At 68.6% G+C, this 54,761-nt stretch carries 48 protein-coding genes and 2 tRNA genes; 20 read left to right on the top strand and 30 right to left on the bottom strand.

The genetic code is table 11. From position 1 onward, the window contains the following. Nucleotides 1-126: 126 nt before the first annotated feature. The 8 genes from ARC20_RS03750 to ARC20_RS03715 form a co-directional block, all read right to left on the bottom strand. Nucleotides 127-2,505 (bottom strand): glycoside hydrolase family 95 protein, encoded by a 2,379-nt coding sequence (locus tag ARC20_RS03750; protein WP_057644526.1) that lies wholly within the window; start codon nucleotides 2,503-2,505, stop codon nucleotides 127-129. Between the two features lie 13 nt (nucleotides 2,506-2,518). After that, nucleotides 2,519-5,383, bottom strand: coding sequence for a TIM-barrel domain-containing protein (locus tag ARC20_RS03745; protein WP_057644540.1), 2,865 nt, complete (start codon nucleotides 5,381-5,383; stop codon nucleotides 2,519-2,521). A 62-nt stretch (nucleotides 5,384-5,445) separates the two neighbouring features. After that, nucleotides 5,446-7,158 carry a GH35 family beta-galactosidase gene (locus ARC20_RS03740; protein WP_057644524.1) on the bottom strand — a complete coding sequence of 571 codons (1,713 nt, stop codon included), beginning with the start codon at nucleotides 7,156-7,158 and terminating at the stop codon, nucleotides 5,446-5,448. A 15-nt stretch (nucleotides 7,159-7,173) separates the two neighbouring features. Next, nucleotides 7,174-9,096, bottom strand: coding sequence for a sialate O-acetylesterase (locus tag ARC20_RS03735; RefSeq protein ID WP_057644522.1), 1,923 nt, complete (start codon nucleotides 9,094-9,096; stop codon nucleotides 7,174-7,176). Then, complete coding sequence (locus ARC20_RS03730; RefSeq protein ID WP_338062957.1) at nucleotides 9,093-11,324, bottom strand: WD40/YVTN/BNR-like repeat-containing protein; 2,232 nt, start codon at nucleotides 11,322-11,324, stop codon at nucleotides 9,093-9,095. Before ARC20_RS03730 ends, ARC20_RS03735 begins: the two co-directional genes overlap by 4 nt. Nucleotides 11,325-11,443: 119 nt before the next feature. Next, nucleotides 11,444-14,080, bottom strand: a complete 2,637-nt coding sequence (locus ARC20_RS03725) for a TonB-dependent receptor (RefSeq protein ID WP_425480271.1) — start codon at nucleotides 14,078-14,080, stop codon at nucleotides 11,444-11,446. Nucleotides 14,081-15,014: 934 nt separating this feature from the next. Continuing rightward, entirely contained in the window at nucleotides 15,015-17,975 is a 2,961-nt protein-coding gene (locus tag ARC20_RS03720) for a TonB-dependent receptor (RefSeq protein WP_081418014.1), read from the bottom strand. A 253-nt stretch (nucleotides 17,976-18,228) separates the two neighbouring features. Further along, nucleotides 18,229-19,185 (bottom strand): LysR family transcriptional regulator, encoded by a 957-nt coding sequence (locus ARC20_RS03715; RefSeq protein ID WP_057644516.1) that lies wholly within the window; start codon nucleotides 19,183-19,185, stop codon nucleotides 18,229-18,231. Nucleotides 19,186-19,456: 271 nt separating this feature from the next. Here ARC20_RS03715 and ARC20_RS03710 point away from each other — a divergent pair, with 271 nt between their 5' ends. The 6 genes from ARC20_RS03710 (at nucleotide 19,457) to fdxA (ending at nucleotide 24,182) form a co-directional block, all read left to right on the top strand. Continuing rightward, a complete protein-coding gene (locus ARC20_RS03710) occupies nucleotides 19,457-20,209 on the top strand; it encodes an SDR family oxidoreductase (RefSeq protein ID WP_057644513.1) in 753 nt (250 codons plus the stop codon). Nucleotides 20,210-20,213: 4 nt separating this feature from the next. Beyond that, nucleotides 20,214-20,852 (top strand): 2-dehydro-3-deoxy-6-phosphogalactonate aldolase, encoded by a 639-nt coding sequence (locus ARC20_RS03705; protein WP_057644510.1) that lies wholly within the window; start codon nucleotides 20,214-20,216, stop codon nucleotides 20,850-20,852. Further along, on the top strand, nucleotides 20,849-21,997 hold the full coding sequence (gene dgoD / locus ARC20_RS03700) for a galactonate dehydratase (RefSeq protein WP_057644508.1): 1,149 nt from the start codon (nucleotides 20,849-20,851) through the stop codon (nucleotides 21,995-21,997). The genes ARC20_RS03705 and dgoD overlap by 4 nt, the downstream gene beginning before the upstream one ends. Continuing rightward, nucleotides 21,991-22,899 (top strand): SMP-30/gluconolactonase/LRE family protein, encoded by a 909-nt coding sequence (locus ARC20_RS03695; protein ID WP_057644506.1) that lies wholly within the window; start codon nucleotides 21,991-21,993, stop codon nucleotides 22,897-22,899. The genes dgoD and ARC20_RS03695 overlap by 7 nt, the downstream gene beginning before the upstream one ends. Beyond that, nucleotides 22,896-23,783 (top strand): 2-dehydro-3-deoxygalactonokinase, encoded by an 888-nt coding sequence (locus ARC20_RS03690; RefSeq protein WP_057644503.1) that lies wholly within the window; start codon nucleotides 22,896-22,898, stop codon nucleotides 23,781-23,783. The genes ARC20_RS03695 and ARC20_RS03690 overlap by 4 nt, the downstream gene beginning before the upstream one ends. Nucleotides 23,784-23,858: 75 nt before the next feature. Beyond that, on the top strand, nucleotides 23,859-24,182 hold the full coding sequence (gene fdxA, locus ARC20_RS03685; protein WP_057644502.1) for a ferredoxin FdxA: 324 nt from the start codon (nucleotides 23,859-23,861) through the stop codon (nucleotides 24,180-24,182). A 72-nt stretch (nucleotides 24,183-24,254) separates the two neighbouring features. Here the strand turns inward: fdxA and ARC20_RS03680 are convergent, their stop codons facing one another. Together ARC20_RS03680 and dapA are read right to left on the bottom strand one after the other, a co-directional pair. Beyond that, a complete protein-coding gene (locus tag ARC20_RS03680; RefSeq protein ID WP_057644499.1) occupies nucleotides 24,255-24,770 on the bottom strand; it encodes a hypothetical protein in 516 nt (171 codons plus the stop codon). 16 nt (nucleotides 24,771-24,786) lie between these two features. Continuing rightward, complete coding sequence (gene dapA / locus ARC20_RS03675; RefSeq protein WP_057644496.1) at nucleotides 24,787-25,695, bottom strand: 4-hydroxy-tetrahydrodipicolinate synthase; 909 nt, start codon at nucleotides 25,693-25,695, stop codon at nucleotides 24,787-24,789. Nucleotides 25,696-25,810: 115 nt separating this feature from the next. Between dapA and ARC20_RS03670 the strand changes: the two genes are divergently transcribed. From ARC20_RS03670 to ARC20_RS03635, 8 genes are all read left to right on the top strand, one after another. Then, nucleotides 25,811-26,437 carry a glycine cleavage system transcriptional repressor gene (locus ARC20_RS03670; protein ID WP_425478524.1) on the top strand — a complete coding sequence of 209 codons (627 nt, stop codon included), beginning with the start codon at nucleotides 25,811-25,813 and terminating at the stop codon, nucleotides 26,435-26,437. An 82-nt stretch (nucleotides 26,438-26,519) separates the two neighbouring features. Then, a complete protein-coding gene (locus ARC20_RS03665) occupies nucleotides 26,520-26,999 on the top strand; it encodes a peroxiredoxin (protein WP_057644491.1) in 480 nt (159 codons plus the stop codon). A gap of 82 nt (nucleotides 27,000-27,081) precedes the next feature. Continuing rightward, a complete protein-coding gene (locus ARC20_RS03660) occupies nucleotides 27,082-28,482 on the top strand; it encodes a PhoH family protein (protein ID WP_057644488.1) in 1,401 nt (466 codons plus the stop codon). Then, the gene (locus ARC20_RS03655) at nucleotides 28,479-28,970 is read left to right on the top strand and encodes a hypothetical protein (protein WP_057644485.1); all 492 of its coding nucleotides are present in this window, start codon (nucleotides 28,479-28,481) and stop codon (nucleotides 28,968-28,970) included. The genes ARC20_RS03660 and ARC20_RS03655 overlap by 4 nt, the downstream gene beginning before the upstream one ends. Before the next feature lie 45 nt (nucleotides 28,971-29,015). Beyond that, nucleotides 29,016-29,693, top strand: a complete 678-nt coding sequence (locus ARC20_RS03650) for a YoaK family protein (RefSeq protein WP_057644482.1) — start codon at nucleotides 29,016-29,018, stop codon at nucleotides 29,691-29,693. A 34-nt stretch (nucleotides 29,694-29,727) separates the two neighbouring features. Continuing rightward, complete coding sequence (gene thiD / locus ARC20_RS03645) at nucleotides 29,728-30,534, top strand: bifunctional hydroxymethylpyrimidine kinase/phosphomethylpyrimidine kinase (protein WP_057644479.1); 807 nt, start codon at nucleotides 29,728-29,730, stop codon at nucleotides 30,532-30,534. Beyond that, the gene (locus ARC20_RS03640; protein ID WP_057644476.1) at nucleotides 30,531-31,373 is read left to right on the top strand and encodes an alpha/beta hydrolase family protein; all 843 of its coding nucleotides are present in this window, start codon (nucleotides 30,531-30,533) and stop codon (nucleotides 31,371-31,373) included. Before thiD ends, ARC20_RS03640 begins: the two co-directional genes overlap by 4 nt. Nucleotides 31,374-31,437: 64 nt before the next feature. Continuing rightward, a tRNA-Arg gene (locus ARC20_RS03635) sits at nucleotides 31,438-31,514 on the top strand. 71 nt (nucleotides 31,515-31,585) lie between these two features. Here the strand turns inward: ARC20_RS03635 and ARC20_RS03630 are convergent. Next, nucleotides 31,586-32,572 (bottom strand): DedA family protein/thiosulfate sulfurtransferase GlpE, encoded by a 987-nt coding sequence (locus tag ARC20_RS03630; RefSeq protein ID WP_057644474.1) that lies wholly within the window; start codon nucleotides 32,570-32,572, stop codon nucleotides 31,586-31,588. 70 nt (nucleotides 32,573-32,642) lie between these two features. Beyond that, nucleotides 32,643-33,554, bottom strand: a complete 912-nt coding sequence (locus ARC20_RS03625; RefSeq protein ID WP_057644529.1) for a LysR family transcriptional regulator — start codon at nucleotides 33,552-33,554, stop codon at nucleotides 32,643-32,645. A gap of 124 nt (nucleotides 33,555-33,678) precedes the next feature. On the opposite strand from ARC20_RS03625, the gene ARC20_RS03620 reads away from it, so the two are divergent. The 3 genes from ARC20_RS03620 to ARC20_RS03610 all read left to right on the top strand — a co-directional run bounded on the left by ARC20_RS03620 (nucleotide 33,679) and on the right by ARC20_RS03610 (nucleotide 35,245). Beyond that, the gene (locus ARC20_RS03620; RefSeq protein WP_057644471.1) at nucleotides 33,679-34,392 is read left to right on the top strand and encodes a pirin family protein; all 714 of its coding nucleotides are present in this window, start codon (nucleotides 33,679-33,681) and stop codon (nucleotides 34,390-34,392) included. A gap of 118 nt (nucleotides 34,393-34,510) precedes the next feature. After that, nucleotides 34,511-34,834: a hypothetical protein gene (locus ARC20_RS03615; RefSeq protein WP_057644468.1), complete on the top strand. Its 324-nt coding sequence runs from the start codon at nucleotides 34,511-34,513 to the stop codon at nucleotides 34,832-34,834. A gap of 228 nt (nucleotides 34,835-35,062) precedes the next feature. Continuing rightward, on the top strand, nucleotides 35,063-35,245 hold the full coding sequence (locus tag ARC20_RS03610) for a hypothetical protein (RefSeq protein WP_057644466.1): 183 nt from the start codon (nucleotides 35,063-35,065) through the stop codon (nucleotides 35,243-35,245). A 72-nt stretch (nucleotides 35,246-35,317) separates the two neighbouring features. Here ARC20_RS03610 and ARC20_RS03605 read toward each other — a convergent pair. The 14 genes from ARC20_RS03605 to rlmE all read right to left on the bottom strand — a co-directional run bounded on the left by ARC20_RS03605 (nucleotide 35,318) and on the right by rlmE (nucleotide 50,233). Then, a tRNA-Ser gene (locus tag ARC20_RS03605) sits at nucleotides 35,318-35,410 on the bottom strand. A gap of 90 nt (nucleotides 35,411-35,500) precedes the next feature. Beyond that, on the bottom strand, nucleotides 35,501-35,713 hold the full coding sequence (gene csrA, locus ARC20_RS03600; RefSeq protein WP_057644464.1) for a carbon storage regulator CsrA: 213 nt from the start codon (nucleotides 35,711-35,713) through the stop codon (nucleotides 35,501-35,503). A gap of 128 nt (nucleotides 35,714-35,841) precedes the next feature. Next, entirely contained in the window at nucleotides 35,842-38,490 is a 2,649-nt protein-coding gene (gene alaS / locus ARC20_RS03595; RefSeq protein WP_057644461.1) for an alanine--tRNA ligase, read from the bottom strand. 108 nt (nucleotides 38,491-38,598) lie between these two features. After that, nucleotides 38,599-39,090 (bottom strand): recombination regulator RecX, encoded by a 492-nt coding sequence (gene recX, locus ARC20_RS03590; RefSeq protein WP_057644458.1) that lies wholly within the window; start codon nucleotides 39,088-39,090, stop codon nucleotides 38,599-38,601. A gap of 120 nt (nucleotides 39,091-39,210) precedes the next feature. Beyond that, nucleotides 39,211-40,245, bottom strand: a complete 1,035-nt coding sequence (gene recA, locus ARC20_RS03585) for a recombinase RecA (protein ID WP_057644455.1) — start codon at nucleotides 40,243-40,245, stop codon at nucleotides 39,211-39,213. Between the two features lie 172 nt (nucleotides 40,246-40,417). Next, a complete protein-coding gene (lexA, locus tag ARC20_RS03580; protein ID WP_057644452.1) occupies nucleotides 40,418-41,062 on the bottom strand; it encodes a transcriptional repressor LexA in 645 nt (214 codons plus the stop codon). Nucleotides 41,063-41,581: 519 nt separating this feature from the next. Beyond that, nucleotides 41,582-43,255, bottom strand: coding sequence for a 2-polyprenylphenol 6-hydroxylase (ubiB, locus tag ARC20_RS03575; protein WP_057644449.1), 1,674 nt, complete (start codon nucleotides 43,253-43,255; stop codon nucleotides 41,582-41,584). Nucleotides 43,256-43,295: 40 nt separating this feature from the next. Continuing rightward, nucleotides 43,296-43,787 carry a CinA family protein gene (locus tag ARC20_RS03570; RefSeq protein WP_057644446.1) on the bottom strand — a complete coding sequence of 164 codons (492 nt, stop codon included), beginning with the start codon at nucleotides 43,785-43,787 and terminating at the stop codon, nucleotides 43,296-43,298. A 70-nt stretch (nucleotides 43,788-43,857) separates the two neighbouring features. Then, nucleotides 43,858-45,174: a ribosome rescue GTPase HflX gene (gene hflX, locus ARC20_RS03565; protein ID WP_057644443.1), complete on the bottom strand. Its 1,317-nt coding sequence runs from the start codon at nucleotides 45,172-45,174 to the stop codon at nucleotides 43,858-43,860. Between the two features lie 14 nt (nucleotides 45,175-45,188). Continuing rightward, nucleotides 45,189-45,461 (bottom strand): RNA chaperone Hfq, encoded by a 273-nt coding sequence (gene hfq / locus ARC20_RS03560; protein WP_057644440.1) that lies wholly within the window; start codon nucleotides 45,459-45,461, stop codon nucleotides 45,189-45,191. A gap of 72 nt (nucleotides 45,462-45,533) precedes the next feature. After that, entirely contained in the window at nucleotides 45,534-46,517 is a 984-nt protein-coding gene (gene miaA / locus ARC20_RS03555; RefSeq protein WP_057644437.1) for a tRNA (adenosine(37)-N6)-dimethylallyltransferase MiaA, read from the bottom strand. Continuing rightward, a complete protein-coding gene (folP, locus tag ARC20_RS03550) occupies nucleotides 46,517-47,422 on the bottom strand; it encodes a dihydropteroate synthase (RefSeq protein WP_057644434.1) in 906 nt (301 codons plus the stop codon). The genes miaA and folP overlap by 1 nt, the downstream gene beginning before the upstream one ends. 183 nt (nucleotides 47,423-47,605) lie before the next feature. Further along, the gene (gene ftsH / locus ARC20_RS03545; protein WP_057644431.1) at nucleotides 47,606-49,534 is read right to left on the bottom strand and encodes an ATP-dependent zinc metalloprotease FtsH; all 1,929 of its coding nucleotides are present in this window, start codon (nucleotides 49,532-49,534) and stop codon (nucleotides 47,606-47,608) included. 66 nt (nucleotides 49,535-49,600) lie between these two features. Further along, nucleotides 49,601-50,233 (bottom strand): 23S rRNA (uridine(2552)-2'-O)-methyltransferase RlmE, encoded by a 633-nt coding sequence (gene rlmE, locus ARC20_RS03540; protein ID WP_057644428.1) that lies wholly within the window; start codon nucleotides 50,231-50,233, stop codon nucleotides 49,601-49,603. 66 nt (nucleotides 50,234-50,299) lie between these two features. On the opposite strand from rlmE, the gene yhbY reads away from it, so the two are divergent. Together yhbY and ARC20_RS03530 are read left to right on the top strand one after the other, a co-directional pair. Further along, nucleotides 50,300-50,605, top strand: coding sequence for a ribosome assembly RNA-binding protein YhbY (yhbY, locus tag ARC20_RS03535; protein ID WP_057644427.1), 306 nt, complete (start codon nucleotides 50,300-50,302; stop codon nucleotides 50,603-50,605). Between the two features lie 11 nt (nucleotides 50,606-50,616). Then, the gene (locus tag ARC20_RS03530; protein WP_057644423.1) at nucleotides 50,617-50,997 is read left to right on the top strand and encodes an Mth938-like domain-containing protein; all 381 of its coding nucleotides are present in this window, start codon (nucleotides 50,617-50,619) and stop codon (nucleotides 50,995-50,997) included. A gap of 92 nt (nucleotides 50,998-51,089) precedes the next feature. On the opposite strand, the gene ARC20_RS03525 is transcribed toward ARC20_RS03530, so the two are convergent. From ARC20_RS03525 to surE, 4 genes are read right to left on the bottom strand one after another with little or no spacing between them, the layout of a single operon-like run. Continuing rightward, complete coding sequence (locus ARC20_RS03525; RefSeq protein ID WP_057644419.1) at nucleotides 51,090-51,881, bottom strand: peptidoglycan DD-metalloendopeptidase family protein; 792 nt, start codon at nucleotides 51,879-51,881, stop codon at nucleotides 51,090-51,092. Continuing rightward, a complete protein-coding gene (locus ARC20_RS03520; protein ID WP_057644415.1) occupies nucleotides 51,878-52,492 on the bottom strand; it encodes a YqaA family protein in 615 nt (204 codons plus the stop codon). Before ARC20_RS03520 ends, ARC20_RS03525 begins: the two co-directional genes overlap by 4 nt. A gap of 19 nt (nucleotides 52,493-52,511) precedes the next feature. Continuing rightward, the gene (locus tag ARC20_RS03515; RefSeq protein ID WP_057644413.1) at nucleotides 52,512-53,189 is read right to left on the bottom strand and encodes a protein-L-isoaspartate(D-aspartate) O-methyltransferase; all 678 of its coding nucleotides are present in this window, start codon (nucleotides 53,187-53,189) and stop codon (nucleotides 52,512-52,514) included. After that, the gene (gene surE, locus ARC20_RS03510; protein ID WP_057644410.1) at nucleotides 53,186-53,977 is read right to left on the bottom strand and encodes a 5'/3'-nucleotidase SurE; all 792 of its coding nucleotides are present in this window, start codon (nucleotides 53,975-53,977) and stop codon (nucleotides 53,186-53,188) included. Before surE ends, ARC20_RS03515 begins: the two co-directional genes overlap by 4 nt. 101 nt (nucleotides 53,978-54,078) lie before the next feature. Between surE and ARC20_RS03505 the strand changes: the two genes are divergently transcribed. Beyond that, entirely contained in the window at nucleotides 54,079-54,624 is a 546-nt protein-coding gene (locus ARC20_RS03505; protein ID WP_057644407.1) for a Smr/MutS family protein, read from the top strand. Nucleotides 54,625-54,761: the final 137 nt, after the last annotated feature.

Genomic DNA, 54,761 nt, shown 5'->3' with positions numbered 1-54,761 from the left:
GGCCCTTTCCGGGACCGTTGGCGACATGGATGTCGCCGACGAGCCCCCATGGATGGGTTTACGGCGTGTCCCGGAAAGGGCCTGCCCCCGGGCGCCGCGCGACCAGAACAAAAACGCCGAAGGGATTCAAGCGCGAACCAACCGCCCCCCAGCCAAACGCAACGAAGCGCTACGCCCAGCCTTCAGGTCGACAGAAACCACCTGCTCCCCATAGACCAGCTCATACCGGCCACCGGAATCACTACGCAGCACAGCCTCGACCAACACCCCCTCAGCCCAGCGAAGGTCAACAGAGGCCGCCCCCCGCACTCGCAACCCCTTCACCTCGCCCCGCGGCCAGGCCTTCGGCAACGCGGGCAGCAGGAACACGCTCCCGCCCCAGCTCTGCAGCAGCATCTCGGTGATCCCGGCGGTGCCGCCGAAATTGCCGTCGATCTGGAACGGCGGATGCGCATCGAACAGGTTCGGATAGCTGCGCTCCGGCGCCAGCAGCAGCTGCAGGATGTGGTACGCGTGCTCCCCGTCGCGCAACCGCGCCCACAGGTTCAACCGCCAACCGATTCCCCAACCGGTGGCATTGTCCCCGCGGATCTCCAGCGAACGTCGCGCCGCCGCCGCCAGGGCCGGCGTATCGCGCACGTTGATCTGGCTGGAAGGATGCAACGCATACAGATGCGATACGTGCCGATGGTGGATCTCCGGCGCTTCCATGTCCCAGTCCTGCTGCCACTCCTGCAGCTGCCCTGCCTTGCCGATGCGGTTCGGCGGCAGCTGCTCGCGCAGCGCCACCAGCTTCTCCCCGAAGTCCGCATCGACCCCCAACAACTTGCCCATCGCCACGCATTGCGCGAACAGATCGCGCAGGATCTGCGCATCCATCGTCGGCCCCGCGCACAGCGCCGCCCCGAACGGATGCTGGTTCTCCGGCGAGATCGACGGGTTGGTCACCATCGCGCCAGTGCCCGGGTCGCGCACCAGCGTCGCCACGAAGAACGCCGCCGCGCCCTTGAACAGCGGGTAGATCTTTTCCAGGTACGCACGATCGCGCCCGTAATCCCAGCGGTCCCACAGCTGCTGCAGCAGCCATGCGCCACCGGTCGGCCACAGGCTCCACTGCGCCCCGTCGATGGGGCCGGCCGAACGCCACAGGTCGGTGTTGTTGTGCACCACCCAACCCGGCGCGTCGTACATCGCCCTGGCCGTATGCGCACCGGTCTGCGAGAGCTCGAACAACATCCGCTCCAGCGGCTCCACGCACTCGTGCAGCGCGTTGGCTTCCGCCGGCCAGTAGTTCATCTCGGTGTTGATGTTGACCGTGTACTTGCTCTCCCACGGCGGCGACATCAACTCGTTCCAGATGCCCTGCAGGTTCGCCGGCTGGCTGCCGGCGCGCGAACTGCAGATCAGCAGGTAGCGCCCGTACTGGTGGTACAGCGCCGCCAGCTGCGGGTCGCCGCCCGCGGCGAAGTCGCGCACGCGCTCGTGCGTCGGCCGCTGCATCGCCTCGCTGCGGCCCAGGTCGATCGCCACGCGACGGAACAGCGTGCGATGCGCGGCCAGGTGGTCTTCGCGCAGCGTGGCATACGGCACCTTGCGGGCGACGGCCAGCTGCGCGGCGGTGATCGCCAGCGGGTCGCCACTGACGTCGTCGAAACGCTTGTAGCTGGTCGCCGCGGTGAGCAGCAGCACCAGTTCGTCCGCGCCCTCGACGCGGATGCGGTCGCGCCGCAGCGTCACCTTGCCGCCCTTGGCCAGCGGCAGCACGCGCAGCGCAAACGACAGCTTGCCCTCGATGCCCTCGCGGCCGGGGTTGCGGCCGGCGAACAGGAGGCCGTCGCCGTCCACCGTGACCTCGCCGTCCTGCGGGCTGTCGATGCCCACACGCAGCGAGATGCCACCCGGCTTGTCGGTGCTCAGCCGCACCACGATGCATTGCGCATCGGGCGAGACAAACACCTCGCGCAGGTGGTTGCGCCCTTCCGAACGGAAGCGCGTGCTCGCCGTGGCGCTGTCCAGGTCCAGCTCGCGGCGATACCCGGCCGCGCCATCGGCGCGGTCGAAATCCAGCAGCAGGTCAGCCAGCGGCTGGTACGGCATCTGCTTCAGCGGGCGCGAAAGCATGCCCGCGTCGGCCAGCGCCTCGCCCTCGGCGTAGCGCCCGGCGAACACCAGCTCGCGCACCTTCGGCAACGTCTCCAGCGCCTTCGGGTTGGTGGCGTCATACGGACCGCCCGCGTACAGCGTGTCCTCGTTGAGCTGCAGGCGCTCATGCGCCAGCCCGCCCCACACCATCGCGCCGAGCCGGCCATTGCCGACCGGCAGCGCCTCCACCCATTCGGTGGCCGGGCGCGGATACCACAAGACCAGTTCGCCGTCCGGCGCCACCGGCGGCGGCACCGTCGGGAGGGGACGGTGCGCCGCCAGCGCGCCAGGGGCCGCCACCATCGCGGCGGCCCCCAGACCCACGGCCTTGCACAGTTCGCGACGACTCAGTTCCAAGGCCATGGGGTCGCTCCGCTTACTTGCGCTTCACGACGACTGCCTTGCCGGCGTACTGCACCTGCGTGTCGGCCTTCGGCTCGAGCTGGCCGGCGTCCTCGCGCGGGCCGCTGACGAAGCGCACCTTGAACGTGCGCTTGGCCTGCATGCCCGGCCACTGGCCTTCGCGCGCGCCGATGCGCAGCTCGCCCTTGGCCTCGTCCCACGCCAGCGGGATGCGGCTGAACTCGCCCTTCTCGTAGCCGTAGCCCAGGCCGTCATCCTCGTACAGCGAGAACGCACCGTCGGCGCCGGTGTAGACCACGATCGTCACCGGGGCGTCGGCCTGCTGGTCGACGTACTGCTGCACCGGGCCGGTCGGCACGATGGCGCCGGCACGCACGAACAGCGGCATGCGCTCGATCGGCGCATCGGCGGTGATCGACTGGCCACCCTCGTAGCGCTTGCCGGTGTAGAAGTCGAGCCAGGAGGTGCCGGCCGGCAGGTACACCGGACGCGAGGTGGCGCCAAACTCGGTGACCGGGGCGACCAGGAAGGCCGGGCCGAACAGGTACTCGTCGTTGAGGTCGGCGACCTTGGCGTCGTTCGGGAAGTCCATCATGAGGCCACGCATCATCGAGCCGTCGCGGTGATAGGTATCGCCGGCCAGGGTGTAGATGTAGGGCATCAGGGTGTAGCGCAGGCGGTCGTAGTACGCCATCGAGGCGTAGAACGGCGTGCCTTCCGGGGCGATGTTCCAGATCTCGCGGTACGGGAACTGGCCGTGCGAGCGGAACAGCGGCACGAACGCGCCGAACTGGAACCAGCGCGTCTGCAGCTCACGCCACTCCGGCAGGTGCGCCGGGTCCTGGGTCTCGTAGCGCTTCTCCACCGAGAAGCCGCCGATGTCGAAGGTCCAGTTCGGCAGGCCCGACATCGACAGGTTCACGCCGGCGGAGATCTGCTCCTTCATGTTGTCCCAGCGCGAGACGATGTCGCCACTCCACACCGCCACCGCGTTGCGCTGCGTGCCGGCATAGCCCTTGCGCGAGAGGATGAAGACGCGCTTGTTGTCGGCTTCGCGGTCGCCCTCGTAGACGCCGTGGGTGTGCGGCAACGGGAAGGCGTTGAAGTACTCGGTCGAGGAGCCCAGCGCGTTCGGGGTCAGGCGCTCCTTGCGGGTGCCCACGTCGAGGTTGGAATGGATGTCCGGCTCGTCGGCGTCCATCCACCAGGCATCGATGCCCTTGCTGTTGAGCTTCTCGTTGATCTGGCGCCAGTAGATCTTCTGCGCCTCGACCGCGAACGGGTCGTAGAAGGCGTTGAGGTAGCCGTTGCCGATCCAGTCCAGCTCGCCGGCATCCACGTTCTTGGTGAACATGTAGCCCTTCGACGCCAGCTCCTTGTAGTTCTCCGTGTTCGGATAGAACTTCGGCCAGATCGAAATCATCATGTGGGTGTTGTGGTCATGGAAGTACTTGACCATCGCATCCGGGTCGGGCCAGAACTGCTTGTCGAAATCGTGCGAGCCCCAGGCGTCCTGCGGCCAGTACGACCAGTCGAGCACGATGTTGTCCAGCGGCAGGTTGCGGCGGCGGTACTCGGCCACCACGTCCTCCATCTCCTTCTGGTTCTTGTAACGCTCGCGGCTCTGCCAGAAGCCGTAGGCCCACTTGGGCAGCAGCACGGCCTTGCCGGTCAGCTCGCGGTAGCCACCGATGACCTGGTCGGTGTTGGCGCCGGCCACGAAGTAGTAATCGATGATCTGGCCGGCCTCCGACCACAGCGACAGGTCCTTGGCCTCGGCCGCCGGCAGCGGGTCGCGGTGCAGCAGCGCGATGTAGCTCGGGTCGATCAGGTCCCACTCCACCTTGACGTGGTGGCGCTGGCCCGGCTCCAGTTCCAGGGTGAACTCGTGGTGCCACGGGTTCCAGTTCTGGCGCCAGCGGTCCAGCACCAGCTTGCCGTCCACCCACAGCTTGGCGTACTCGCTGGAGTACAGCGAGAAGCTGTGCTCGCCGCCGCTGAGCGCTTCGATGTCGCCTTCCCAGCTGACCGTGGCGCGCCCTTCCTTGGCCGGCTTGGCCTTGGCCGGGAACTTCACCAGGTCCTTGATGTATTCGTAGTTGATCTCGCTTTCGCGACGCTCCACCACCTGCTTGCCGTTGACCGAGTAACGCGCGGTCAGCGCACCAGGCTTGCCCTTGGCGTCATACAGCTTGAGCGACTTGTCCAGCGGCTGCAGGCCGCGCGGGTCGCCCAGGCGGGTGATCGAGTTGTTGTCCCACAGCAGGCCGTAGTTGCGGCTGGAGACGAGGAACGGCACGGCCAGGTCGATATTGCTCTGCAGCAGCTCGACGTTGCGGCCCTTCTGGTCCATCCAGCCCTGCTGGTGCTGGCCGAAGCCGTAGATGCCTTCGCCGTCCGGCGAGGTGAAGCGCTGGCGGGTGCTCAGCAGGCCATCCTTGCCGTCGACCTTGATCGGGGTGAACGTGCGGCCGCCGGCCACTTCGGAGAGCACTTCCTTGCCGTTGGCGTCGGTGAAGCTGACATGGCCATCGGCGGTGGAGACGTGCGCGGTGACCTTCGCGGTCTTCAGCTGCACTTCGCCGCCCTGCTCGGCCACCTGGAACGACGGCACCGGCTTGCCGGTCGGCGCGCGCATCAGGCTCTCGGAGCGCTTGAACTCGCCCTTCGGATCGGCGCTGACGCGGATGATGCCGTCATCGACCACCTGCAGCCGCACCGCGGCCGCACCGGCCTGCGCCGGCTTGACCACCACGCCTTCGGCGTTGCGCTGCACTTCCTGCGCGCCGGCGGTGCCGGCCAGTGCCAATGCCGCCAGCGAAACCGCCAGCCCCTGCGCCAGCGCACGCCGCTGGATACCCTGATTGCCGTGTCGCATGTTCACTCCCTATCGGTAATGCGTGAGCGGCGCGCCGATGCTTGGCCGGCGCGCCATTGGATTTATTTCCAGGTCGCCAGCTTGATCTTGAGCAGCGTGTCGGCGCTGGAGAAGTTGACGCCGTAGTCGGTCTGGTCGCCGTTCCAGTTGCGCTGGAACACCCAGTTGCCGTCCGCGTCGTAATGCCCTTCCTCGACGCGGTCGTAGACCATGTTGGCGGTCGCCTCGCTGGCCGGATGCAGGGTCACGCGCGCGTGGTAGCCAGTGACCAGGAACTCGTCCGGGCCGATCTCGGCGATCAGCGCCGCGCCCACCGGCTCCGGGTTGCCCGGCGGTTCGCCCTGGAACCAGAACTGCGGCACGCCGTACATGATCGTCGCCGACCAGCGGTCGTTGAGCTGGATTTCCTGCACCGCCTGGCCCGGCTGCTCGGCCACGCCGTGCAGCTTGCCCTCGCTGGAGGCCTTGGCGAACGCCGGGAAGCCCAGCTTGACCAGCCGGTAGCCCAGCGCGAACGGCGCCAGCGCGTCCTTGTCGACATGCTTGGCGCCGAGCGGGAAGTTGCTGTAGCGCGTGTAGTCGATGCCGAACGCCGACCAGCCGATGCCGTCGTGGCCCAGGGTCGGGAACAGGTAGCGCGCGTACTCGGCCTTGTTGCCGGTTTCGGCGACGAACAGCGGGTTGTCCGGGCGTGCGTAGCGGTCGAGCACCGTGGTGTACATCAGGTACTCGGGCATGTAGATGTCCGGGGCCAGCAGGTCGATGTGCGGGCCAGCGGCCTTCCACACGTCGAGCACGTTGTCGGTCGGGCCGCCGCTGGCGTACTTGCCGGGCTGGCCGGGGTTGAACGGGCCGCGCAGCGCGCCGTTGACGTACATCGGCAGCGGGTAGACGGCCTTGCCGGCCTCGGCGACCTGGTCGATGAAGCGGCCGATGTGCCAGGCGTGGAAGAACTCGTCGGCGTCCTGTCCGAACACCTGCGACCAGGTGCCCGGCTGCTTGCCGAGCTTCTTCAGCAGTTCTTCCGGCACCGGGCCGTTGAACGCTTCCTGCGCCATCGGCGAGAAATCGCGCACGCTGCCGTAGGTGCCCGGCTCGTTCTCCGGCTGCACCATGATGACGGTGCGCTGCGGGTCGGCCTGCTTGAGGTGCTTCATCAACGCCACGAAAGCCTTGCGGTCGGCTTCCAGCGTTTCCTTGCCCAGCGGCGAGAGCGAGCCGATGCTGCGGCCGTCGGCGGTGACCACGCGCGGGAAGCGCTGGTTGTCGGTCTTCACCCAATGCGGGGTGTAGGCCGGGCCGTTGTTCTTCCAGGTACCGAACCACAGCAGCACCAGGCGCACGTCATGCTCGCGCGCCTGCGCCAGCAGGGTGTCGACGAAGGAGAAATCGAACTTGCCCTCCTCCGCTTCGATCTGCTCCCACGCGATCGGCACCTGCACGGTGTTCGGGCCGATATCGGCCATCGCCGGCCACACCTGTTCCAGCGCGGCGGGATAGTTGGAGGAGTTGTTCACCTGCGCGCCGAGGATCAGGTACGGCTTTCCGTCCACCAGCAGCGTGTGCTTGCCGTCCTGGCTGACGAGCTGCGGGATCGGCGCTTCCTTGCCCTGCGGCGCGGCGCCCTGGGCGGGCGTGGCGGCGGCTGAGGCGTCGGCGTTGGCCGGCGCGGCGGCCTGCTCGGTGCGCTGGCAGGCGGCCAGGGCCAGCAGCAGCATCGCCGGCAGGACCAGCGGGCGCAGGGCGCGGGCGTGGCGGGAAGAAGAATGCGTCATGCGGAAGGTCTCCGTTTACCAGCTGTCGGATCGGAACGGCGAAGCAGGCAGCTGCTCGCGGTTGACGAGATTGGCGGTGGGGCTGCCGTGCCAGCCGTAGCGCACGGCCACCGGCTGCTGCACGGCCTCGCTGCGCACGACGACGCGGTCGCCCTCGATGCGCGCCTGCGCGGGGTGGAACGTGCGGTCGGCGCCGGCCACCGCGAAGCCCTGCAGCTCTCCGCCGCCGCGCACGGCCAGCGCGCTGCCCTGCAGGTCGAAGCGCAGCGTGGCGGCGCCGTCGGCGAACTGCGCGCCGCTGAACACCGGGCCGCTGTAGACCAGCGTCTGGCCATAGGCGACATGGCGCGCGGCCAGGGCCAGGCGGTGGCCGACGTCGCGCTTGTTGGTCGGGTGGATGTCGTTCGGGTTGCCGATGTCGATGATGACCGCCTGGCCGGTGGCCGGCAGCGACAGCGTCTTCGACTGCGATTCGCGCAGCAGCGCCCACGGGCTGGTGTCGCCCTGGTCGGAGTGGTCGTCGAAGTTGGCCAGCTGCACCCACAGGAACGGCAGCTTCGGCGCGTGCCGATCGGCGCGCCAGCCGCGGATCATCGTCGGGAACTGCTCGGCGTAATGCACGGCGGCATGGTTGGCGAGCTTGGCGTTGGTTTCGCCCTGGTACCAGATCACGCCGCGCACCGGGTAACGCTGCAGCGGGTGGATCATCACGTTGTAGAGCAGCGTCGGCTGCAGGTTCTTGTCGTCGATGGCCGAAACGGTGCCGTGCTCCGGACGGAACTTCCACGCCCCGTCGATCGGCCGCCGCGTGCCGCCCTGCGGCTGCACGTACAGCTCGTCGGCCTCGCCATGGATGCCGCCGCCGCCACCGGTATCGAGCACCTTCACCGCGATGACGTTGCGTCCGGCATGCAGCGCGCTCGCCGGCACGGCATAGGCGCGCAGCGTGTCGTAGCTGTTCTCGGTATGGCCGACGGGCTGGCCGTTGACGAAGGTGGTGTCGGTATCGTCGATGCGCGCCACGCCGAGCGTGACGCCGCGCTTGGCCTCGGCTGCGGTCAGCGTGAAGCTGCTGCGGTACCACGCCACGCCATCCATGCCGGCGTAGCCGACGCTTTCCCAGTTGGCCGGCACCGGGATGCTGTCCCAATCCTTGTCGTCATACGCCGGCGCGCGCCAGCCTTCGCTGCTCTGCCCGGCGGGCAGGCTGTAGCGGGCGAGCTTTTCGCGTGCGCCCGCGAGGGCGGCTTCATCGCGGCGGCGCATCTCGTCGCCCTGGCGCGCCAGGCCGGCCGCGTCGATGCCCTGCGAGGCCGCGTCCATCCACGCCTCGATGGCGCTGCCGCCCCAGGTGCTGTCGATGATGCCGATCGGCACGCCAGTGCTCTCGCGCAGGTCCTGCGCGAAGTAGTAGCCCACCGCCGAGAACTGCGGCGCATTGGCCGGCGTGGCGAGCTGCCAGCGGCCGCCGGCCAGTTCGTCCTCCGGCTGCGCCGACCACGACTTGGGCACCTTGAAATGGCGGATCTTCGCGTCATGCGCGGACGCCACGGCCGCCGCGCCGCCGTCGGATTTCTCCAGCGGGAATTCCATGTTCGACTGGCCGCTGGCCAGCCACACGTCGCCGACGAGGATGTCGGCCACCTTCAACGTCGCGCCATCGCCCTGCACCTGCAGCACGTACGGGCCACCGGCGGCATGCGCCGGCAGCGTCGCCTGCCACTGGCCCTTCGCATCGGCCTTGGCCCTGGCCTGCTGGCCGTCCAGGCTCACCGTCAGCGTCGCGCCGGGCGTGGCCCAGCCCCACACGGGAATCGGCTGCTCGCGCTGCAGCACGGCGCCTTCGCCGAACAGCAGCGGCAGGCGCGGCGCGGCGGCGGCCGGCAGGGCCACGCCCGCGGCGAGCACCAGGACGAGGCGGCGAAGCGGGAACGTCATCGGGAATCTCCATAGAAAATGCCACGGCCGCCGGTGGCGAAGTACACCCGCCCGGGAATGCGCGGGTCGCCGGTGATGGCGTAGGGACGGCCGAAACGATGCGCGTCGTCGTCGATGCGCTGCCAGTGTGCGCCCTCGTCGGCCGAGCGGAACACGCCGCTCACCCCGTCGATGCGACCGGCCAGGTACAGGGCCGGCGGTGCGCCCGGCGCGAGCGGCGCGCCCAGGCCCAGGGCGCGCGCCTCTTCCATCGTGGCGAGCGTGCGCAGCTGGCCATCCTGCCAGCGCTGCACGCCCTTGGCCGGGCTGGCGAGGTACACCACGCCGGCGCGCCAGGGGTCGGGCCGCAGCTGCGGCCGCGTGCGCTCCACGCGCGAAGGCAGGCCTACGTCCAGCCCAGTGCCGGTGAACGACAGCCCGCCATCGGTGCTGGTGAAGAATTCGCCAGTAGCCGCATCCACGCCATACCAGCGCCGCGGATCGACGCGGTCAGCCTCGATGAGGATCGTCGCGGGCACGCCGCGCACGGGCTGCCAATGCACGCCGAAGTCGTCGGTGGCCCAGGCGCCCTGCCCGTTCACCGGCGTCCAGACCACGCGCTGGCCGTCGGCGCCGATGGCCAGGTGGCCGGCGCCCTCGCCCTGCGGCGGCTCGCTGGCGAACGCCTGCCAATGCGCGCCGCCATCGCGCGAGACCTGCGCGCGGATTTCGTTGTGGCGGCGGTTGCGCACGGTGCCGCTGCGCACCACCACCTGCGGCTGCTGGCCGGCGGCATCGATGCTTTCGCCGTTGGTCAGGCGCGGGCCTGCGTACTGCATCCGCGCGCGGTCGAGGTCGTCGTGGCGGAAGCCGTCGATGTCGCCCAGTGCGCTGAGCAGGTGCGCGCCGGCCATCGGGCTGTGCAGGTCGAGGGGAACCGTTTCTTCCAGGCCGGTGTCCTGGAACCACCATTGCAGTGGGGTGTGGCCGTCATCGGCGGCGCGCAGGTTACGCGAGGCCCAGATGCCGTAGCCGGTGACGAACAGCGCGTGGTCGCTGTCGCGGGGATCAATCACCACCGAGGCCATCCAGTGGGGGTACGCCTGCACCGTCCACGGTGCGTTGGAATGATCGAATTCGGAAGCATCGAACAATGGCCGCCAGGTACTGCCGCCATCCAGGCTGCGGAACAGGTCGTCGTGCGGCGCATAGCGGCGGAAGCTGCTGGCCAGCAGCACGCGCGGGTCATGCGGATCGACCGCGATCGCGCCCCAGCCGAAACCCGGGCCCTGCGCGGGCTGTGGTTCGGGGCTGATGTCGGTCCAGCGGTGGCCGCGCGGCTGGTACTTCCACAGCGCGCCGTTGGCCATCAGGTCCGGGCCGGGTTCGTCGCCATAGGTGAGATACCAGCTGCCATCACCACCGGGCACCATGTGGCTCGGGCGGAACTGCGTCGGCTGGCCGGCGACCGGCTGCCAGTGCGCGCCACCGTCCTCGGAGACGAACACGCTCTGTCCGGTCGTGGAGACGCCGGCATACAGGCGCGGCGTCGCGCGGCCGGGCTTGCCGCTGGCCGCATCGAAGGCGATGAAGACGATGCCGACCTTCTGCTCGCGTCCGCCGTGGTTGCGCGCACGCGAACCCGGCGCGGTGGCCGCATCGGGGAAGGACGCCACGCGCTGCCAGCTTTCGCCGCGGTCGCTGCTGCGCCACAGGCCGGAATCACGCGAACCCAGGAACAGGATGCGGCCATCATGCGGGTCGACCGCGATGCGCTCGCCGTTGCCGCGGCCCAGTTCGTTGCCGCCGAGCTTGAACGGCAGATCGGTGCGCGCGAACGTGCGGCCGCGATCATGCGAGCGCAGGATCGCCGCATTGCCGGCGCGTTCGTGCATGTAGGTACCGGCGGCCAGGTACAGCGCGTCCGGGTCGTTCGCATCGACGGCCAGGCCATCGATGCCCATGAGATTCTCGTCCTCGGCGCCGATCCAGTCGGTCAGCGCGATCCAGCGCTGCTGCGCCGCATCCCAGCGATAGGCGCCACCGACATCGGTGCGCGCGTACAGCAGGTTCGGTTCGGACGGGTGGAACACCAGGCCGCTGACGAAGCCGCCGCCACCGATGGCGACGCTGCGCCACTGGTACGGCACTGCTTCCACCGCCCACGCGGGGGCGGCGCACAGCCACAACACCCATACCCACGCGAGACGTCGGCACGCGTCGGCAAAAGTCTGGCAGGCACGGGGCATGGACTTGCCCATCGGTCGTCAGGCTCCCCTAGCTGGCCGATGGAGATTCCATCGGAGGTAAAACACCGATCCGGCGGCGCAAGGCACGCCGGATCGGAGACGCACTTCCTACGGCGCGTTTAGTAGCTGGCCCGCACGGTGAAGCCGTAGCGACGGTCGTTGATCACGAAGTCGCGGTAACGGGATTCGAAGCCCGTGTAGCTTTCCAGGCGGGTATCCAGCAGGTTGGTGCCGTCCAGCGAGACCGACCACACATCGTTGATGTTGTAGCGGATCGAGGCGTCCAGCTGGCCGAAGCCCTTGTTGTAGACCGGCAGGTTGCCGGTGCCGTTGCCGGCCGTGGTCACCAGCCAGTCGCTGCGCCAGTTGTACGCGGCACGGGCCTGGAACTTGGACTTCTCGTAGCTGAGGATGACGTTGTAGCTGTTCTTGGACAGGCCTTCCAGCGGCACGATCAGCGGGTTGCCTTCGTTGTCGGTGGCGCTCGGGCTCGGCGCTTCCGAATTGACGTAGGTGTAGTTGGTCTGCAGGCCGAAGCCGTTCAGCCAACCCGGCAGGAAGTCGAAGAACTGGGTGTAACCCACTTCGGCGCCCTTGATGGTGCCTTCGTCGCCGTTGACCGGACGGGTCACGTGGACCACGCGGCCGCCGTAGGTTTCGTCGAACACGGCGTTGGCGATGAAGCCCTTGACCTTCTTGTAGAACACGGTGCCGTACAGCATCGAGCCCTTGCCGAAGTACCACTCCAGCGCGGTGTCGAACTGGTCGGCCGTCATCGGCTTCAGGTTCGGGTTGCCGGACGAGGCGTAGATGTCACCCCCCGTGGCGTTGTCGGCGAAGGACAGGTTCGGGTTGAGCTTGTCGAAGCCCGGGCGCGACAGGCCGCGCGAGGCCGCGAAGCGCCACTGCAGGTTGTCGGCCAGGAACCAACGCAGGTTCAGGCTCGGCAGCACGTCGGTGTAGGTCTGGCTGACGCTCATCGGGATCAGGCCGCCGCCCTCGGCGTCGGTGCCGCTGCGCACGCCGTCGGAGGTGACTTCGGTACGCACGATGCGCACGCCGATGTTGCCGTCGAACGGCACGCTGCCGCCATCCACGCCGAACCGCAGCAAGCCGTACGCGGTGTAGGTCTTCTCGGTCTGGGTGTTGATGTTGGTCGGCCCGAACACGATCGGGTCGGCGCCGAAGGTCGCCAGGGTCTGGTCGTAGTTCTCCACCGCCGAGTCAGCCGCGGTGTAGGTCGGCCCGAACACGTAGCTGCCGTTGCGGAAGAAGTCAGTGATCGGGTTCTGGACCAGCTGCACGCTCGGGTAGTCCGAGAACGGCGCGCCGGCGCAGCCGTTGAGGCACATGAAGCGCCACACGTTGCCCTTGTTGGTCGCGTCGCGGTCGGTGTAGCGCACACCAGCCTTGAAGCTGCGCGCGAAGCCGTCGTCGAACGCCAGGTCCATGTCCGAACGCCAGGCGAACTCGGTGCCCTTGTTGTCGTCCTTGTTGTCCAGGTGCCACTTCCAACCCACGTAGTTGCTCGGGTCGTTGAGGTAGGTGTTGTTACCGGCGGCATCGGTCACGGACAACCGCGGCAGGTCGCCGCTCAGGTCCATGGTGTAGTACGGCACGTTGTTCATGCCGGTGGCCAGGATGTAGCGCGTGCCCTTGGTGGTCGCGTCCACGTACTGGAAGTCGGTGCTCAGGTTCAGGCGATCATTCACTCGCCAGGTGGCACCGGCCGAGTAGTCGGTGGTGACCGAGTGGCGGGTGGTGAGGCTGGTGTTCGAGTCGGCCGGCGTGTCCTTGAAGGTGCCGCTGACGAACTCGTTGTTCTCGTTGGTGACGATGTCGGAGGCGCCGATCATCGGGTTGCCGTTGCCGTAGACGAAGAACGAGTAGTCGTGCCACTGGAAGTCGTAGTCCGAACGCATCACCTGCGCGTAGACCTCGACGTCGTCGTTCGGGCGCCACTGCAGCGCGGCCGAGCCGGTCTTGCGCTTGCGGTCGCCTTCGGTGGTGTTGATGCCGGCGCCGCGCGGAACGTAGACCTCCTGGCCCTCATGGCCCGGCATGTCGGTCTGCACCCACCACGGTTCGATGGAGATGGTGTCCTGGCGGAACGAGCCGTCCTGCTGCGACAGATTCACCAGCAGGCCGATCTCGCCGATGCCGGTCTGCCAGCGGTCGGAGAACAGGCCCGAGAAGGCGGTCTCGCCCTTGTCGGCCAGGTCGTAGTAGTTGTACTGGGCGCTGCCGGCGATCTTCATGCCGTCGTAGTCGAACGGCAGGCGGGTGCGCAGGTCGACGGTGCCGCCCAGGCCGCCTTCGATCATGTCGGCGGATGGGTTCTTGTAGACGTTGATGCCGGCCAGCAGTTCGGCCGAGACGTCTTCGAAGCTCAGGCCGCGGCCGTCGTTGGCGGTGAAGATGTCACGGCCGTTGAGCTCGGTGCGGACCTGGGTCAGGCCGCGGATGGCGATGGTGCTGCCTTCGCCGTAGCTGCGCGCGATCTGGATGCCCGAGATGCGCTGCAGGGCTTCGGCGACGTTATTGTCGGGGAGCTTGCCGATGTCTTCGGCGACGATGGAGTCGACGATCTGCTCGGCGTTCTGCTTGACCAGCTGGGCCTTGGTGACCGAGCTGCGGGTGCCGGTGACCTGGACGGTGTCGAGCTGGGTAGCGGCGGTATCGGCCGGCTTGTCTTCCTGGGTGGCGTCCTGGGCGTAGGCCTGGGCGCTCAGCAGCGCGGCGACGCTCACGGCCATGACCGAACGACGGAAGTTACGGATCGAACGCGAACCCACGACCGAGCCTGCCGGAACGTGGCGGTATTGCACTGACATGGTGCTCCCTCCCAGGACGCATGTACTGAATTTTTTGGCGGTGGTCACACGGGATGTGTGCCTGCCCTCGATTTTTGTTTGCGGCTGTTCCGGCCTAAGTCCTGTGGCGTCGGTCTCGGAAGGTGGCTCGGGACGGATGTACCCCTACCCACGTTCAGCTGCGGCGGCAGGATAGGCTCGGCCTCCCATGCCATACCAATGAAATATTGGGCGGCAAGTATAAACATTTCGTATACGGCGCTTCTGGCATGGCTTGACGGTGACTGGAAGGCTGTCTTGCCGTGGCCGTAGCGGTCATGCGCGGCGAAGGGTCGCGCACGTGACTGACGGTTCGGCGCGCGGCATCCGGTGGCGGCCCCGGGTCGGGACACGCCGTGAACCCATCCATGGGGGCTCGTCGGCGACATCCATGTCGCCAACGGTCCCGACCCGGGGCCGCCACCGAATGCCCGATCGGCCAACGCCACGGATCGAAATTCAAAACCATCACACCCCAACAATCCCCGCGACCTGCCCCGCCGACCGAGGCACGTTCTGCCAGCCGCACACGCAGCGTGGCCGGATGCACGGCTTTCGCTTGTGCCTTTGATGTTCGATCCGCCCACGGTGGACTGTGGGGTGGCCGGTGGCGGCGCCTTGCCGGGACCGTTGGCGACATGGATGTCGCCGACGAGCCCCCATGGATGGGTTCACGGCGTGTCCCGGCAAGGCGCCGCCACTGGCCGCCGAGCGGTGACCCATGCGCGTGGCGCTCTTGGCGAAGATGCAAGCTCGCGAGAGAAGCCAGGACCCCAAAGCCCGCGAACGCGGGCAAAAAAAGAAGGGGCCGCGAAGCGGCCCCAACCAATCCCCCCTCTTACCAGCTAGCCCGCAACACCAGCGAATACCGCCGGTCATTGACGAACCACCCGCGCGTATAGAGCCGCGTATCCACCTCCCCATCCGCATACGACGTCGGCCCCATCAGCACCTTGGTCGTCGAATCGGTCAGGTTGTTGGCCTGGATCCCCAGCTGCCAATGGTCGTCGAAGCGATAGAACGCCGACCCATCGAGCTGCCCGTAATCGTCCGCCCATGTGGGCAGGTGCGTCGCCGCATCGCTGGTCGTCAGCAGGTAGCGCGACCGCCAGTTGTACGCCAACCGGATCGACCACGGCCCCTTCTCGTAGATGCCCGCGATGTTGTAGCTGCGCCGCGACAACCCCTCCAGCGGCAGCTTCACCCCCGTCACCGTCGTGTTGCTGTACGGATCGGTCGCCGTGTTCACGCCACCGGAGCTGTCCACGAACGTGAAGTTGCCGGTCACGCCGAACCCGCTCAGCCAGCCCGGCAGCGAATCGAAGAACTGCGTGTAGCCCAGCTCGAAACCCTGGATCACGCCCTTGTCCATGTTGTACGGCCGCGTTACCAGCCAGTCCTGGTCGCCATAGGTTTCCGTGCGCGTCTGCGTGGAGAAATAATTTTTCACGTCCTTGTAGAACAACGTCGCATACAGCAGGTCGCTGTTGTCGAAGTACCACTCCAGCGCCGTGTCGAACTGGTTGGCCGTCATCGGCTTGAGGTCGGGATTGCCCGCCGTGCCCGTCCAGTCGGACACCGTGCCGTCGGTCTCCGTCGTCGCCGCCAACTGCAGGTAGGCCTGCAACTGCGTGAAGTCCGGCCGCGCCATCGCCCGCGAAGCCGCCACGCGCCACTGCAGGTCGTCGCGCAGCTTGAAGCGCACGTTGAGGCTCGGCAGCACGTCGGTGTACTGGCCGCGCGAATTGGTGCTGAAGTATTGGCCGTGGTACAGCGCCTTCAGCGCATCGGACGCCGCCGTCGCCGACAGGTCCGGATAAATGCCGTAGCCGTCGGCCTGCGTCTTGGTCTGCACGATGCGCACGCCGACATTGCCGTCCACCGGAATGCCCAGCGCCTCGTCATTGCCGAAGTACACCATCGCGTAGGCCGCCTCGGTGCGCTCGAACTGGCGATTGGTGTCCTGCAGGTTGTACTGGTCCGGCGCCCAGCCCCAGCCGCGCAGGTCGTAGAACTGCTGGAACATCTCCGAGGTCGCCGCGTAGTTCTTGGCCAGCGAATCCACCGGGAACTGCAGGTTGCCCGGCAGGTTGACCTTGCCGCGGAAGAAGTTCGGGAACGTGTACAGGTGCGCCGAGCCGCTCAGGTACGCATCCAGCGTCGCCAGGCCGCTGGCCGTGGTCGGGATGGTCGCCCAGTTGTCGGTCAGCACGCCCCAGTTGTAGCCGGAGTTCTTGTTGGTCTGCGTGCGGTCGGTGGCGCGCAGGCCGAAGCGGGCGAAACGCAGCCAGCTGCTGTCCTGGAAGGTGTATTCCAGGTCCACGCGGGTGGACAGCTGGCGGCCGCGGTTCTTGGCCAGGTGGTCCATGGCCGCTGCCCAGAAGTAGTTCGACGGGTCGGCCGCATAGGCCGGATCATCGATGCTCACGCTGGGGTACTTGCCCGACAGGTCGTAGCTCAGGCCCGGCAGGTAGGTGGCGGTGAAGACGGTGAAGTCGAGGTTGTCGCTCTCCGACTGCACCAGCTGCATGTCGCCCTTCAGCACCAGGTTGTCGTTGAGGTAGTGGCTGAAACCGGCCGACAGGTCCGAGGTGGTGGTCTGCTGCTCGGCATAGCGGTTGTCGGTATTGAAGCGCACGCCATCGGTGGTGAGGTTGCCGCGCCACGAGCTGGATACCGGCGAGCCGCTGACGAACACGCCATTGTCGTCGTACTGGAACGTGGTGCCGGCCGCCGGCACGATGGCGTCGTTGCTGTCGTTGAAGAACGCCGCGCGCTCCTGCCAGTTCATGTCGTACTTCGAACGCAGGTACTGCACGTAGACTTCGGTGGCGTCGCTCGGCCGCCACTGGAACGCCGCGCCGATGCCATCGCGCTTGCGGTGGAAGTCCAGCTCGCGCCAGTTGATGCCGCCCGGCACGTAGACCTGGTCGAAATCCGTGCCGGCCAGCACGGCGTCATCGGTGCGGCGCACGAACGGCTCGACCTGGATGCCGTCCGAGCGCGTGGCCAGTTCCGAATGCGCCACGTCGATGAGGAAGCCCATCTCGCCCAGGCCGGTCTGCCAGCGGTTGGAGTACAGGAACGAGGCCGAGGGCTTGTATTCCTTGCTGAAGTCGCCGTAGTTGACGTCGGCGGTGCCGCCGATCAGCTGGCCTTCCTGGTCGAACGGCTTGCGCGTGCGCAGGTTCACCGTGCCGCCGAGGCCGCCTTCGATGATCTCGGCCGAAGGGTTCTTGTAGACGTCCACGCCGGCCATCAGTTCGGCCGGCACGTCCTCGAAGCTGAGCCCGCGGCCGCTGGCGGCGCTGAAGATGTCGCGCCCGTTGAGCTCGCCGCGCACCTGGGTCAGGCCGCGGATCATCACGCCCGAGCCTTCGGCGGAGAAATGGTCCGGGTCGTTGCGCGCCATGAAGTGGTCGATGGTCACGCCGGAGACGCGCTGCAGCGTCTCGGTGACGCTGCGGTCCGGCAGCGCGCCGATGTCCTCGGCGCTGACCGAATCGACGATCTGCTCCGAGTCGCGCTTGATGACTTGCGAGGCGATCAGGCTCGCCCGCACGCCGCGCACTTCCACGGTATCCAGGTCCACGGCCTGGCGCTTGCCGTCCTTGCCGGCGGTGGTCTTGCTGGTCTTGGTGTTGGCCGCGTCGTCCTGCGCGGCGGTGGCGTCCTGCGCCCAGGCCGGCGTCGCCAGCTGCAGGGCAATAGCCGCAGCCAGCAGGCTGCGCGAAGAAAAGGCCAAGCGGTTCCGGCGCACGCGCGGCCCTGCCGGCGTACGGCTCAATACGATCGACATCGCAGTTCCCTCCCAGGACGAACGATGAAAAATTGAGTTGTGGTGTCGGAAGGCAGGGTCGCGACCGCCCCACTCCCGCCTTGCGGCAGGCCCCCTGTGGCGGTGGACCAGTGCCCGACTTGAACGTCGCTTCGGCACGCTTCCGAAGCGACGTATACGGGCGGCGCGAGGACGCGCACCAATGAAAAAATTGGCGCGCGCTATGCCGTCATGGAATGCCTGCGCCTTAGCCGCGCGGGAAAACGGTTCCGGCTCAGAGCTTCTGGTTCGGGTACAGGCGGCGCGCGGTGCTGCGCAGCGCCTGCAGGATGCGCTCGGCGCCGGGCGGCAACACATAGTCGCGGCGCAGGATGATGCCGAACGATTCCATGCGCACGCCCAGCTCGATCGGCAGCACGGTGAGCAGCTTGGCCTGGATCAGCGGGGCGACCGAATCCACCGGCAAGGCGGTGAGCAGGTCACTGCCGCGCAGCAGGTTGGTGGTGACCGGCAGCGAGGAAGTCTCGATGACGTTCATCGGCGCCTGCACGCCGTGTTCGAGGAACATCGAATCCAGGCGCGCGCGCAGCACGCTGTCGGCCGGCGGGAGGATCCAGCCGTAGCGCACCAGGTCGGCATGCTGCAGGGTGCCGCGGCTGGACAGCGGGTGGCCGGCGCGGGCGACGACCGAGTGCGGCTCGTCGGCCAGCGGCTCGAAATCCAGGTCGCCGGCGCCCTCCGGGCCCATGATGCGGCCGATGACGATGTCCAGCTGGCCGTCCAGCAGCTTGGCCACCAGGTGGCGGCTGTAGTCCATCTCCACGCGGATCAGGATGTCCGGGAACTCGCGCTTGACCTCGGCGATGGCCTGCGGGACCAGCGTGGTGCCCGGGTTGACCACCGTGCCGATGGACGCCTGGCCCATGCGCCCGCTGCGCAGCGCGGCAATCTCCTCCTGCGCCCGGCCGATCTCCGACATCGCCGCGCGGGCGCGGCGCACCAGCACCTGGCCGTACCAGGTCGGCTCCACGCCGCGGGCATGGCGCTCGAACAGCTTCACCCCCAGCAGGTCCTCCATTTCGGCCAGCAGCTTGGAGGCCGCCGGCTGGGTCATGCTGGCCGCTTCGGCCGCGCGCAACACCGAGCGCTGTTCGTACAGGTGCAGCAGCAGGAGCAGCTGGCGGGTCTTGAGGCGCGATGCGTTGAACCAGGGGGTGCTGGAAGATGCCATGGAGGACTCTATTAGTAGGACAGTCGTATTCGCCAGGGGAATAGAATATGCCGAAAATTTCATTTGCCGCACATATCTCGGCCGCGCGAGGCTATCGGACGCTGAATCAGGAGACCCCCACCTCCGGTTCGGCGGCCATAACAGGTGCGACCCGCCCCTCCCCCACACCGGGGTGGCAACGCGCCGACGCCAGGAAAGTGAGGAGGAACCAGATGGGGATCTATCCCGTGCCGCTCCGCGGCCGTCATCCGCGCCTGCCGGAGGCTTCGGCATGAGCGCCGGCCGCCTGCAAGGCAAATCCGTCATCGTCACCGGCGCCGCCAGCGGCATCGGCGCGGCCACCGCGCAACTGTTCGCCGGGCACGGCGCGCAGGTCGCCGGTTTCGACCGCAACGCGCCGGCCCAGGCCGATCCGCGCGTGACCTACCACCAGGTCGACATCACCGACGTGGCCGGCATCGAGGCCGCCGTCGCCGCCGTGCGCGAGCGCACCGGCCGCATCGACGCGCTGGTCAACAACGCCGGCGCCGACGTGTTCGCCGACCCGCTCGAGCTGCCCGACAGCGAGTGGCAGCGTTGCCTGGACCTCAACCTCAAGGGCGCCTGGAACCTGTGCCGCGCGGTCCTGCCGGCGATGCTCGCCCAGCAGGCCGGCAGCATCGTGAACATCGCCTCGGTGCACGGCCACAAGATCATCCCGCACGCGTTCCCCTACCCGGTCGCCAAGCACGGCCTGATCGGGCTGACCCGCGCGCTCGGCATCGAGTACGCCGCGCAGGGCGTGCGCGTGAACTCCATTTCCCCGGGCCTGATCCTGGTGCCACGCATCGAAGCGTGGTTCGCCGGCAGCCCGGACCCGGAAGCCAAGCGCCGCGAGCAGGAGAACCTGCTGCCGCCCAAGCGCATCGGCACGCCGGAGGAAGTGGCCTACACCGCCCTGTTCCTGGCCAGCGACGAAGCGCGCTTCATCAACGCCACCGACATCCTCGTCGATGGCGGCCGCTCCCAGCTCTACCACGAGTAAGCCCATGACCCCGCCGAACGCTCCCCACGCCAGCCCGTTCAAGCTGCCGCTGGTCGCCATCCTGCGCGGCATCACGCCGGAGGAAACGCCGGCGCACGTCGGCGCGCTCATCGAAGCCGGTTTCGACGCCATCGAGATCCCGCTCAACTCGCCGCGCTGGGCCGAAAGCATCGCCCTGGCGCAGCAGCAGTACGGCGACCGCGCGTGGATCGGCGCCGGCACCGTGCTGCGCAACGAAGACGTGGACACGCTGGCCGATATCGGCGCGCGCTTCATCGTCACCCCCAACACGCGGCCGTCGCTGATCCGCCATGCGGTCGAGCGCGGCCTGCTGGTCGTGGCCGGCTTCGCCACCGCCAGCGAGGCGTTCGACGCGATCGACGCCGGCGCGCAGGTCCTCAAGCTGTTCCCCGCCGCCACTTATGGCAGCGGGCATGTCCGTGCACTGCGTTCGGTGTTGCCGCCGCACGTGCCGGTGTACGTCGTCGGCGGCGTCAGTCCGGCCACCCTGGCCGGATTCCTCTCCCAAGGCGCCGCCGGCGCCGGCATCGGCGGCGAGCTGTACCGCCCCGGCCAGCCCCTCGAAACCACCCAGACCCAGGCCGCCGAATTCGTGCGTGCCTTCCAGGAAACCCAGGGATGAAGATCACCCGCCTCACCACCTACCACGCCGCACCGCGCTGGCTGTTCCTCAAGGTCGAGACCGACGAGGGCATCACCGGCTGGGGCGAACCGGTCATCGAAGGCCGCGCGCGCAGCGTGGAGGCCGCCGTGCACGAGCTGTCCGGCTACGTGATCGGCAAGGACCCCGCGCGCATCAACGACCTGTGGCAGACGATGTACCGCGCCGGCTTCTACCGCGGCGGCGCGATCCTGATGAGCGCCATCGCCGGCATCGACCAGGCGCTGTGGGACATCAAGGGCAAGGCGCTCGGCAAGCCGGTGTACGAACTGCTCGGCGGCCTGGTGCGCGACAGCATGAAGACCTACCGCTGGGTCGGCGGCGACCGCCCCTCGGACATCATCGACCAGATGCGCGGCTACCGCGAACTGGGCTTTGACACCTTCAAGTTCAACGGCACCGAGGAAATGAAGCTGATCGACAGCCCGCGCGCGGTCGATGCGGCGGTGGCCAAGGTCGCCGAGATCCGCGCCGCGTTCGGCAACGAGATCGACTTCGGCATCGACTTCCACGGCCGCGTCGGCGCGCCGATGGCCAAGGTGCTGCTGCGCGAGCTGGAGCCGTTCAAGCCGCTGTTCGTCGAAGAGCCGGTGCTGCCGGAACTGGCCGAGTACTACCCGCGCCTGGCCGCGTCCAGCCCGATCCCGCTGGCGGCCGGCGAGCGCATGTACTCGCGCTTCGAGTTCAAGCACGTGCTGGCGGCCGGCGGCCTGTCGATGCTGCAGCCGGACCTCTCGCATGCCGGCGGCATCACCGAGTGCGTGAAGATCGCCGCGATGGCCGAAGCCTACGACGTCGCGCTCGCCCCGCACTGCCCGCTGGGCCCGGTGGCGCTGGCCGCCTGCCTGCAGGTGGACCTGGTCTCGCACAACGCGGTGCTGCAGGAACAGAGCATCGGCATCCACTACAACGAAGGCGCCGACCTGCTCGATTACGTGATCAACAAGGACGATTTCCGCTGCATCGATGGCAGTATTGCCGCGTTGCCCAAGCCCGGCCTGGGCGTGGAAATCAACGAGGAGATGCTCGTGCGCGCAAACCAGAACCCGCCGGACTGGCGCAACCCGGTGTGGCGCCACGCCGACGGCAGCGTCGCCGAATGGTGAGCCCCGCCCCGCTGCAGGCCACGCTCGCGGTGGACAGCCGCTGCGAGCATGGCGAAGGGGTGATCTGGGACGAGCGCCGCCAGGCGCTGTTCTGGATCGACATCAGCGGCCGCCGGCTGTGGGCGCATGCGCCCGCCAGCGGCCGCAGCCGCGACTGGGCCCTGCCCGACCGCCCCGGCTGCCTGGGGCTCATCGAGGATGGCCGCCTGCTGGTCGTGCTGGCCAAGTCCATCGGCGTGGTCACGCCGGACCTGGACGCCGACGAACTGGCTTTCACCCACCTGGCCGACGTCGAGGCCGACCAGCCGCACACGCGCAGCAATGACGGCCGCGTGGATCGCGACGGCCACCTGGTGTTCGGCACCATGGACGAGCACGAGGAGAAGGCCGCGCGCGGCAGCTTCTACCAGTTCTCGCTGCGCCATGGCCTGCGCCGCCTGCCGCTGCCGGGCGTGTCGATCCCCAATTCGATCTGCTTCAGCCACGACGGCCGCACGATGTACTGGTGCGACTCGGTCACCCCGCGCATCCTGTGCTGCGATTACGACGCGGCGAACGCGCAGGCCGGCAACGTGCGCGAGTTCGCGCGGCTGGATCGCGCCGATGCCGAGCCGGATGGTTCGGGCATCGATGCCGAAGGCCTGCTGTGGAATGCGCAATGGCGCGCGTGGCGCGTGCAGCGCTATTGCGCCGACGGCACGGTGGAGCGCACGGTCGAAGTGCCGGTCAAGCACCCCACCTGCATCGCCTTCGGCGGTCCGGCGCTGGACCAGCTCTACATCATCAGCTCGCGCCTGGACCACCAGGATGACGAACTGCTGCGCACGCCGCAGGCCGGCGGCCTGTTCGTGTGCGCGCCGGGCGTGAAGGGCCTGCCGGAAAGCCGCGTGGCGGCCGCATGATCGCCGTCGACTGGGGCACCAGCAGCCTGCGCGCCTACCTGCTCGACGCCGACGGCCGCATCCTCGAACAACGCCGCGACCCGCGCGGCATCCTCGCCTGCGACGGGCGCTTTGCCGAAGTGCTGGCCGAACTGGTCGGCGACTGGCCGGGCGAGATCGTGCTGTGCGGGATGATCGGCAGCCGCAACGGCTGGATCGAACTGCCCTACCTGCCCTGCCCGGCCGATGCCGGCGCGCTCGCCGCGGCGATGCACGCGCACACCGATGCGCGGCTGCCGGGCCGCACGCTGTGGTTCGTGCCGGGGCTGGACTGCCACGCCGAGGCCGGCGTGCCGGACGTGATGCGCGGCGAAGAGACGCAGCTGGCCGGCCTGGCCGCCGTGCTCGGCGCCGGCCGCCACCTGGTGTGCCTGCCGGGCACGCACAGCAAGTGGGCGTGGCTGGAAGAGGGACGCATCACCGATTTCGCCACCGTGATGACCGGCGAGCTGTACGCCGTGCTGCGCCAGCACAGCCTGCTGGGCCGCCTGATGAGCGACGACGGCCACGCCTTCGACGAGGCCGCCTTCGCGCAGGGCGTGGCGCGCAGCGGTGAAGGCGGCGGGCTGACCCACCAGCTGTTCGGCACGCGCACGCTGGCGCTGTTCGACCGCCTGCCGGGCGAGGCGCTGGGTTCGTATCTCTCCGGGCTGCTCATCGGGCATGAAATCCGCCACCGCCAACCCGCGCCGCGCGACGTGCACCTGGTCGGCAGCGCCGGCCTGACCACGCGCTACGCGCATGCGCTGGCGCTGCTGGGCATCGGCGCGCAGGCGCATGGCGAGGACCTGGCCGCGCGCGGCCTGCATGCCATGGCCAGCGCGCGCGGCATCGCGCTGGCGTGATCTTGCCGGGGCGGCCCCTCACCCGCCCCGCGCCCGACTGTTCTAGAATTACGCGGCTTAACGCCGGATTCCAACATGCCTTTCGTCGTCACCGAAAACTGCATCAAGTGCAAATACACCGACTGCGTGGAAGTCTGCCCGGTCGATTGTTTCCATGAAGGCCCGAACTTCCTGGTGATCGATCCGGACGAATGCATCGACTGCACGCTGTGCGAGCCGGAGTGCCCGGCCAACGCGATCTATCCCGAGGACGACGTGCCGGCCGGCCAGGAGCAGTTCGTCGCCCTCAATGCCGAGCTGGCCAAGGCCTGGCCGGTGCTGACCGTGCGCAAGGAACCGGCCGCCGATGCCGCCGAATGGGACGGCAAGCCGGACAAGCTGCCGCTGCTGCAGCGCTGAGGCGCGCGGCCTTCGCCATAACGCAAACGGGCGCCTCGCGGCGCCCGTTCGCTTTTGCGGCGGCAGGAAAACTCAGCCGCCCAGCTTGGCCTTCAGCGTGGCGATCAGCTTGACCGGCGCGTCGGCCACGGCCGGCAGGCCGCGCGGATCCACCGCCGAGACGTAGGTGCCGCCATCGGTCGGCACCACGCGCACCAGGAAGTTGGTGCCTTCGTAGCTGACGTCGTACGAACCCAGCAGCTGCGCGCGGCTGGCGATGGTCAGGCCCGGGACGTCGGCCAGCGCGTCGCCCACGGCCGAGAACACCGCGTCGCGGTCGCCCTTGATGACGAAGCCGCTCTTGGTGGCCGCCTGCTGCGCGGCCGCCGACGGCGCATTGGCCGGCTGGGTGGCCGAGGCCAGGGTCGGCACCTTCATCGCGCCGGAGGTGTCGGGCAGGTTCAGGTCGGGCGGCACTTCCAGCGGACGGCTCTCCGCCGGCAGCGCGTAGTCGCCGCGGGCATCCTTGTGGAACCAGCTGCAACCACTGGCAGCAACCACCAGCGCGATCAACGGCAGCACGCGGGCGGAACGAACGGGATGACGCATCGGTAAATCTCCTGGGTCAGGCCGCGATTGCTTCGCGGCTGGAAAGTGCTTCCAACGCGGATGCGTCGGCGGCAAGGCGGTCGGCCTCGGCATGATGGGGTGCCGACAGCGTCGTCAACGGCAGGCGCAGGCCATGCCCCAGGCCCTGGCGCTGCAGCAGCGCCTTGACCGGGATCGGATTGGATTCCACGCCACAGAATGCGTGGTACGGCGCCAGGCGCGCGTCCCAGGCGGTGGCGGCGTCGTGCTGGCCGCCGCGGGCGAGGTCGCACAGGCGGCGGTAGCCGGCCGGCAGCACGTTGGAGCCGACGGAGATCACGCCATCGGCGCCGGCGAGCATGGCGCGCGCGGCGGTGCCGTCATCGCCGCTGAGCACCGCGAAGCCGGGGCCGCGCAGCGGCAGCAGGGCCGCCATGCGCTCGGGTTCGCCGCGGGCTTCCTTGATGCCGACGATATTCGGGTGGCTGGCCAGGGCGGCGACGGTTTCCGGCAGCAGGTCGCAACCGGTGCGACCGGGCACGTTGTAGAGCACGACCGGCAGGCCGCCTTCTTCGGCCACGGCCAGGAAGTGGGCCTTCAGGCCTTCCTGGGTCGGGCGCACGTAGGCCGGGGTGACCACCAGCGCGAACTGCGCGCCGTTGGCGGCGGCGCGGCGCGTGAGCGCCACGGTGCGCGCGGTGCCGGACAGCCCGGTGCCGGCCAGCACGGGCACGCGCCCACCGATGCGGGCCACCGCGCGGCGCAGGATCTCGTCGTATTCCTCATCGGCCAGGGTCGAGGCTTCACCGGTCGAACCGGCCACGACCACGCCCTGGACGCCGCCGTCGAGCTGTTTGTCCAGCAGGCGCTGCCAGGCATCGAGATCGAGATCGCCGTTGGCGGCGAAGGGGGTGGCCAGTGCGGTGATGATGCCGGAGAGGGACAAGGCGGCGTGGACTCTATGCGGGAGGAAGGAAAGTATGGACTGCCGGAGCGGCCTGCCGGCAGGCAGGCGCGAGGGCATCCCGAATGTTACTTGCGGCGCGAAAGCACGGGCAAGTATGCTGCGCGCTGCGTCGCGGCCCGTCCCGACGCCATTCAGCCTGATCGCAATGCCGGAACCCCCTTTGACCGATACCGCGCCCCGGCCTTCGCCGACCGAAAACCACCTCCTGATCAACGCCTACACGACGCATCCGGAGTCCCCGCTGCTGCCCGTCACCCGTCGCATCGCCGACAGCGGCTGCAACCTGGTCGATGCCCGCCTGTCCACCGTGGGCCGCGACGTCTCGGTCACCGCGCTGGCCACCGGCTCGTGGGACGCGGTCGCCAAGCTGGAAGCCATGCTGGGCCGGCTCGAGCGCGAGGAAGGCCTGAAGCTGGTGTGGTACCGCACCGGCCCGAAGCAGGCGCAGTCCAACCTGCTGCCGTACATCGTGGAAGTGATCGCCGCCGACAAGCCGGGCATCCTCTTCCAGCTGGCCGACTTCTTCGACCGCCAGGGCATCACCATCGAAAACCTGCAGAGCACGCGCTACCGCGCCATGCAGACCGGTGCGGAGATGTTCTCGGCCCAGGTCACCATCGGCGTGCCGGCGAACATGCACATCGCCGCGCTGCGCGACGATTTCCTCGAGTTCTGCGACCACCTGAACCTCGACGCGATCATGGATCCGATGAAGTTCTGATCCGGGCGGGGTGGCCACGGACACGGTTCGCGGTATATGTAGGGCGCATGCCACACCGCCCTACCCGCAGGACCCGTTCCCGATGACCGAAAGCACGAAGCTCGACCGCGCCACCCTCACCCTGCCGCTGGCCCTGTCCGGCGGCGCGCACGCCACCCTCGCCGACTACGCCGGCCGCTGGCTGGTGCTGTACTTCTACCCCAAGGACAGCACGCCCGGCTGCACCACCGAGGGCCTGGACTTCAACGCCCTGCTGCCCGAGTTCGAAGCCGCCGGCGCCGCCGTGCTGGGCGTGTCCCGCGACTCGGTGCGCTCGCACGACAACTTCTGCGCCAAGCAGGGTTTCGCCTTCCCGCTGGTCAGCGACGGCGACGAAGCGCTGTGCAAGGCCTTCGACGTGATCCGCATGAAGAACATGTATGGGCGGCAGGTGCTGGGGGTGGAACGCAGCACCTTCCTCATTTCGCCGGATAGTCGTATCGTGCAGGCGTGGCGCAAGGTCAAGGTGGCCGGCCACGCGGAAGCGGTTCTCCAGGCCCTGAAGGCGCACAAGCAGAAGTGACACCCCTCGCGACCCGAACTTGCCATCACCCTGCCCCGCAGGCCGTGATGGCTCGCCCCTGTCCTTTTTCCAGGAACACACGATGACCCGAGGCAAGCGCATCTACGTGCTGGATACCAATGTGCTGATGCACGACCCCACCGCGCTGTTCAAGTTCGAAGAGCACGACGTCTTCCTGCCGATGCAGGTGATCGAGGAACTGGACAACGCCAAGAAGGGCATGTCCGAAGTCAGCCGCAACGCACGCCAGGTCAGCCGCTTCCTGGACGAACTGCTGGACGGCGCCAGCGCCGAGCAGATCCAGTCCGGCATCACCCTCACCCATCCGCAGGGCATCCAGCTCAAGAACCAGGGCCAGATCGGCAAGCTGCACTTCCAGGTGCGCCCGGTCGCGCCGGGGCGCAGCTTCGGCGAGGTCATGCCGGACAACAAGATCCTCGCCGCGGTGCTGGAGCTGCGCGAGGAACACCCCGACGTGCCGGTGGTGCTGGTGTCCAAGGACATCAACCTGCGCATCAAGGCGTCCATCAGCGGCCTGGTGGCCGAGGATTACGAGAACGACCGCGCGCTGGACGATTTCAGCCTGCTGTTCACCGGCGCGGTCGAGCTGCCGGAGAACTTCTGGCAGAAGCACAACCAGGACCTGCGCAGCTGGTCGGACAAGGGCCGCACGCATTACGAAGTGGTGCTGGCCGACGACGAGGACTGGCACCCGAACCAGTACCTGTACCTGCCGGGCGAAGACGAGGTCGAACTGCGCGTGGCGCGCGTGGGCGGCGACGGCAAGGCGATCCTCTCGCTGGTGGACGACTACCGCGGCGGCCAGCACGCCGTGTGGGGCATCACCGCGCGCAACCGCGAGCAGAACTTCGCGCTCAATGCGCTGATGGACCCGGAGATCGACTTCGTCACCCTGCTCGGCACCGCCGGCACCGGCAAGACGCTGCTCGCCCTGGCCGCCGGCCTGGCGCAGACGATGGACCAGCAGCGCTACCGCGAGATCATCATGACCCGCGCCACGGTGAGCGTGGGCGAGGACATCGGCTTCCTGCCCGGCACCGAGGAAGAAAAGATGACGCCGTGGATGGGCGCGCTCACCGACAATCTGGAAGTGCTCACCCACAACCAGGAGGGCGGCGCCTGGGGCCGCGCGGCCACCAACGACCTGCTCGCCAGCCGCATCAAGATCCGCTCGATGAACTTCATGCGCGGGCGCACGTTCCTCTCGCGCTACCTGATCCTGGACGAGGCGCAGAACCTCACCCCCAAGCAGATGAAGACGCTGATCACCCGCGCCGGCCCCGGCACCAAGATCGTCTGCCTGGGCAACGTGGAGCAGATCGACACGCCGTATCTCACCGAGACCACCTCCGGCCTCACTTACGCGGTGGACCGCTTCAAGAACTGGCCGCACAGTGCGCATGTCACCCTGCGCCGGGGCGAGCGTTCGCGCCTGGCCGACTACGCCTCGGAGGTCCTGTGAACCTGTTTCGCGCCGCGCCGCTGCTGCTGGCGGCCGCCCTCGCCGCCGGCTGCGCCACCACCGGCGGCGTCCCCGGCAGCACCGTGCCGACCACGGTGCGCGCCGGGCAATCGTGGGTCATCACCCGGCCGGTCATCGCCGCGCAGGTGCTCGACACCTGCTCGCGCGACAGCCCGGCGCGCCATCCCGGCGAAGTCACCGGCTACTGGGCCCCGAGCCGGCAGCAGGTGGACCAGCTGGAGGCGGCGTTGTCGCAGCTGCAGCCGCAGATCCCCAACCCCGGGGATTTCGACCGCCAGTACGTGGGCATCGAGGCTGGCGGGAAGCGGCTGATCTACGTCAACGCCTTCCACCTGCCCGAAGACAGCGAGCTGGACCCGGCGCGCACGGCGATCCGCGTCTGCGACGGCGGCGCGCAGTTCTGGGGCGCGCTGTTCGACCCGCAGGCCGGCACCTTCTCCGCCGTCGAGCTCAACGGCCCGCGCTGACCCGGCCATGCGCAGGACGCGCCCACCGCTGGCCGCATCGCGCCGATGAAACCCCTGCCCACCTGGGTATGGATCGGCGCGGTGACGCTGTCCGCGGTGGCCGGCATGGTCAACGTGATCGGCTATCTCGGCTTCGCGCACCAGGTGGTCAGCCATCTCACCGGCACCACCAGCCTGCTCGGCGTGGCGCTGGCGCAGGGCGATGGCCGAAGCATCGGCTTCCTGTGGGGCGTGCTGATCGCCTTCAGCCTCGGCGCGATGTGCAGCGGCCTGATCATCCAGGACAGCACGCTGCGCCTCGGACGTCGGTATGGCGTGGCGCTGCTGCTTGAATCGGCGCTGCTGCTCGCCGCCATCCCGATGTTCGAACGCCACGGCATGGCCGGCGCATGGCTGGCGGCGATGGCGTGCGGCGTCCAGAACGCACTGGCCACCACCTACAGCGGCGCGCTGATCCGCACCACCCACCTGAGTGGCATGTTCACCGACCTGGGCATCGGCCTGGGCCACCTGCTGCGCGGCCTGCCACTGCCGATGCGCAGGCTCACGCTCAGCGGACTGATCATCGGCGGTTTCCTCGGCGGCAGCCTGGCCGGCGCATGGCTGTTCGCGGCGTGGCATTACCACGCGCTGCTCGTGCCCGCCGCGATCACCGGCGTGGCCGGCGGCGGTTACGTGGCGTGGCGGCAGTGGACGCTGGCACGCGCGCGCCGCGTGGCGTGATGCAGCCGGCGGGCGGCGGGTGCACAATCGCCGCATGAGTGCCCAAGTCCTTTCCGCCCTGACCATCGCAGGCTCCGATTCCGGCGGTGGCGCCGGCATCCAGGCCGACCTGAAGACCTTCGCCGCGCACCGCGTGCACGGCCTGTCCGCCCTCGCCGCGCTCACCGCGCAGCACACCCGCGGCGTCACCGCGGTCCACGTGCCGCCGGTGGATTTCCTGCGCGCGCAGATCGACGCCTGCTTCGACGATTTCGAGATCCAGGCGGTGAAGCTCGGCATGCTCGCCAACGCATCGGTGATCGACTGCGTGGCCGATGCGCTGGAACATTACCGACCGCCCTTCATCGTGCTCGACCCGGTGATGGTCGCCACCAGCGGCGCCAAGCTGCTCGCCGACGATGCGCTCGATGCGCTGCGCCAGCGCCTGCTGCCGATGGCCACGCTGATCACCCCGAACATTCCCGAGGCCGAACTGCTGCTGGGCCATCGCATCGCCGATGCCGCCGCGGCCGAGCGCGCCTGCGCCGAACTGCTCGACCTCGGCGCCACGGCGGTGCTGCTCAAGGGCGGCCACCTGTTCGAAGGCCAGCGCGTGATCGATCGTTTCGACGACGGCGTGGCGCAGCACGAATACATCCACACGCGCCTGCCGATCGACGCGCACGGCACCGGCTGCACGCTGGCCTCGGCGATCGCCGCGCAGCTGTGCAATGGCCTGTCGCTGGCCAATGCGTGCGAGGCGGCGATCGACTACGTCGCGCGTGCACTGCAGGGCGGCTATCGCCCCGGTCGCGGCGAGGTACTGGTGCTCGACCACTTCGGCGCGGCGCGCCACGGATGACGGTGGCCGCACGGGAGATCGAGGCCGTCGGCCACGACGGCCATCGCTGGAACCTCATCGCCCGCCTCCCCGCGCAGCCCCGTGCCGCGTTGCTGTGGCTGCCGGCGCTGGGCGTGGCCGCGCGCCATTACGAAGCATTCGCCGATGCACTCGCCGCGCATGGCATCGCCGTGCTGCTGCACGAATGGCGCGGCAACGGCAGCAGCAGCCTGCGTGCGTCGCGCGAGTGCGATTGGGGTTATCGCGAAATCCTCGCGTGCGACCTGCCGGCCAGCGGGCAGGTGCTGCACGACATCGCCGGCGGCGCGCCGCTGCTCATCGGCGGGCACAGCCTGGGCGGACAGCTCGCGTGCTGCTTTGCCGGCCTGCAGCCGACGACGTTCTCGCGCCTGTGGCTGGTGGCCAGCGGCACGCCGTGGTGGCGCAGTTTCCCCGCGCCGCTGCGTTATGCGCTGACGCTGGTGTATCGCTTCCTGCCGTGGCTTGCGCGTCGCAACGGCGTGCTGCCGGGGCGGCGCGTGGGCTTCGGCGGCAATGAAGCACGCGGGTTGATCGCCGACTGGGCACGCGTGGGGCTGAGCAACCGCTATGCGGCAAAGGGCATGGCGGCGGACCTGGAAGCCGGCCTGGCGCGGCTCTCGATTCCGCTCGACACCGTCGTGATGGCGCACGACTGGATGGCACCGGTGGGTTCGATGCGTGCGCTCACCGCGAAAATGGCCGGACCTGCGCGGCTGGATGTCCTGCCTGCCGCGGACATCGGCGCTCCCGCCGACCATTTTTCATGGATGAAATCCCCGGCTGCCGTGGCCGCCCGGCTGGCCCGCGCGATCACGTGAAAAAAATTTGTTACGGACCGTTGACGTCCACCGCATAGTCCCGCATAATTCTCCTCCTGACGACGCGCCCGTAGCTCAGTTGGATAGAGTACCTGGCTACGAACCAGGCGGTCGGGAGTTCGAATCTCTCCGGGCGCACCAGTCAGAACAAGAAAGACGACGAGCTTACCTCGTCGTCTTTTTTTTTTGCATGCGCGAAATGCGCGCATCACTCAGGCCGTCAGCGCGGGCGGTGGCGATGCTTCGTCGCGCAGCGATGCCAGTGCCGCGGTTTCGTAACCGGCGGCGCGCCATGCATCCAAACCACCCAGCAGCGGACGCACGTCGTTGTAGCGATGCTCGCGCAGGCGCGCGGCCAGCCAGGCGGCCGACACTTCATTCGGGCACGCACAGAAGATCACCACGCCCCGCTCGCGCGGCACGCGCGCGAGGATGTCGGCCAGCTGCCGCTCGTCGGCGAACTGCGCGCCGGGGATCGTGTACGGCTCCAGGTCGCGATAACCCGGCGCGCGGATATCCAGCAGCGTGGGCGCCAGCGCGGGGTCCTGCATCAGCGCATAGAGTTCATCGACGCTGATGCGCGCCGCTTCCAGCGAACGCATCAGCTGGTGGCGCCGCCACCAACGCCACGCCACGTACAGCGCCAACGCCAGCCCGACCACGCCAAACGCGCGCACGCCGAGATCGGACAGCAATTCCAGCACGTGCTCGACCTGCCCCGCGAACGCCACGCCCAGCCCCAAACCCGCTGCCGCCCACAGCGCCGCACCCAGCGTGTCGTAGCCGAGGAACGGCCGCATCCGCACCTGCATCGCGCCGGCCAGCGGCACCGATACCAGCGACAGGCCCGGCACGAACTTGGCGAACGCAAGCACGCGGATGCCGAGGCGGCCATAGAAGCGCTCGGTCTTCTTCATGCACGTATCGCGCGACAACGACAGCCGGCACAGCGACTGCAGCGTGCGCGTGCCGTAGCGGCGCCCGGCGAGGAACCACGCGGTATCGCCGATCACGCTGGCGCTGATGGACAGCAGCCACGCGGCCAGCACGCCCAGCCACGCATACGCGCCGCCCTGCAGCGTGTAGGTGGCGCCGACCAGCACCAGCGTCGGCATCGCCGGCACCGGAAGGCCTAGCGCCAGCGCGAGCACATTGACGAAGACCAACGCCAAACCAAACTGCTCGACCAGGGCGTGCATGGGATTTTCCAGAAGGGATGCCGCAGCGTGGGGGCATTATCGCGCCGGGCCAGCCGCTGCGGCGGGGATGCTACGTTCCGGCGAGCCGCTGCAGCCATCCCTCGAACACGCCCGGCGCGCGCAGGCGGCGCAGCCACCAGGCCAGCGCCTCGCCCTGCTCGCCGGTGCGCCAGGCGAGATAAAAGGTTTCGTCCGGCTTGGGTTGTTCGACATCGACCGCCACCAGCGTGCCGGCGGAGATCGCCGCCCGCGCGCAGGGCTCGGGCAGGAAGCCGCAGCCCAGGCCGGCCAGCTGCAGGGCGTACTTGCCTTGCATGTCGGGCACGCTGAGCACGTCCTGCGCCGATTGCAGGCCCACCGTGCGCGGCAGCAGGCGGCGCGCCGAATCGGCCACCGCCACCGCGCGATGCAGCGCGAGCTCGGCCGCATCGACATGCGCGCGCCCGGCCAGCGGATGGGTGGGCGCCACCGCGAACACGAAGCGCACCGTGCCGAGCGGCTCGACCACATAGCCGCCGCCACTGGGCCCCTCGCCCGCCGCCACCAGCAGGTCGGCGCGGCGGTCCAGCAGCGCCTCCCAGGTGCCGGAAAGCGATTCGCTCACCAGCCGCAGCCGGGTGCTGTCGGCGGCCTCGTAGAAGGCGGCGATGTCGGCGGCCAGCAGGGAGACGGGGAACAGCGAATCCAGGCCCAGCGCGAACTCCGACTCCCAACCCGAAGCCACCCGGCGCACGCGCACCTCCAGCTCCTGGGCGGCGCGCAGCAGGTGGCGGCCCTCCTTGAGCAGCTCGCGGCCGGCCTCGGTGGGCGTGGCCTTGGGTCCGAGGCGCTCGAACAGCTGCACGCCGAGGTCCTCCTCCAGTTTGGCCACGGTGTAGGAGATCGTCGAAGGCACCCTGTAGAGCACCTTGGCGGCCCCGGCGAAGGAGCCCCTGCGGTCGATGGCGTCCAGGATCTGCAGGGCTTCCAGGCTGATCTTCATGTTCGAATCCATCGATGATGGCGCTCGAATCTACTCGCTTTTTCTTTCCCGATGAAGCGCACAGACTGCACGCCAAGGAGGAAACGCCTCCGATCGACATCATCGAACATCAAGGAGAAAGACCATGCTGCAGATCCGCAAGAGCGATGCCCGGGGCCGCGCCGAACACGGCTGGCTGTCCTCGCGCCACACCTTCTCCTTCGCCCACTACCACGACCCGCGCTACATGGGCTTCGGCCCGCTGCGGGTGATCAACGAAGACCGCGTGCAGCCGGGCGAAGGCTTCGGCACCCATGGCCACCGCGACATGGAGATCATCTCCTACGTCCTGGATGGCGCGCTGGAGCACAAGGACAGCATGGGCACCGGCTCGGTGCTGCACTACGGCGACGTCCAGCGCATGAGCGCCGGCAGCGGCGTCACCCACAGCGAGTTCAACGGCTCGCGCAGCGCGCCGGTGCACTTCATGCAGATCTGGGTGATCCCGGAGCGCAACGGCATCGAACCGAGCTACGAGGAGAAGCACTTCAGCCCCGAGGACAAGCGCGGCCGGCTGCGGTTGATCGCCTCGCCGGACGCCGCCGACGGCGCGCTGAAGATCCACCAGGACGCGCGCCTGTACGCCTCCATCCTCGATGGCAGCGACCGCGTGGAGTACGCGCTGGCGGACGGACGCGGCGCCTACGTGCAAGTGGCGCGCGGCACGCTGGAGGTCAACGGCGTGGCGCTCTCGGCCGGTGACGCGGTGCAGATCCGCGACGAATCCCTGCTGGTGTTCGCCAACGCCCAGGACGCCGAGTTCCTGCTGTTCGACCTCTCGCTGCAGGGCTGGCACTGAGCCATGACCGGAAGGCGCGCCGCGTGATGCGGCGCGCTTTTCATGCCACGGCCGAGGGAGGCTTTACTTCGCCCGGTCGGATTTGCTTCCATGCCGGTCTCTTCCACCTGGAGCCGTCATGCTCACGCACCACGATGTTGCCTTTTCGAACCTGATCGACCGCGTTGCGCGCTACGGCGCCGCCACCTGTGCCTGGGACGAGCTGTATGCCTGGTTCGGCGCCGAGGAGATCGACGCGACGGTCTGGCGCGCGGTGTACGCCCGCTACCGCGAGATCTGCACGCACTACGGCTTCGAGGAACTCCCCGAGTTGCAGGTGTACCGCTTCGATGCCTTCTTCACCCTGGTCCGCGAAGGCGCGGACGATGAGGGCGTGGCGATCATCGGTGCCGACGGCGAACTGGAAGAAGAAGAGGACGGCGAGGAAGACGAAGCGGCGTAAGCCCACCCGTCCCGCCTCCGGGAAAGGCCGCCTTCGGGCGGCCTTTTTCATGCCCGTCCACTGGCCGCGCTGCACGATCGCAAACCGTGCAATCTCCGACAGATAAACAACACCGACAGGCGTAGGATCGCGTCGCTTATTCGTCACACAGCGCGTGGCAAAGTACGCCGCCGCCGGAAACCCGGCACCCGCCCCGCCCTGTCGAACCCCGGCCTCCAAGAGCCCGCCATGAGCAGCACCCCTCGCGACAACGACACCGGGCACTGGGTCTTGATCACCGAATGCGACGACGCGCCGGTGGCCTTCGAAGTTCGCTACGACGCCGAGCCGACGCCCGCGCAACGCGAGGACGCACAGCGCCGTGGGCAGCGTTGGGAATACCGGCCCGACGCCACGGCCACGCCTGCCTGATCCTTCCGCAACCCCGCCATCGCGCCGACGCGCGGGCATGAAAAAAGCCGCTGCAGGCAGCGGCTTTTGACTTGGCGGAGTGAGAGGGATTCGAACCCTCGATAGAGCTTTTGACCCTATACTCCCTTAGCAGGGGAGCCCCTTCGGCCTCTCGGGCATCACTCCGGGTTTTGCTTTGCGTCCTGCCGCTGGTGTTCCGCGACAGGCCGCGAAGAATACCGGCAAGAGGGGGTCAACGTAAACCCTTTGTTGCGATCAACCGGCGGAATCTTCGTGACCACCGGCACCCGAGGCCACCGGCTCATCGCCGCGCTGGATGCGCTGGTAGATTTCTTCGCGATGCACCGCCACGTCCTTCGGCGCGGTGATGCCGATGCGCACCTGATTGCCCTTTACGCCAAGCACCGTGACCGTGACCGAGTCTCCGATCATCAGGGTTTCGCCAACACGGCGAGTAAGGATCAACATGTCCAGAATCTCCAAGGGCTGGCGGTCCCGCCAGCACGCGACTCCCTAAGGCGTCGCGGATAAAGGGAATAAAGAGCAGGAATGTTAACGACGACCCTGCCCCCCATCAAGGTTCGCGGGCGCGGCGTTCAGGCCAAGTGAGGATTGACCCAGGCCAGGACGCCTTGCAAGGCGGGCGCAAGGGCGGGCCCGTCCTCGCCACCACCCTGGGCGAGGTCCGGGCGGCCGCCGCCCTTGCCACCGATCTGACCGGCGACATGCGACAGGAGTTCCCCCGCCTTGACCTTGCCCGTTGCGGCACCATTCACGCCGGCGACGAGGGCGACCTTGCCGTCCTGCACACCGGCCAACAGGATCACCGCATCGCCCAGCTGCTGCTTCAAGCGGTCCATCGCATCGCGCAGGGCCTTGGCATCGAAGCCGTCCAGTCGCACGGCCAGCACCTTGATGCCGCCCACGTCGACCGCCTGGCTGCCGAGGTCGGCCGTGGCACCGGAAGCGACCTTGGCCTTCAACTGCTCCAACTCGCGTTCCAGTCGCTTCTGGCGTTCGCCCAGCTGGCGGATCTTGTCGACCACGTCCTGCGCGCTGGCGCCGACCAGGTCGGCCGCCTCGTGCAGGCGACGCTCTTCGTCGCCCACGTAATCCAGCGCGCCCTGCCCGGTCACCGCCTCGATGCGGCGCACGCCGGCGGACACGCCGCCTTCGCTGGTGATCTTGAACAGGCCGATGTCACCGGTGCGCGACACATGCGTGCCGCCGCACAGTTCGGTGGAGTAATCGCCCATCTTCAGCACGCGCACGTGTTCGCCGTACTTCTCGCCGAACAGCGCCATCGCGCCGAAATCCAGCGCCTCCTGCATGCCCATGTTGTGCACTTCGGCGGCATTGTTGGCGCGCACCTGCGCGTTGACCTTGCGCTCGATCACCGCCAATTCGTCGGCGGTGAGCGGCTGGAAGTGCGAGAAGTCGAAACGCAGGCGATCCGGCGCCACCAGCGAGCCCTTCTGCTGCACGTGGGTGCCGAGCACCTCGCGCAGCGCGGCATGCAGCAGGTGGGTAGCCGAGTGGTTGAGGATGGTGGCGCCGCGGCGCGCGCCATCGACGCTGCCGGACAGCACATCGCCCACGCGCAGCGCGCCGGTGACCAGGCGGCCGACGTGGCCATGGAACTGGCCGGCGAACTTGTGGGTGTCCTCGACGGTGAAGTCGACGCCGGCGCCGGACAGGCGGCCGGTGTCACCGACCTGGCCGCCGGATTCGGCGTAGAACGGCGTGCGGTCGGTCAGCACGATGGCGTCATCGCCCGCGGCGATCGCCTCGACCGGGCGGCCGTCCTTGAGCAGCGCCACGACCTTCAGGTCGCCGGCATCGAGCTGTTCGTAGCCGAGGAACTGGGTCGGGCGAAGCTGGGCGACGAGATCGGCCGGCAGCGCGGTGCCGCCGCCGAACTTGCCCGCGGCGCGCGCGGTTTCGCGCTGCTGCTCCATGGACGCCTCGAAGCCGGCCATGTCCACTTCCAGGCCGCGCTCGCGCGCGATGTCGGCGGTGAGGTCGACCGGGAAGCCATAGGTGTCGTACAGGCGGAACGCGTCGGCGCCGGCGATGGTGATGCCCGAGCGCGAAGCGATCTCGTCGAAGATCTTCATGCCGGCATCGAGCGTTTCGGCGAAGCGCTCTTCCTCGGCCTTGAGCGCGCGCTCGACCGTGGACTGCGCGGCCGGGAGCTCCGGATACGCCTCGCCCATCAGTGCGGACAGCGTTCCGACCATCTTGTGGAAGAACGGCTGGCGCACGCCCAGCATCCAGCCATGGCGCAGGGCGCGGCGGATGATGCGGCGCAGGACGTAGCCGCGGCCTTCGTTCGACGGCAGTACGCCATCGACGATGAGGAAGGAGCAGGCGCGAATGTGGTCGGCGATCACGCGCAGCGACTTGTTCTCCAGGTCCGCGGTACCGGTCAGCTCGGAAGCCTGGCGGATCAGCGTCTGGAACAGGTCGATCTCGTAGTTGCTGTGCACGTGCTGCAGGATCGCCGCCAGGCGTTCCAGGCCCATGCCGGTGTCCACGCACGGCGCGGGCAGCGGGATCAGGGTGCCGTCGGGCTGGCGGTCGAACTGCATGAACACCAGGTTCCAGATCTCGATGAAGCGGTCGCCATCTTCATCCGGCGAGCCCGGGGGACCACCGGCGATATGCGCGCCGTGGTCGTAGAAGATCTCGGTGCACGGGCCGCAGGGGCCGGTGTCGGCCATCTGCCAGAAGTTGTCCGACGCGTACGGGGCGCCCTTGTTGTCGCCGATGCGCACGATGCGCTCTTCCGGCACGCCGACCATGTCGCGCCACAGCGCGAAGGCTTCGTCGTCGGTGTGGTAGACGGTGACCAGCAGGCGCTCGGCCGGCAGTTTGAAGACCTGGGTCAGCAGCTCCCAGGCCCAGGCGATGGCGTCCTTCTTGAAGTAGTCGCCGAAGGACCAGTTGCCCAGCATCTCGAAGAAGGTGTGGTGGCGGGCGGTGTAGCCAACCGAGTCGAGGTCGTTGTGCTTGCCGCCGGCGCGCAGGCAGCGCTGCACGTCGGCCGCGCGCACATAGCTGCGCTTCTCGGCACCGAGGAACACATCCTTGAACTGCACCATGCCGGAATTGGTGAACAGCAGCGTCGGGTCGTTGCCCGGCACCAGCGGCGCGGACGGCACGATGGTGTGGCCCTTCCCCTGGAAGAACGCGAGGAAGTCGGCACGGATCTGGGAGGTGGTGAATTTGGCGGGTGCGTTCATGGGGCTGGCAGTCAGGCGGGCGGCGGTGTCCGGTGTCCTGCCTTCCATATGGGGAGGCGGAACGCACCGTACAACCTTGAACCCGCAAGGTTATCAGGCCTTGGCCGCTCAGTCGTCAGCGTCGAAGCGGGTGGCCGCGCGGATGGTGTCGGCGTCGAAGCCGCGGCGCGCCAGTAGCTCGGCGGCCTTGCGCCGCTGCGTCAGGTCCTGGGGCCCGGCCTCGCCGAAGCGACGGCGTACCAGGTCCCGCGCGTTCTCGCGCCAATCGCCCTCGTAGGCCTCCATGGCGGTGGCTACGGCCTCGCGATCCAGCCCATGGGTACCCAGCTCGGCACGGACATGCAGCGGCCCATAGCCGCTGGCGGCACGCGAACGCACCAGGGATTCGGCGAAGCGCGTGTCATCCTGCCAGCCTTCCCCGGCGAGCCGGGCCACGGCGGCATCGGCATCCTCGGCCTCCACGCCCCGGCCGCGCAGCTTGCGCACCAGTTCCTTGCGTGAGTGCTCGCGTCGCACCAGCAGGCCCAGGGCCCGCTGCACGGGCGTGGGCTCCGGCCGCGGCCGTCGGCCGCGACGACGGCCTTCTGCCTCGTCGTTCATGAACGTCCCTACCGTGATCCAGAGACATCGCGCCATCCTTGGCGCCTGCCCTCCTGGCGTGCATAAAAGCTACCGCGGGTACGACGGCACTGACTCCGCCGCCCCGCGATAGGTGAAAACTTACTCGTCGTCGCCGTCGTCGCCTTCCTCGCGCGCGGCCTCGGCCGGCTGGAACCGCTCGCGCAGCTCGGCTTCGAGCCTGGCCGCCACCTGCGGGTTGTCGCGCAGGTAGCCGCGGGCGTTGTCCTTGCCTTGGCCGATGCGCTCATCACCGTAGCTGTACCAGGCGCCGGCCTTCTCGACGAGCTTGGCTTCCACGCCCATGTCGATCAGTTCGCCCTCGCGGCTGATGCCTTCGCCGTAGAGGATTTCCGTGATGACCTGCTTGAACGGGGGCGCCAGCTTGTTCTTGACGACCTTGATCTTGGTCTGGTTGCCGATGATCTCGTCGCCCTTCTTGATCGCGCCGATGCGGCGGATATCCAGGCGCACCGAGGCGTAGAACTTCAGCGCATTGCCGCCGGTGGTGGTTTCCGGGCTCTGGCCCGGCATCATTACGCCGATCTTCATGCGCAGCTGGTTGATGAAGACCACCAGGGTGTTGGAGCGCTTGATGTTGCCGGTGAGCTTGCGCAGCGCCTGGCTCATGAGGCGCGCCTGCAGGCCCGGCAGCTGGTCGCCCATCTCGCCTTCGATTTCGGCCTTCGGGGTGAGCGCGGCGACCGAGTCGATGACCAGGATGTCCACCGAACCCGAGCGCACCAGCATGTCGGCGATTTCCAGCGCCTGCTCGCCGGTATCCGGCTGGGAGAGCAGCAGGTCATCGACATTGACGCCCAGCTTGGCGGCGTAGATCGGATCCAGCGCGTGCTCGGCGTCGATGAAGGCCGCGGTGCCGCCCTTCTTCTGGCATTCGGCGATCGCCTGCAGGGTGAGCGTGGTCTTGCCCGAGGACTCCGGCCCGTAGATTTCGACCACGCGGCCCTTCGGCAGGCCGCCGATGCCCAGCGCGATGTCCAGCATCAGCGAGCCGGTCGGAATGGCCTCGACGGGCTCCACGACCCGGTCGCCCATGCGCATCACCGAGCCCTTGCCGAACTGCTTTTCGATCTGGCTCAGGGCGGCGGAAAGGGCGCGCTTCTTGTTCTCGTCCATCTGGGTGGTCCTCGTCAGTGATTTCGGTATGGCGTCAATCTAAGGGTCGCGTATCGCAAAGGCTGAGATTGCCGGCGACGCGTTCAATTTATTTTCCCGGGGTGGCCCGCGGTAGCGGCCTGGGCCTTGGCCGGACGTCGGGAAACGACGGCCTGGCGCCTGGGAAGCCCGCTCAACGATTGGGCCTGAGCAGGCCGCAGTACAGGCCTTCGATGGCGAAGTCCTGGTCCGGCAGCACTTCGATCGGTGCGTAGTCCGGATTGCGTGGCAGCAGGCGGATGCGGTCCTTGCCGACCTTCAGCAGCTTGACGGTGATTTCCTCGTCGATGCGCGCCACCACGATCTGGCCGGAGCGGGCATCGCGCGTGCGGTGCACGCCGATGAGGTCGCCGTCGAAGATGCCTTCGTCGATCATCGAATCGCCCTGCACCTTGAGCAGGTAATCGGGTGCCGGGGAGAAGAACACCCGATCCAGCACCACGAAGTCTTCCGAACCGATATCGGCGCCGATGGGCAGGCCGGCGGCGACCCGTCCGAGCACCGGCAGGCGCAGGACATCATCGGCGCGGAGGGCCTCGTCGTTGGCCGCCGGCGTGGGGGCGGCGGCCGGGGTGACCAGGCGGATGCCGCGGGCCTGGCCGGGGACCCGGCGAATGGCGCCGGCCTGCTCGAGCGCCTCCAGGTGGTACTGCGCGGCGCGCACGCCCTTGAAGCCGAAGGCGCGGGCGATTTCGGTCTGCGAGGGGGGCACGCCCTCGCCTTCGATCCGCTCGGCGATCATGGCCAGGATGGCTTGCTGGGTTTCGGTCAGGTCCATGGTTAGTAGTATTACTACTAACGCCATTGCCGTGCAAATGTTTTTTTGTTGGCCGCGGTTGCGGTTTGCGGCTGAGACGTCGGCTTACGGTACGGGCCCCGGGCTAGGCGCGTCATTGATCCCGCTTCGATAAAGGCGCGCGGAGAGTGGGAGGGAGAAGAGCAAAAGCAAAAGCCTTCCTCTGACCCTTCCTTCATATCTCCAACATCCACCTTCCCATTGCTCTTCCAGTCGCGGCTGAAGCCGCTCCGGCGCGCCGTGGCGCGTTGCTTTGGCTGTTGTCATCCGGTCGAGGGGATCTGGAGGGCCTGCGGGGGCTGGGCCCTTTCGGGACCGTTGGCGACATGGATGTCGCCGACGAGCCCCCATGGATGGGTTCACGGCGTGTCCCGAAAGGGCCCGGCCCCCGCAGGGCGTGCACACAACCACAAACAGCCGATCAACCTCGAAGGCCAACAACCCCCAACGCCCAAGGAAACCCAAAAACAAAGCGGCCTACGGCCGCAACACCCCCATCCCCTACCGACTCCGCCAAATCGCATAAAGAATCCAAAGCCCACACAACCCGGCCCCGATGAACCCGGTCACCCCCATCGCCAGGAGCCAGCGACTCGACACTCCCCCGATGCTGTTCATCACGATGGAAGACCCGATGATCAGCGCCGCGGTCACGATCCCCATCGTCAGCCGATTGGCCGCGCGATTGACCTGGTCCCCGAACCCCTTCAGCGCCTCCGTCTCCACCCGCAACTGCAGCCGCCCGCGCTTGGCCGCCTGCAGCAACCGGCGCAGGTCGCGCGGCAAATCCCCGGCCAGCTCCAGCAAACCGCTCACGCCGCGCCGCCCGCGCTGCCATACCTGCGCCGGCCCGAAGCGCTGCAGCATCACCCGTTGCAGGTAGGGCCGCGCCTCGCTGGCCATGTCGAAATCCGGATCGAGCTGCCGCCCCATCCCCTCCAGCGTCAGGAACGCCTTGATCATCAGCGCCAGGTCCGAAGGCAGCACCAGCGAATGCTCGCGCAGGATCCCGGTGATCTCCCCCAGCATCTGCCCGATGCGCAGTTCCTTCAGCGGCACGCCGCGGTACTGCTCCACGAACAGCGCCACGTCCGTCTGCAGGCGGCCCTCGTCCACGTCCAGGCCGCCGTCGGCCCAGGCCAACAGCACGTCGGTCACCGCCTCGGCATCGTGCTCCACCGCGCCATGCAGCAGCCGCGCGATCTGGAAACGCCGCTCCTCGCTCAGCCGCCCCACCATGCCGAAGTCGATTACCCCGATGCGGCCGTCGCGCAGGTAGAAGATGTTTCCCGGGTGCGGATCGGCATGGAAGTAGCCATCCTCCAGCACCATCTTGAGCACGATGCCCGCGCCACGACGCGCCAGCTCGACGCGATCCAGCCCCGCCGCATCCACCGCCGCCAGGTCGCGGCCCGGGATGCCGTCCACGAAGTCCTGCACGTTGAGCGAGGCGCAGGTCCACGCCCAATGCACGGCCGGAATGAAGATCTCCGGATGCCCGGCGAAATTGCCCGCGATCTTCTCCGCATGCCGGCACTCGGCGGCGAAATCCAGCTCGCGCCGCAGCGAGACGGTGAACTGCCGCACCACCTCGGCCGGCCGGTAACGGCGCAGGTCCGGCAGCTGTGTTTCGATCACCTCGGCCAGCCGCGCCAGCAAGCGCAGGTCGGCCTCGATCACTTCGCCGATGCCCGGGCGCCGGATCTTCAGCACCACGGCGCGCCCGTCATCCAGCCACGCGCGATGGGTCTGCGCCAGCGAGGCGGCGGCCAGCGGCTGTTCGTCCAGCCGCGCGAAAATCTCCTCCGGCGGCGCGCCCAGGTCGGCCACCAGTTGCGGACGCACCTGCTCGAACGGCAGCGCCGGCACCGCGTTCTGCAGCTCGCTCAGCTCGGCGATCCACTCCGGCGGCAGCAGGTCCACGCGCGTGGCCATCACCTGGCCGAGCTTGACGAACGTCGGGCCGAGATCCTCCAGCGCGCGCCGCACGCGCGTGGCCGCGGACATGCGCAGCATCCCGTCGGCGTTGTGCCAGTGCAGCAGGCGGCCCGCGCGCTCCAGCCATTGCGCCAGGCCGATGCGCCGCACGATGTCGCCGAAGCCGTAACGAATCAGGACCGAGGCGATCTCCTGCATCCGCCCCAGGTCGCGTACCGTGCCCAGCGCCTCCCACATCAGCGCGCCCTCCCCTTGCCGGCGTGGCGCGCCCCGGCGTTCACAGCAGCGCGCTCAAGCCGCGCAGCGCGGCGGCCACGGTCTGGCGGCGCACCGCGTCGCGGTCGCCATCGAAATGGAACACCTCGGCCTTGGCGTAGCCGCCGCGGCGCTTCCAGCCGACCCACACGGTGCCGACCGGCTTGTCCTCGCTGCCGCCGCCCGGCCCGGCGATGCCGGTCACCGCCACGGCGATGCTCGCGCCGGAATTGACCAGCGCGCCGGAGACCATCTCGATCACCGTCTCGCGGCTCACCGCGCCATGCACTTCCAGCGTCTGCGGGCGCACGCCCAGCAGCGCCTGCTTGGCCTCGTAGCTGTAGGCCGCCATGCCGCAATCGAACCACGCCGAGGAACCGGCGACGTCGGTGACCGCCTTGGCGATCCAGCCGCCGGTGCAGCTCTCGGCGGTGACCAGGCGCTCGCGCGCGGCGTGCAGTTGGCTTCCCAGCAGCTCGGCGAGCTGCCGCAGTTCGGCGTCGGGGGGACTCATGGCGGATCGGTTCGGGGGATGGCTGCCTTTTTAGCCCAATCCGGCAGCGCTGTCGCCCCGACCGCCGCGGTCACCATTCCTCGGCGGGCGGCTCGGGCAGCAGCGCGCGGATCGGCGCGCCATCACGGCTGGCGGCCAGGCGCTCGGCTTCGGCGATGGGAATATCGACTTCCAGCAGCCAGCCTTCCTCGTCGGCCTGCTCGCCCTGCACCACTTCCAGTGCATGCAGGCGCGAACGCAGGCGGCCAGCCGACGGCGGCAGCCGCAGCGAGCCGGTGACGTGCTGCAGGCCCAGGCGCTGGCCGAGCACGCGCTGCAGCAGTTCCAGGCCACGGCCATCGCGCGCGGAGATCCACACGCGTTCGCGGCGCGCCTGGTCCGGCACGCCGTCCTGCGCGTCGTGGCGCACGTCGGCGCCCTCGATGCGGTCGATCTTGTTGAACACCAGCAGCTGCGGCAGTTCACCGGCGCCGACGGCCTGCAGCACTTCGTCGACCTGGCGGATGCGATCCTCGCGCAGCGGGTCGGCGGCATCGACGACATGCAGCAGCAGGTCGGCTTCGCGCGCTTCGGACAACGTGGAACGGAACGCCGCGACGAGTTCGTGCGGCAAATCGCGCACGAAGCCCACGGTGTCGGCCAGGATCACGTTGCCCCCCGGCAGCGCGATGCGGCGCACCGTGGGATCGAGCGTGGCGAACAGCTGGTCGGCCGCGTAGGCCTCCGCGCCCGTCAACGCGTTGAACAGGGTGGACTTGCCGGCGTTGGTATAGCCCACCAGCGCGATGCGCGGCAGCTCGCTGCGCACGCGCGCGCGACGCATCTGCGTGCGCTGCACTTCCACCTTCTCCAGCCGCTTCTGCAGCTGCTCCACCCGCTTTTGCAGCAGGCGGCGGTCGGTTTCCAGCTGGGTTTCACCCGGGCCGCGCAGGCCGATCGAACCGCCGCGCTGGCGCTCCAGGTGGGTCCAGCCGCGCACCAGCCGCGTGGCCAAGTGGCGCAGCTGGGCCAGTTCGACCTGCAGCTTGCCTTCGTGGCTGTGCGCCCGCTGGGCGAAGATGTCCAGGATCAGGCCGGTGCGGTCGATCACCCGCCGCTGCAGCGCCCGTTCCAGGTTGCGCTCCTGCACGGGCGAGAGCGAATGGTTGACCAGCACCAGGTCCGCGCCGGTGGCGTCGGCGGCGGCCTTGACCTCTTCCAGCTTGCCGCTGCCGATTAGGGTAGAGGGGCTGGGCTTGTCGATCCTTGCGGTCAGGGTCGCGGCCACGGTGGCACCGGCCGACTTGGCCAGGTCCACGAACTCCTCGAGCACATCCTCCTCGGCAGGCCCACCGGCGTGGGTCTGGATCAACAGCGCGTGTTCGCCTCGCTTGGAGCGGTCAAACACGCGTAACTCCGGTATTACTCGACTTCATCTTCCGCCTGGGAACCATCATTGGACTGCACATAGCCACCGCCCGGCCCGACGCGGACATTGCGCGCCGGCACGACGGTGGAAATGGCGTGCTTGTAGACCATCTGGCTGACGGTATTACGCAGCAGCACCACGAACTGGTCGAAGGACTCGATCGTCCCCTGCAGCTTGATCCCGTTGACCAGATAGACCGAGACCGGCACCCGCTCCCGACGCAGGGCGTTCAGAAAAGGGTCCTGCAAGGATTGCCCCTTGGACATCACACACGCTCCGTTATTGTTCTTATGTTCCCGGTCGACCCGCTTTCCCCAGCCGGTTCCGGAACGGTGATGTTACACGCCCGTTGCCAGCCCGCCAGCACCCTTTGTGGCGAAGAAGGCCGCCGATGCCTGTTCAAGCTGACGGCGGTCACGCTCCGGGTCGAACCAGCGCGCATCCAGCTCGCCGCGCAGCCACGTCAGCTGCCGCTTGGCCAGCTGGCGGGTTGCCTGAATGGCCTTCTCGCGGAAGGTGGCCGCGTCGGCGGCGCCGTCGAGGAACTCCCAGGCCTGGCGGTAGCCCACCGCGCGCACGGCCGGCAGGTCCAGCGGCGCGGCGACCGCCTGCATCCCGGGCAGCGCGCGCAGGTGGCGCACTTCGTCGAGGAAACCTTCGGCCAGCATGGCGTCGAAGCGGCGCGCGATGCGTTCGTGCAGCACCGCGCGCTCGGCCGGGGCCAGCACCAGTTTGAGCACGCGCAGCGGCAGGCGCGGCGAGGCCGGTTGTGCCTGCCACCAGCTGATCGGCTTGCCGCTGAGCTGGTACACCTCCAGCGCGCGCTGGATGCGCTGCGGGTCGGTGGCATGGATGCGCGCGGCGGCGACGGGATCCACTTCGGCCAGCTGCCGGTGCAGCGCGGGCCAGCCCGTCGCCTCGGCTTCGGCGGTGATGCGCGCGCGCACCGAGGCATCCGCCGGCGGCATCTCGGCCAGGCCGTCGAGCAGCGCGCTGAAATACAGGCCAGTGCCGCCGGCCAGGATCGGCACCTTGCCGCGGGCGACGATGCCTTCGATCGCGGCGCGTGCATCCACCGCGAATTCGGCCGCCGAGTACGTCTGCCAGGGGTCGCGCACGTCGAGCAGGTGGTGCGGCACGGCGGCCTGCAGGGCGGCGTCCGGCTTGGCCGCGCCGATATCCAGCCCGCGATAGACCAGCGCCGAATCGACGCTGACGATCTCCCCGCCCAGCCGCTGCGCCCATTCGATCGCCAGCGCGGTCTTGCCGCTGGCGGTCGGGCCCATCAGCGCGATCGCCCGCGGACGGCGATCGGCCGGCATCAGTCTTCGTCCGGCCAGCGGATCGCCGGCGCGGCAGTGGCGCGGTCCTTGCGCGGCGCGGGCACCGCGTCGATCGCCGCCCACACCTTCAAGGCATCGACCGTCGACGCGACGTCGTGCACGCGCAGCAGCAGCGCGCCGCGCTGCGCGGCCACCAGGTGCGCGGCGACCGAACCGGCCACGCGCTCGGCCGGCACGCTGCGGCCGGTGATCTCGCCGATGCTGCGCTTGCGCGACAGCCCGGCCAGCAGCGGCAGGCCGAACTCGCCGAAGCGTTCCAGCCCGGCCAGCAGCTGCAGGTTGTGTTCGGTGGTCTTGCCGAAGCCGAAGCCCGGGTCAAGGACCAGCCGGCGCTTGTCGATGCCGGCCATCTCGGCGGCGAAGATGCGCTCGGCCAGGAAACGGTGCACCTCGGCGACGACATCGTCGTAGACCGGGTTGTCCTGCATCGACTGCGGCTCGCCGAGCATGTGCATCAGCACGACCGGCACGCGCAACTCGGCGGCCGCCGCCAGCGCACCCGGCGCCCGCAGGCCGTAGATATCGTTGATGAGCCCGGCGCCGGCGGCCACCGCCGCGCGCATCACCTCGGGCTTGAAGGTGTCGATGCTGATCGGCAAGGCGGTGCGCGCGGCGAGTTGTTCGATCACCGGCACGACGCGGCGCAGTTCCTCTTCCAGCGATACCGGCTCAGCGCCTGGGCGGGTCGATTCGCCGCCGATGTCCAGCACGTCGGCGCCCTCTTCGGCCAGCTTCAGGCCGTGGGCGACCCCCGCCTCGACGGTGTCATGCGCGCCGCCATCGGAAAACGAATCCGGGGTGACGTTGACGATGCCCATCACCCGCGGGCGATCCAGCCGCAGCGCGCGGCCGTTGCAGTCCAGCACCAGGGCGGTATCGAACATCACGGGCTCCGGGCGCGCGAGGCGCCGCAGGGAAATGGACTCGGGACAGGCATCATGCGGAAACCTCCTTGCAAGCGGCGGCCATTGTCGCGCAGCGCGCGGGGCATGCCTATCGCGACACCCGGGCAAAGAAAAACGCGCGGCTTTCACCGCGCGTTCTTCGTGAACCCCATCGCCGCGGGATCAGACCTGTTCGGCCGGCCCGGCGATCGGCGGCAGCGGCCGCGACGAGTTCTTGTCGTTGCCATCCTTGCCCGACTTGCCCCAGCCTGCCGGCGGCGGCGGGTCGCGGCCTTCCATGATCGCGTCGATCTGCGGCGCGTCGATGGTTTCGTACTGCAGCAGCAGCTGCGACATGGCATGCAGCTTGTCGAGGTTGTCGGTGAGGATCTGGCGGGTCTTGCCGTAAGCCTTGTCCAGGATCGAACGCACGACCTCGTCGATCTTGCGCGCGGTCTCGTCGGAGACGTTCTTGTGCTGGGTCACCGAACGACCCAGGAACACCTCGTCCTCTTCCTCGCCATAGGCGACCGGGCCGAGCTCGTCGGACAGGCCCCACTTGGTGACCATGTTGCGGGCCATCTTGGTGGCACGCTCGATGTCGTTGGAGGCGCCGGTGGTGACCTTGTCCTCGCCGAAGATCAGCTCCTCGGCGACGCGCCCGCCGTACAGCGAGCACAGCTGGGATTCGATCGCCACGCGGTTCATCGAGTACTTGTCGCCTTCCGGCAGGTACATCGTGACGCCCAGCGCGCGGCCACGCGGAATGATGGTGACCTTGTAGACCGGATCGTGCTCGGGCACCAGGCGGCCGACGATGGCGTGGCCGGCCTCGTGGTAGGCGGTCAGCGTCTTCTCGTCCTCGCTCATGGCCATCGAGCGGCGCTCGGCACCCATCAGGATCTTGTCGCGCGCACGGTCGAAGTGATCCATGCGCACTTCCTTCGCGTTCTCGCGCGCGGCGAACAGCGCCGCCTCGTTGGCGAGGTTGGCCAGGTCGGCGCCGGAGAAACCCGGGGTGCCGCGGGCGATGACCATCGGCTCGACGTCGTCGGCCAGCGGCAGCTTGCGCATGTGCACCTTGAGGATCTGCTCGCGGCCCTTCACGTCCGGCAGGCCGACCACGACCTGGCGGTCGAAACGGCCCGGACGCAGCAGCGCCGGGTCGAGCACGTCCGGACGGTTGGTCGCGGCGATGACGATCACGCCCTCACCACCCTCGAAGCCGTCCATCTCGACCAGCAGCTGGTTCAAGGTCTGCTCGCGCTCGTCGTGACCGCCGCCCAGGCCGGCACCGCGATGGCGGCCGACCGCGTCGATCTCGTCGATGAAGATGATGCACGGGGCGTGCTTCTTGGCCTGCTCGAACATGTCGCGCACGCGGCTGGCGCCGACGCCGACGAACATTTCCACGAAGTCCGAACCGGAAATCGAGAAGAACGGCACCTTGGCCTCGCCGGCGATGGCCTTGGCCAGCAGCGTCTTGCCGGTACCGGGGGGACCGACCATCAGCACGCCGCGCGGGATCTTGCCGCCGAGCTTGGTGAACTTGGAGGGGTCGCGCAGGAAGTCGACCAGCTCGCCGACTTCTTCCTTGGCCTCGTCGCAACCGGCGACGTCGGCGAAGGTGATCTTGATCTGGTCCTCGCCCTGCAGTTTCGCGCGCGACTTGCCGAAGGACATCGCGCCCTTGGCCCCGCCGCCGCCGCCCTGCATCTGGCGCATGATGAACAGCCAGAAGCCGATGATCAGGATCACCGGGAGGAAGTTGAACAGGATCGCCGCCCAGCTGATGCCGTTGCTCGGCTTGTCGCGCTTGAGCTCGATCTTCTTGGCGTACAGCACGTCCACCAGCTTGTCGTCGGCCGGCCCGAACAGGGTGCCCTGGGTGCCGTCGGTGCGGGTGTAGCGGATCGAGTTGGCGGTCAGCGTGGTGTCGTCGGTGATTTCCACCAGCTTGATGCGGCCGTTGTCCACGTCCTGCAGGAACTGGGTGTAGCTGATGCTCTCACCCGTGCCACCCGCCGTCCGCGGCGAGAAGCTCTGGAACACCACCATCAGCACGACGGCGACCACCACCCACAACAGCAGATTCTTGGTCAAGTCGTTCATCCTCATTGGCTCCGGTGTCCCTCTTTGGCTTCTCTGGTACGGCGGTTCGCGATTGTCTGGGGCAGCTTACTTGATCTGGGCCCGCTTGCCCTGCCCGAGGGCGTACACCTCCGGCGAGCGCTTGCGCGAGGCCTCGGGCTTGCGGATGGACACCTTGTCATACCGGCGGCGCAGCTCGCGGACGTATTCATCAAAACCCACGCCCTGGAACAGCTTGATCAGGAACGCGCCCCCCGGCTTGAGGTGGTGGTCGGCGAAATCCATCGCCAACTCGGCCAGATGCATCATCCGCGGCTGGTCCACCGCGTCCATGCCGCTCTTATTGGGGGCCATATCGGAGAGCACAAGGTCCACCGGCTGGCCATCCAACATGGCTTCGAACTGGGATAGGACGGTTTCCTCCCTGAAGTCACCATGAAGGAACTCGACCCCGGCCAGAGGCGGCATGTCCAGGATGTCCAGCGCCAGCACCCGGCCGCGGTCGCCCATCTGCTTGCGCACCTGCTGCGACCAGCCACCCGGCGCGGCGCCGAGATCGACCACCACCATGTCCGGCTTGAGCAGGCGGTCGCGGGCCAGCATCTCCTCCAGCTTGTAGGCCGCGCGCGAGCGCATGCCCTCGGTCTGGGCCTTTTTCACGAACGGGTCGGAAAAATGCTCCTTGAGCCAACGTTGGCTGCTCTTGCTGCGGGAGGCCATGATCTGGAAGGTCCGGGGGGTCGGCCATGATACCCTGAACCCCCTTGGCTTCCCGTTCGACACTGCATGTCTACCGCCCTGACCTCCGCCCAGAACCGTTTCCTGCGTGGCATGGCCCATGACCTCAAGGCCCTGCTGCAGACCGGTGGCAAGGGGATCACCCCGGCGTTCATCGCCGAACTGGACGAGGTGCTGGAGCGCCATGAGCTGGTCAAGGTGAAGGTGGCTGCCGAGGATCGCGAAGCCCGCGACGCGATGATCGAAGACATCACCGCGCAGACCGGCGCGGCGCTGGTGCAGCGCATCGGCCACGTGGCCGTGCTGTACCGTCCGAGCAAGGACAAGCGCCAGATCGTGCTGCCGCGCGGCTGAGACCTGCCGGCATGCAGCTGAGCGAAGACCGCCCCGACTACGAATTCGCCCTGCGCGCGGCCGACGGCCGCCACGCCAAGGTCAACGACCGGGTGTTGTCGCGCAGCTTCATCCTGGCCCCGGACCGGCTCGTCGAGGACTGGCCGGTGGCCGACCTGGGCAGCCTGCAGCCTTCGGACATGGACGCCGTGCTGGCGCTCTCGCCGGCGCTGGTGCTGCTGGGTACCGGTGGGCGGCAAGGCTTCCCGGAGCCGGCCGTGCTGGCCGCCTGCCTCACCCGCGGCATCGGCCTGGAGGCCATGGGCAACGACGCCGCCGCGCGCACGTACAACGTGCTGGCCGCGGAGGGCCGCAAGGTCGTGCTGGCGATGATTCTGGAGCGCGCTCCCTAAACCCTTCCGCCAAAGGATGGGAATGACGCCGTCGCCACGGCCGGCACGAACGACGCGCCGGCTTTCCGCGACCCGCGTGGGCTGGCCCCGCCTTACTTCTTCGGCAGATACGTCAGCGGATCAACCGGCTTGCCGTTGTAGCGGATCTCGAAGTGCAGCATGTCGCGCGTGGCGCCGCTGCGCCCCATTTCGGCGATCTGCTGCCCCGCCTTGACCACCTGGCCCTCGTTGACCAGCCGCTTGCGGTTGTGGCCATAGGCCGACAGCCACTGCTCGTTGTGCTTGATGATGATGAGCTCGCCGTAGCCCACCAAGCCCGAACCGGAATACACCACCACGCCATCGGCCGCGGCCTTCACCGCCTGGCCGTTGGTGCCGGCGATATCGACGCCCTGCTTGGTGGTCTCGCCCGGCACGAAGTTGCCGACGACCACGCCATCGGCCGGCCAGCGCCAGCTGAAACCGCTCGCCGCCGGGGTGGCCACGGGCGCCGGCGCGACCGGGCGCGTGGCCGTGGTCGAACTGCCGGCCGAAGACGTGCTGCCGCCCGACGCGGTCACCGGGCGCGAGGCCACCGTGCCACCGCCCGGGTACAGCTTGAGCGTCTGGCCCGGGTAGATCGTGTCCGGCGAGGAGATGTTGTTCCAGGACGCCAGGTCCAGCGGGCTGACGTTGGTGCGGCGGGAGATCGCGTACAGCGTGTCGCCCTGGCGCACGGTGACCGTGGCGCCCGGTCGCGCGACCGAGGTGCGCGGCACCGAGGCGGCACTGCCGCCTGAACCGTTCTTCTTGACCACCGTGGCGGTGCCGCAGGCGCCCAGCGCCAGCGCGGCCAATGCGACCACGACCGGACGTGCCATCGTCCCCATGCGGTTCATGCTCATCCGAATTTCGCTCTCCATATCACCCAGCCGACCAGGCCGACCAGGACCAGGCTGGCGAGCCAGCCTACCGGCTCGATCCAGCGATGCAATGCCGCCTCGGCACGCGCGCCGCCCAGGCGGATCGCGCCAGCCACCAGGTAAACGCGCTTGCCGCGGCCCACCGCCATGCTGGCCAGGAACGGCACGATCGGCACGCCGACCACGCCCGAGGCCCAGGTAAAGATCTTCAACGGGATCGGGGTGAAGCCGGCGAGCACGAGCAGCCAGAACGCGCGCCAGGGCGATTCGGCGACCACCGCGCGCAGGTGCGCGACCTGCTCGTCGATCTTCGCGCTCCAGCCCAGCCATTCGATCAGCGGGTGCAGCGCGGCGAAGGCGAAATGGCCCAGCAGGTAGCCGACCACCGCGCCGCCCAGCGAGCCGAGCAGGCTCAGCGTGGCGAACCACATCGCGCGGCGCGGCTGCGCCAGCGACATCGGCGCGAGCATCACCTCCGGCGGCACGGGGAAGATGAAGCCCTCCAGGAAACTCAGCCCGGTGAGCAGGCCCGGGGCCCGGCGGTGGCGCGACCAGCGGATCGCCAGGTCATAGAGGGGCCCGAATATCTTCATCGCGTCTCGTCCATGGGATTCAGTCCAGCATGCCCGACAGCAGCGGCACGAACGTGACCGGCGCCAGAACCTCCTGCGCGATCTCGCCCTGCGCATCGCGGCTGAGCTGCACCAGCGACTGCGAGGACGGCCCGCCGACCGGCGCGACCAGGCGACCGCCCGGGGCGAGCTGCTCGATGAGCGCGTCCACCAGTGCGGGGGCCGCGGCGGTGACGACGATGGCGTCGTAGGGGCCATGTTCGGGCCAGCCGATGCGGCCATCGTCATGCTTGCTGCGCACGTTCATGCCGAGCTGGCGGAACCGCTTGCGCGCCTGCCGCAGCAACTCGCCGATGCGCTCGACGGTATGCACTTCCAGCCCCAGCGCGGCGAGGATCGCGCCCTGGTAGCCGGAGCCGGTACCCACTTCGAGCACCTTCTTCGGTTCGACCTGCAGGATCGCCTCGGTCATGCGCGCCACCACCCACGGCTGGGAGATGGTCTGGCCGTGGCCGATCGGCAGCGCGGTGTCCTCGTAGGCGCGCGAGGCCAGCGCCTCGTCCATGAACAGGTGGCGCGGCACGGTGCGGATGGCGTTGAGCACGCGCTCGTCGGCGATGCCGGCCTCGCGCAGGCGGTCGACCAGGCGGTCGCGCACGCGCTGGGAGGTCATGCCGATGCCGACGGCCTCCGGCTGCAGGCGCAGGCGCGGGGTCACGCCAGTCCCTCCCCGGCCTCGTCCATGGCGGCGGTCAGCCCGCCGACCCAGCCGGCGACCTTCTCCAGCGCCTGGTAGCGCGTGAGGTCGACATGGATCGGGGTGATGGAGATGTGGCCGGTGCGCACGGCGTGGAAATCGGTGCCGGGGCCGGCGTCCTGCTCGGGGCCGGCCGGGCCGATCCAGTACACGGTGTTGCCGCGCGGGTCGGTCTGCGGCAGGCACGATTCGGAGCGGTGGCGGTTGCCCAGGCGGGTGGTTTCGAAGCCACGCACCTCGCCCCAGGCCAGGTCGGGCACGTTGACGTTGAGGATGGTGTCGGCGGGCAGCGGGTCGGCGGCCAGGCGCGCGACGATCTGCACGGCGGCGCGCGCGGCGGTTTCGTAGTGGCGGGCGTCGTGCTTGTGCGTGACCAGCGAGACGGCCACGGCCGGCAGGCCGAGGAAGCGGCCTTCCATCGCGGCCGAGACGGTGCCGGAGTAGATCACGTCGTCGCCCAGGTTGGCGGCGTTGTTGATGCCCGACACCACGATGTCCGGCTCGTAATCGAGCATGCCGGTGAGCGCCAGGTGCACGCAGTCGGTGGGGGTGCCGGCGACGCTGCAGGTATGGGCGTCGATGCGCTTGGTGCGGATCGGCAGGTCCAGCGTCAATGAATTGCTGGCGCCGGAGCGGTCGCGATCAGGCGCGACCACCATCACCTCGTGGCCGGCGCCGCGCAGGTGTTCGGCGAGAATCTTGATGCCGGGGGCGTCGACCCCGTCGTCGTTGCTGACCAATACGCGCATGGGACTCCTCGAAAGCCGCCCCATGATACCGGATGCATCCGCATGCTTGCCCCCTGCCCGTCGGCATTTGCGCGAACGCCTGCGCAGGCTACGCTGTGCGCATGTCGCATTCCGAAGACGAAGACCAGGACGACGCGGCGTTGTTCCGCGCGGCGATTGGCGAGGTGAAGCCGATCCGCCAGCCGCAGGCGGTGGCGCCGCAGAAGCCGCGTCCACGGCCGCGCGCGCGGATGGCCGAGCGCGACGAGGCCGAGGCGCATGGGGAGTTCGCGCGGTTGCTGCGCGACAGCGCGCCGCTGGAAGCCGGGGATACGGCGAGCTACCGGCGCGAGCAGTTGCCGGCGCGCCTTTTCCAGCGGCTGCGCAAGGGGCAGTTTTCGGTGCAGGACGAGTTGGACCTGCACGGGGCCACGGCGGCGCAGGCGGAGGCGATGCTGCGGCAGTTCCTGCTGGAGGCGCATGCGCACGAGTTCGGGTGCGTGCGGATCATCCACGGCAAGGGGATGCAGTCCGATGGCGGGGTGCCGGTGCTCAAGAACCTGGTGGACCGGTTGCTGCGGCAGCGCAACGATGTGCTGGCGTTTCATTCTGCGCCGGCTGCGCAGGGGGGGACGGGGGCTTTGCTGGTGCTTTTGGCGCGGAAGTGAGGGTGTAGGGTTTTTTGTGGCGGCCGGTGGCCGCTTTTTTTGGGCTTGCGGTGTGTGTTTGGGGGCGCTGGCCTTCGATGTTGATCGGCTGGTTTGTTGTCTGTGCACGGCCTGCGAGGGCGGGGCCCTTTCGGGAC

The sequence above is a fragment of the Stenotrophomonas panacihumi genome (assembly GCF_001431645.1).
In the GTDB taxonomy this organism is placed as follows: Bacteria; Pseudomonadota; Gammaproteobacteria; order Xanthomonadales; family Xanthomonadaceae; genus Stenotrophomonas_A; species Stenotrophomonas_A panacihumi.
This window is presented reverse-complemented; position numbering and strand designations above follow the sequence as displayed.

What these genes read in the sequence shown, in the direction of transcription:
- ARC20_RS03750 (WP_057644526.1), bottom strand. Translation starts at nt 2,505, where the DNA reads ATGGCCTTGGAACTGAGTCGTCGCGAACTGTGCAAGGCCGTGGGTCTG.
- ARC20_RS03745 (WP_057644540.1), bottom strand. Translation starts at nt 5,383, where the DNA reads ATGCGACACGGCAATCAGGGTATCCAGCGGCGTGCGCTGGCGCAGGGG.
- ARC20_RS03740 (WP_057644524.1), bottom strand. Translation starts at nt 7,158, where the DNA reads ATGACGCATTCTTCTTCCCGCCACGCCCGCGCCCTGCGCCCGCTGGTC.
- ARC20_RS03735 (WP_057644522.1), bottom strand. Translation starts at nt 9,096, where the DNA reads ATGACGTTCCCGCTTCGCCGCCTCGTCCTGGTGCTCGCCGCGGGCGTG.
- ARC20_RS03730 (WP_338062957.1), bottom strand. Translation starts at nt 11,324, where the DNA reads ATGCCCCGTGCCTGCCAGACTTTTGCCGACGCGTGCCGACGTCTCGCG.
- ARC20_RS03725 (WP_425480271.1), bottom strand. Translation starts at nt 14,080, where the DNA reads ATGGCCGTGAGCGTCGCCGCGCTGCTGAGCGCCCAGGCCTACGCCCAG.
- ARC20_RS03720 (WP_081418014.1), bottom strand. Translation starts at nt 17,975, where the DNA reads ATGTCGATCGTATTGAGCCGTACGCCGGCAGGGCCGCGCGTGCGCCGG.
- ARC20_RS03715 (WP_057644516.1), bottom strand. Translation starts at nt 19,185, where the DNA reads ATGGCATCTTCCAGCACCCCCTGGTTCAACGCATCGCGCCTCAAGACC.
- ARC20_RS03710 (WP_057644513.1), top strand. Translation starts at nt 19,457, where the DNA reads ATGAGCGCCGGCCGCCTGCAAGGCAAATCCGTCATCGTCACCGGCGCC.
- ARC20_RS03705 (WP_057644510.1), top strand. Translation starts at nt 20,214, where the DNA reads ATGACCCCGCCGAACGCTCCCCACGCCAGCCCGTTCAAGCTGCCGCTG.
- dgoD (WP_057644508.1), top strand. Translation starts at nt 20,849, where the DNA reads ATGAAGATCACCCGCCTCACCACCTACCACGCCGCACCGCGCTGGCTG.
- ARC20_RS03695 (WP_057644506.1), top strand. Translation starts at nt 21,991, where the DNA reads ATGGTGAGCCCCGCCCCGCTGCAGGCCACGCTCGCGGTGGACAGCCGC.
- ARC20_RS03690 (WP_057644503.1), top strand. Translation starts at nt 22,896, where the DNA reads ATGATCGCCGTCGACTGGGGCACCAGCAGCCTGCGCGCCTACCTGCTC.
- fdxA (WP_057644502.1), top strand. Translation starts at nt 23,859, where the DNA reads ATGCCTTTCGTCGTCACCGAAAACTGCATCAAGTGCAAATACACCGAC.
- ARC20_RS03680 (WP_057644499.1), bottom strand. Translation starts at nt 24,770, where the DNA reads ATGCGTCATCCCGTTCGTTCCGCCCGCGTGCTGCCGTTGATCGCGCTG.
- ARC20_RS03670 (WP_425478524.1), top strand. Translation starts at nt 25,811, where the DNA reads ATGCTGCGCGCTGCGTCGCGGCCCGTCCCGACGCCATTCAGCCTGATC.
- ARC20_RS03665 (WP_057644491.1), top strand. Translation starts at nt 26,520, where the DNA reads ATGACCGAAAGCACGAAGCTCGACCGCGCCACCCTCACCCTGCCGCTG.
- ARC20_RS03660 (WP_057644488.1), top strand. Translation starts at nt 27,082, where the DNA reads ATGACCCGAGGCAAGCGCATCTACGTGCTGGATACCAATGTGCTGATG.
- ARC20_RS03650 (WP_057644482.1), top strand. Translation starts at nt 29,016, where the DNA reads ATGAAACCCCTGCCCACCTGGGTATGGATCGGCGCGGTGACGCTGTCC.
- thiD (WP_057644479.1), top strand. Translation starts at nt 29,728, where the DNA reads ATGAGTGCCCAAGTCCTTTCCGCCCTGACCATCGCAGGCTCCGATTCC.
- ARC20_RS03640 (WP_057644476.1), top strand. Translation starts at nt 30,531, where the DNA reads ATGACGGTGGCCGCACGGGAGATCGAGGCCGTCGGCCACGACGGCCAT.
- ARC20_RS03630 (WP_057644474.1), bottom strand. Translation starts at nt 32,572, where the DNA reads ATGCACGCCCTGGTCGAGCAGTTTGGTTTGGCGTTGGTCTTCGTCAAT.
- ARC20_RS03625 (WP_057644529.1), bottom strand. Translation starts at nt 33,554, where the DNA reads ATGAAGATCAGCCTGGAAGCCCTGCAGATCCTGGACGCCATCGACCGC.
- ARC20_RS03620 (WP_057644471.1), top strand. Translation starts at nt 33,679, where the DNA reads ATGCTGCAGATCCGCAAGAGCGATGCCCGGGGCCGCGCCGAACACGGC.
- ARC20_RS03615 (WP_057644468.1), top strand. Translation starts at nt 34,511, where the DNA reads ATGCTCACGCACCACGATGTTGCCTTTTCGAACCTGATCGACCGCGTT.
- ARC20_RS03610 (WP_057644466.1), top strand. Translation starts at nt 35,063, where the DNA reads ATGAGCAGCACCCCTCGCGACAACGACACCGGGCACTGGGTCTTGATC.
- csrA (WP_057644464.1), bottom strand. Translation starts at nt 35,713, where the DNA reads ATGTTGATCCTTACTCGCCGTGTTGGCGAAACCCTGATGATCGGAGAC.
- alaS (WP_057644461.1), bottom strand. Translation starts at nt 38,490, where the DNA reads ATGAACGCACCCGCCAAATTCACCACCTCCCAGATCCGTGCCGACTTC.
- recX (WP_057644458.1), bottom strand. Translation starts at nt 39,090, where the DNA reads ATGAACGACGAGGCAGAAGGCCGTCGTCGCGGCCGACGGCCGCGGCCG.
- recA (WP_057644455.1), bottom strand. Translation starts at nt 40,245, where the DNA reads ATGGACGAGAACAAGAAGCGCGCCCTTTCCGCCGCCCTGAGCCAGATC.
- lexA (WP_057644452.1), bottom strand. Translation starts at nt 41,062, where the DNA reads ATGGACCTGACCGAAACCCAGCAAGCCATCCTGGCCATGATCGCCGAG.
- ubiB (WP_057644449.1), bottom strand. Translation starts at nt 43,255, where the DNA reads ATGTGGGAGGCGCTGGGCACGGTACGCGACCTGGGGCGGATGCAGGAG.
- ARC20_RS03570 (WP_057644446.1), bottom strand. Translation starts at nt 43,787, where the DNA reads ATGAGTCCCCCCGACGCCGAACTGCGGCAGCTCGCCGAGCTGCTGGGA.
- hfq (WP_057644440.1), bottom strand. Translation starts at nt 45,461, where the DNA reads ATGTCCAAGGGGCAATCCTTGCAGGACCCTTTTCTGAACGCCCTGCGT.
- miaA (WP_057644437.1), bottom strand. Translation starts at nt 46,517, where the DNA reads ATGCCGGCCGATCGCCGTCCGCGGGCGATCGCGCTGATGGGCCCGACC.
- folP (WP_057644434.1), bottom strand. Translation starts at nt 47,422, where the DNA reads ATGTTCGATACCGCCCTGGTGCTGGACTGCAACGGCCGCGCGCTGCGG.
- ftsH (WP_057644431.1), bottom strand. Translation starts at nt 49,534, where the DNA reads ATGAACGACTTGACCAAGAATCTGCTGTTGTGGGTGGTGGTCGCCGTC.
- rlmE (WP_057644428.1), bottom strand. Translation starts at nt 50,233, where the DNA reads ATGGCCTCCCGCAGCAAGAGCAGCCAACGTTGGCTCAAGGAGCATTTT.
- yhbY (WP_057644427.1), top strand. Translation starts at nt 50,300, where the DNA reads ATGTCTACCGCCCTGACCTCCGCCCAGAACCGTTTCCTGCGTGGCATG.
- ARC20_RS03530 (WP_057644423.1), top strand. Translation starts at nt 50,617, where the DNA reads ATGCAGCTGAGCGAAGACCGCCCCGACTACGAATTCGCCCTGCGCGCG.
- ARC20_RS03525 (WP_057644419.1), bottom strand. Translation starts at nt 51,881, where the DNA reads ATGAGCATGAACCGCATGGGGACGATGGCACGTCCGGTCGTGGTCGCA.
- ARC20_RS03520 (WP_057644415.1), bottom strand. Translation starts at nt 52,492, where the DNA reads ATGAAGATATTCGGGCCCCTCTATGACCTGGCGATCCGCTGGTCGCGC.
- surE (WP_057644410.1), bottom strand. Translation starts at nt 53,977, where the DNA reads ATGCGCGTATTGGTCAGCAACGACGACGGGGTCGACGCCCCCGGCATC.
- ARC20_RS03505 (WP_057644407.1), top strand. Translation starts at nt 54,079, where the DNA reads ATGTCGCATTCCGAAGACGAAGACCAGGACGACGCGGCGTTGTTCCGC.